Source organism: Sinorhizobium terangae, from assembly GCF_029714365.1.
GTDB classification, from domain to species: Bacteria; Pseudomonadota; Alphaproteobacteria; order Rhizobiales; family Rhizobiaceae; genus Sinorhizobium; species Sinorhizobium terangae.
The window spans coordinates 1,491,069-1,547,245 of sequence record NZ_CP121660.1 but is presented as its reverse complement, the minus strand read 5'-3'; the positions used below and the strand labels follow the sequence as shown (position 1 = coordinate 1,547,245).

Here is a 56,177-nt window from a genome sequence, read left to right as displayed (position 1 = left end):
GGGACCTGCTCGACCTCGTGCGGGAGGCCTGCGGGCTCATCGACTTCCGCGACGTTGCCGCCGAAGTGCGGCACTTCTTGAGTCTGCCCCAATCCCAACCGGGTTCGCCCCGAAAGGGTGACGCCCGGGACCTTCCTTCGGTGGACAGACCAGCCTGGCAACGCGCCCGTCGCCTGTTCCGGATGACGGAGCCACTGGCGGGGACGCTCGCCGAGCGCTACCTGCGTGAGCGCGGCATCCCGCGGGCATCCGCACAGCCGGCGCTGCGGTTCCATCCATCCTGCTACTACCGGGATCTGGCGAGCGGTCGGACGATGAGCATTCCGGCCCTGATCGCCGCGGTGACCGATCCCTCCGGCGCGATCACCGGAGTGCACCGAACCTGGCTTGACCCGAACGGCGACGGCAAGGCCAAGGTGGACGATCCCCGCCGTGCGCTCGGCCGCCTCCTCGGCAATGGCGTGCGTTTCTGTTTTCCGATCAGCGGACGCGTTTCGGTGATGGCGGCCGGCGAGGGCCTCGAAAGCATGCTGTCGCTCTCCCAGGTGATGCCGGGCATGCCAATGGTTTCGGCGCTGACTGCAAATCACCTCGCCGCGTTCCGGCTCCCCGAGGGTTGCCAGCGCCTCTATATTGCCGCCGACGCCGATGCGGCCGGCCGCCATGGTCTCGAGGCATTGAGCCGCCGGGCGCAGGCGGCGAGAATCCTGCCGCTCGTGCTCGCTCCGGAACTCGGCGATTTCAACGAGGATCTGCGGCAGCTGGGGCCGGAACGGCTCATAGCCCATTTGCGGGCGGAGCTCGCGCCGGAAGACGCGCTGGCTTTTCTGCCCGCTTGAGGCGGCCGGCAGGCCGCAAGCCGGTGCAGCGCCACCGCATCAGGGAAGGCGCGTCTCTGGCGCCTGTCCTTCCGGTGGGCGCACACCCGCGGGCCTGCCGGGAGCCGACCCTTACCACGCGGTCCAGGGCCTTCAGCGGGGCAGTCAGGTTTCTTCCCCTGCCGGGCCAGCTTCACGCATCGGCCATCCCGAAAACCGGTTCCCCGGTACTCGGGCCGATGCGATGGCCCGGCATTCCTCGCGGGACAAGAAACCTTCTTGTCCCCGCCCGGCGCTTGCGCTGGGCCGCGGCGCAAAGCGCCGCGGTTCCGGCCCGGCTGTCGCGTGGGAGGGATCGCCGTCAGGCCGCGAGAGGCGCGGCCGCAACCGGATGGAGAGACCCCATGGACCTTTCGCTTCCTCTTGACGACGGCTACCACCTCCACCACGCGTCTTCGCCGACCGGCCGTTTCATCTACGAGATGCAGCTTTACGGCCATCGCCCCTTCCAGGATGAGCCGGACCCGCGGCCGCTGCCCGAAGAGCCGGTCGTCCAGTCGGCGCTCACCACGATCTTCGATGCCCTGTTCGGGATGCTCAGCGACACGCGGTTGGAGCCTGATCTCGAAGGCTTGCTCTGGTCGATGGTCAATCTCTTCCATCGCGCCGGCGAGCGCATCCAGCGGGAGCTTCAGCGCAACGAGGACGGGCAACGCGCCGGACAAAGCGAACAGGACGGCTCGGAAGTGAAGAGCGTCGAGCTGGAACGCCTTGTCGCCGAAGGCATCACGCTTCTGGAGCGCCGCAACGCCTTCGAGTTCATGCGCGATTATGCGGCTGACCTGTTCGAGGCTGAGACCGGTTCGGCATGGCGGCCGCGCACCGGCTCGAAGGTCAACCACGCCCACATGACCGCGGCGATGATCGACAGCCGCGATTTCCTGTCCGCCCGCCGGCGCGCCGAGACCGAGGTGTTGATCCCCGCCGGCACCAAGATCGCCTTCGGCGGCGGCATCGACTACAACGACCATCAGGCGATCTGGGACGCGCTTGATCGCGCCCGGACGAAGTTCCCGGACATGGTGCTGCTGCACGGCGGCTCGCCGAAGGGCGCGGAGCGCATCGCCGCCTGCTGGGCCGAGACCCGCAAGGTGACGCAGATCGCCTTCAAGCCGAACTGGACGAAGCACGTGAAGGCCGCCCCCTTCCGCCGCAATGACGACATGCTTCTGGTCATGCCGAGCGGAGTCATCATCTTCCCGGGCTCCGGCATTACCGGGAATCTCGCCGACAAGGCCCGCCGCTTCGGCATTCCGGTCTGGCGCTTCGGAGGGAATGGCGCGTGAGCGCCATTTCCTCATCACTGCGCCAAAACCGAAGTATCGAAATCCGCGTTACTGTAAGATATATGCGCTCGCAGGACAGGAACGAGCCATGGCCACGACAGCGCCCAGGACCCACCCGTCTCGATGCGGTTCGGCGACGATGATCTGACCGCGCACGGCGTTTATGCGTCGTGCGGCGTCGCGCGAGGCGCAGGCCGGCGAATTCGCGGCCTTGGACGCCACTCCCAAGCATCGGACATGCATGGGTGGAGGGCGCGCTGGCCGCTCGAGGATGTTGGCGGCGTGCTCGGCTATGAGCGCTTCCTGGACATCATGTCGGTGGTGTGGTGGGCATTTCGATCCCGAGTGGGTGGCCTAGCGCATCGGCCCGAAATCGGCCCCGATTTTCGGAAAGCACGATGCGTGGAATCAAAGAGTTACAGCGTCCTTTGTGCGTCCTAAAGGACGCACGGCGCTGTAGGATTCGCGCTACGCATTGCGCCTGGATGTCAAGCGCCGGCTGTTTCAGCCAAAGCCGAGACGTAGCGAACCGAAGGCGGCGTAAGTAAACGCAGCGCCGCGATCGCCCGCATCACTCCGCCATCAGCATTCAACCTTGACGATCAGGATGTCGCGGATCCCTGGCTGCCCCGAAGCTGCCATGTTCAAAGCGACCAGTCCTCCACACGTAGATTCTCAACCCTGTTGAACTCGCCGCCATTGTTGGTGACGAGTGTCAGTCCGCGGGCTTTCGCCTGTCCCGCGATCAGCACATCATAGGGGCCGATGGGCGTCCCCTTCGCCGCAAGGGCGGCTCGGATCGCGCCCGCGACAAAGGCATCGTTCTGGTCAAAGTCGAGGATCGGAAAATCCGCCATCAATAAACGCAAGGTTTCGAGGTTGTGTTGGACCTTTGCGCTTCTCTGCGCTCCAAAATAGAGTTCATACGCGACGACCGACGGCAGGCCGATACTGCCCTGAGGGCTATCGAGTACACGGCTGACCAATGTATCCGATTTGCGGCCGATCAAGGCAATGACGGCATTGGTGTCGAGAAGATGCGAGATCACCGAAACACCGCGTCAATGTCTGGCCGATCCTGCTGTTCCGGCTGCTCGCGCCCGCTCTCCATAAAGTCTTCACTCATGCCACGGACCAGCGCTGCCTTCAGCGACGACCACGGCTCGGCCTCCTCGACATGCGGGCGCAGAATGAGGGCATCGCCCTCCGGCGTGATCTCCACGCGGTCGACGTTGAAGCGGAATTCTTTCGGCAGGCGAACAGCCTGCGAATTTCCGGACTGGAATACCCGTGCAAGATGGGGCATGGTCGCCTCCCTTTTGTATCTACTCATCCGTATATACGATCCTTCGGCCCTCAGTTCAAGAAGGGCTTGATCGCACCCGGCGATCCGCCGGGCCGAGCTTTGTTTCGCCGGTAAGCCGGCTCGACAAAGCCTGCAAGTAGTCGCCGCGGTGATCGACCGGCTGGCGAGCGGCGAGGGGCATGACGCTGGCCATCAGCTCCTGCACGCGAGTCGATGGCCGTCAAGCAATGCCGGATCGCCGTCGATGAATACAGTTGCGATGTCGCCGGGCGCCCCTGGTACGTAGAGCCGGACGCAAAGGCCTTCGGCCGGTTCGGCAGGCCCCAGGTGATGAAGATTGCGGCTGCTTTTTCCAAGGCAATCCGGCCGGCGGCATGTGCACGGGGTGAACGAGAGCCGACCCCGATTGTACATCCCTGCCAAGGAGACTGCGGTCGTGCCGAGGCCGGACGGTGGGCAAGATTGCCGAAGATCGCTGGTCAGCGCCGGCGCGGGCCAGCTGTGCAAGATATTGCCGCGTGGCTTGCTGGCGATATGGTCACCGCATTCGGATCAACGTGCAGCCGACAGACGTGGCGGGAGTGGAGTGCGCTCGCTCGCGCCAATTGGCAGGGATGGATGAGAATGACGGTGGGTCCGACGGTGTGCCCGTATCGGAAGGTGCTGGCGGTCTTGTGCAGTGCTGGACGGGGCGGCCGGTATGGTCTGTCGCCAGCTTCGGTTGCACGAGACCATTCCCGTTTCTGTGTCGCCCTTTAGCCGACCGCCTGCTTTCGCGGTCAACCCCTGAAGGGGTACGTCTCGGCAAAAATTCCGCAAAATTCGACTTCGGTTCTTCATGCGGGCGCCTGGCGCATTCCCGCCCGCAATCGGTGAAAGCGCGCCCGCTTTTTGGCGGAAAGTAGAATTTTGCAGCATTTTCGCCGAGATGACCGCAGCAGACCGGCCGTCTCTTCACGCGCCATCGGGAATGGTCCCGAGCAACCGAAGGAGACAGCATCATGGCCACCACAATCGCAACCCTGACCCAGAAGACCGACGGCACCCTCGAAGGCGTCTTCGCCACCATCCGGGTCAACGCCCCGATCGCCATCGTCCCGAACGCCAACAAGACGAGCGACGAGGCCCCCGATTACCGCGTCATCCACCGCAAGACCGGCTTCGAGATCGGCGCGGCCTGGAACCGTATCGCCCGCCAGACCGGCGAAGAATATCTCTCTGTCAAGCTGGAGGCCCCGGAGATCGGGGTGATCTTCGGCAATCTCGCTTCCGCTCCCGGCGGCGATCCGAACCGCAAGGTAATCCTCTGGAACAAGCCCAACTGAACGCGACGAGCGGCCCCGAGCAATCGGGGCCGCCATCCAACCTGAAACGTCCGACAAGGAGCCCTTCATGACCCGGTATACGATCACCGTCATCAATCTTAGCGACCACAATACCAATCCCGAAGCAGTCATCGGCTATGACCGCCGGCTGCAGACCTTCTTCCTGCAAGCCTTCCCCGACGCGGAGGGAGAAGACCTCGCGTTGTGGATTGGCACGCAGTACTGTGCCTTCGAAACGCTGACCAGCTTGCGCAGTGCGGCGATAACGCAGAGTTACGACTTCATGCCGCTGTCGCCGCAAGTCCTGTGCGGCCTCGTCAACGACCGTGCTCGCGACGCCATCCGCTCACCTCCAAATGAGCTCGTCGATGAGCCGCAGAGCGATTGCTTGCCTGAAGAGTGACCACGTCAATCCAACTGGGCGCCCAGGCTTCATGAGCCTGGGCGGAACATGCTGGCTGTTGCTATCAGCGTCACAGCGCCCAGTCTTCGACGTGTAGGTCCTCGACCCGCTTGAATTCGCCGACGTCGTGCACGACTAAGGTCAGATCGCGCGCTTTCACCTGTCCGGCGAGCAGCCGATCTTGGCCGCGATCGATGAAACGGCCCACCGCGACGAATGCTCGGCTTCGTGATCCAGCACCAAACGGATGGCACGCTCACGAACTTCAGGTGAGAATTTGTTTGTTGTCTTGCTCATATCGGTTCCACTTTCTCAGAAGCAGGAGCCTGCAGCAAACCCGGTGCGGTTCCTTCGCGCGAAGAAGTGGAACAGTCTCAGGTCAAGGGGGCAATGCTACTATTGCAAGCAGCCCATGTGGGAGACCGATGCGGAGAATTTCAGCACGCTTCGAGTATCACGCAGGGGCGTCTTGCTCTTCCGGTGCACTGCACAGCATTTGGAGGATCGATGTGACGGAGGACGCGATATCGAGGGAGAACATCGTCGAGGCCTGTCATTATTGCAACCGGAACCGGCACCGGACGAAGCGGCCAAAAGATGCCGTATCCTACAGGAAACATGTCCGATTACGGATGAAGCAGGGTCGGAGGCACCGTAATGGTTGACGCGGAGCCCGACGGAAACACCGCGTTCCTAAGCTGCAGCCACCAATAGGCAGCGATATTCCATGTCTGACGTCGAACCCTCCCCCAACGAAGCGCCTCTCATGGCATGCTCGCCGGCGCGACGAACTGGTAGTACGCCCACACCAGGACCAACCCTGCTATCACGGCAAGCCAGGTAAGCGCCTTCCGCCGCATTGGACTGATCGCCCTTGTTTGCGGCTTTGATTTCCGTCGTTCAAATTTAATGATGTTGTCGTCGCTCATGTGGTCCCCTTGGTCAGCGGTGGACGTAATAGCACACTGTTGCTGGCTCGTTCGAAACAAATACATTGACAAAATCGTATCCCGAAAAGGAGCACGGCGTGACCCAGGTATCAGAGGCCGAAGTTGCGGCCCGATGGAACGACAATGCCGATCAATGGGCGCATGATGTTCGACACGGTTACGACTCCTATCGAGACCTGTTCACGCTCCCGGCATTCCTGGCCTTCCTTCCCTCAATCAGCGGCTTGGACGTGATCGACTTCGGCTGCGGCGAAGGATCCAATACGAGACGGTTCGCCGCAATGGGTGCCCGGATGACCGGCATCGATCTTTCGGAGCAGATGATCCGGCATGCTCGCGAAATTGAAGAGCGGCAGCCGCTCGGCATCCACTACAGGATTAAATCCTATAGCCAGAACACCGGTTTCGAGGATGCCTCCTTCGATGCAGTCGTCTCAACCATAGCTTTGATGGATGGACCAGATTTCCCAGCCGCCATGCGGGAGGCATTCAGGTTGCTGCGGCCCGGCGGGTTTATCGCATTCAGCATCCTGCACCCCTGTTTCATCACTCCTGGATTGCGATGGCAGAAGGACATCGACGGGCGAGCGACGGGTCTGGTGGTGTCGCGCTATTTCGATCAAACCAATTTCGTCGAGAGATGGCGGTTTGGTGATCGGCCGAGTGACGAGGACGTCGCCTTGTTTGAGGTGCCCCGCTTTCCCCGAACCATCAGCGAATATTTAAATGGCGTCGCTGACGTCGGGTTTCGTATCGTCGAAGTCCGCGAGCCGCAGCCGACGGCGGAGGCATGCGAACTCGCACCTCGTTTCATCAGATGGCGCGATCTCGCCGCTTTCCTACTCATGGTCCGTGCCGAGCGCGTTGCCTGACAGGCCGCCGCCAGTGGGAAGGAAACTTCGTTGTGCTTCTTCGATGCCGCACTCGGGCCGCGTTTGCTGCCGCCCTGGACGTTGCTAGAAATATTCATTCACCGTTATATTTGCAGGATGGAAATCCGACGAGCGTCCCATCTGGATCAAAATGCCATTTGGCGGATCATTGGCCCCGTCATAAGGGCGGGAGAGACGTATGCACTAGATCGCAATTTGAGCAGGGATGAAGCTCTCGGCTACTGGCTCGGTAAGGATCGCGAGACATTTGTAGCCGAAGAGAATGGAGCGGTCGTTGGTACTTATTATATCAGGGCAAATCAGGCTGGTGGCGGAAGCCATGTTTGCAATTGTGGGTACATGACTGATCCGGCTGCGGTCGGGCGTGGTGTGGCAAGAGAGATGCATGCGCATTCGCTCAACCGCGCAAGAGAACGGGGTTTCCGAGCCATGCAGTTCAATTTTGTGATCAGTACAAATGAGCGCGCTGTGCGTTTATGGAGATCGCTGGGATTTGAGGAAGTGGGACGCCTTCCTGGTGCATTCCTGCATCCCGCAATGGGCTATGTCGATGCGTTGATCATGTACCGAACGCTCTGAATTTACGATTACATCGGCAGATGCAGGATGAAGGATAACACGATGTCTCGTGCCAACCTTCAGCTCGCCGCCCGGAACTGAACTTTTTTATTGTTCAAAAAGCACGTCTTGTTGAATAGCTGCAAATCTAGTGGTTCGGCAGCCGGACGTCGCGAACGTCAGGACACGGTTTTCTCGACGGGTCGTATGATCGATCGTAAGCCACAAGCCGGGGCCGTTCAGGCGGCGTAATTCCACGGCATGAGTGCGTCGATTTCGCTGCTCGGCCAGCCATTGGCGATGCGCTCGAGGGTCGGCCACCAGCGACGGCGCAAGCAACTGGCCTCCTTCGGAACGCCGACTTAAGACGGGTGCCACACGCAACCGGGGCCTTGTCTGCTCAGGATACCCAGTCTGCCATGAGCATCCGGAAGGCCCCAAGGCCGCGCGGCCCCTCCAATTTTCTCTCCGCTTCATTGCACTTCGCTCCGACAAAATCGGTTCCTCCGCGCGCCGGCTCCGCCGGTCGCGTCCGCGAGCCTGGAACCCTTCCGGAGCTCATGACCGCCAGCGTCATCTTTCACGAGAACGTTAGGGAGATGACGATGACGATCGAACAGCACATCGAGGAACTGCGCGCCTTATCTTGACAGTCTGCACCGACTCTAGCGGTCTTCCAAACGTCGATGCACATGCTGAGGGAGGCGCTTTCCAGGCCGGCCGCAGCGCTCCCACATAGCTGGCGGAGGCCGGCCTGGAGAGTGCCGGGCAGCTCTAGCACCTCCCGTTGACGCGGGCTCCCCGGGTGGGGGTCCGGGGAGGGTTGAACAAGCTGTGGATACTGTCGTTGCGTCATCAAGCATCACGATCGAGGAGCGGAGGGCTGCTGACGGCCTCGACGCCTATGTTCCGCGAATCCTGCGAGGCGGTGCGCTCTACGATCCCAATGTTGATCGCTTCTTCCTCAATCTGCCCCTCAATGGCGTCCGCTCACGTCATTCCCTTCGCGCCTACGGCTACGACATCGCTGTTTGGCTACGCTTCCTTGCCGATGCCCGCGACAAGATGGTCTGGGAAGCCGATCGGGAAGACGTCGAGGCCTTCCATCGCATCCGCAGAAGGGGCGAGCCCGGAAGCCGGATCTCGGCGGCATCATGGAACCGGTCGGTCGCGGCAATAGACAAGCTTTATGAGTGGGGCGTGCGTGAGGGACTTCTGTCTTCCAGCCCATTTTCGCATCGGGAGGTCTGGCGTCGTAATCGCACGCGGGGCCAAGGCCAGATTGTCGCGCGCAACGATGCATTCGAACGGCGCGTAAAGCGAACGGACATCCGTTTCGTCACGCTTGAGGATTTCCGAAGATTTCGGGATGTAGGACTGCGTGGCCTTACTCCGGATGGAGCGGAACGGCCTGGAGCTCGCGACAGGAACGGGCTTCGCAACGCGCTGTTTGCGGACATGCTGGTGGTAACCGGCTTGAGGCTCGAAGAGGCATCGTTTCTCTTGGCCTTCGAAGTCGACGCTTTGCCGGCGTCCGGTTCCTCGATCCGTCAGACATGGTTCAATCTGCCCGCAGGTCTCACCAAAGGCGAGCGAGGGCGGGCGGTCCTTGTTCCTGACGGGTTGCTTCAGCGGCTCCGGACCTACATTCGTGTGGAACGCGCGCATGCCTTGGCAAAGTTCAAGGCCCGTCAAGGTTGGAGTTTGATAGAGCGGCCGATCTTTATCCGCCGGCCGGTCGCCGGCCCGGCCAGCCTTGTGCTAGCCGACGGACGAACTGTTCCGCTGGAGGTCTTCTCGCCGGACGAACGGGAGCGTCTCGTCATCTGTGATCCGGACAATGCACCCGCCGAGCCGGCAGTGCTATGGCTGACCGAGGTTGGTCAGCCGGTGCGCCCAAACTCCTGGGAGGTGGCGTTCGCCCGTGCCTGCCGTCGCTGCCAGGCGAACGGATCTCCGATCGACATCAGCCCACATCAACTTCGGCACACCTTTGCGGTCCATATGCTGGCGATGCTGATCCAGCGCCAGCTCGAAGGCAGATCCTCGGCGATCTCCGCCGGACCCGCGGAAGGTTACCGCAGACTGCTCGGAGATCCTCTTCAGCAGGTGCAGCGGCTTCTCGGGCATGCGAGCCTTGAGACCACTTCCCTCTACCTCGACCATATCGCCACGCGCGCAGACACCGTCGATACCGCCGTCGCCGAACTGCTCGCGCTGCTGCCAAGCGGAGGCCGGCTATGAGCACCCGTCCTCGCAAGGGTCAGCCCGTCGCGTTCAGTCGCGAACTCGCCGTCCCTCCACCGGTGGCGGCAGAGGCGATATCGGGTCTGCGATTTAACATTCAGACGCAAGATGGCGGCGAGGTTCTGGTTGACTACGCTCATCTGACGCCGCGCTGGCTCGCACTTGCGTTCGCCGGTGCGCTGCGGCGACTTGCCGGTCTCGGCGGGCGCCTGTCCGTCAGATCGACTGTGGCGGCCTACGCCCGCATCCTGCCGCTGTTTTTCGCCTATATGACAGAGACGGAGGACGTGCCCAATGCTCCGGAACTCCTTCAGGCGCGCCACATCGATGGCTTCGAAGCCTGGTTGGCGGTAAAGGGCAAGTCGCCCATCCACCTGCTGACGATCCTGACGAAGGTCATCGTGGCTTTGCGAGAGGTTGCCTCTGAAGGAACGATCACCTTTTCCGACGCGCTGCGCGACCGGCTGGCCTATACGACGTTGAGGCCAATACCCTCGTCGCGTCCCCGCGATGCATACAGCCCCTACATTGCGAGTCAGCTTCGCGATGCAGCTCGTGCGGATATCGGGCGTATCTTCCAACGGTTTCGCGAGCCCAGGCCGGTTGCCACAGACTCCGATCTAAAGGTCCTGGAAGACAGCGTACATACGCACATCGATGCGAGAGGCATTCTCCTTCATACCGATCGCAAATATAAAGCTCTTCTGCACGCCCGAAGGGTTCGAGGTCTCTCGTCGGAGAACTTCTGTCATCAGCTTCACGAATGGCACTATCTAACCTCGCACGACGTCATTCCGCTGACGGTGTTTCTGGCGCTCGAGACCGGTCTGGAGATCGAGTGCTGCAAAACCTTGACCGTCGATTGTCTCCAGAACTCGGCAAACGGAACGGTGGAGATTGCCTATATCAAACGCCGAGCCCGTGGCGCTGAGTACAAGACGCTTCGGGTGCGCGACGGCAGTCCACGCACGCCAGGTGGCCTCATCCGCCAAATCGTCGCCATGACGGCAACTGCCCGTCGACACCGGCCAAGCGACTGCCTTTGGCTGCATTACGGATCCGGTGGACTAAAATCCGGGCTAAAGCATCCGCAGCATCTCATCGATGGGTGGACGACAAAGCACAATATTCTCGATGACGATGGGCACCCGCTCCATCTGGCGCTTTCACACCTTCGCAAGACGCACAAGGCGCTCTGGTATTTGAAGACCGAAGGGCACATGACGCGCTTTGCCGTCGGTCATACGCGGGAGGTGGCTGCGCGGCACTACGCTGATGTTCCGGCACTGCGCCCCCTACACGAGACCGTCATCGCCGATGCCTTCACCGAGGCGGTCGCATCGGCCTTGTCGCCGATCATTCTGACACCAGAGAAGGAGGATGCCTGGCGGAGCGATCCGGTCACTGCCTCAGCCGCCGCTCCGGCGGGAAGTGACCCGATTTCTCTGCTCGATGGAGAACAGGATATCTGGCTGGCCAGCTGCGGCGGTTTCTTTTCCAGCCCCCATGGCGAACCCGGATCGCCTTGCTCTCTGCCGTTCTGGGGCTGCCTCGAGTGTCCGAACGCGGTCATCACCGCCCGCAAGCTCCCCGCCATCCTATCCTTCCTTGGGTTCCTCGAAGATCAGCGCCGTTCGCTTTCCGCCAATCACTGGGCGATGAAGTTCGCGGCCGCGCATGCCCGCATCACCAGGCAGATCTTGCCGGCCTTTTCTGCGGTGACGGTTGCCGAAGCTCGTAGTCTGCTCGCGCACGAGCCGGTTTCAGTCTACCTGCCGCCGGAGGCGTTACTTTGAAGACCGCACGTTCCCCTTACGCCGCCACCGCGGTCGCGGACGATCGCCCGGTGCTGGCAACAGCGCCGCTGCATGCTGGCTTCGACAGGTCCTCTCTGTCGCGATATAGCGATGCTCGATGGGATTTGGGACCTGCGGTTTTTCGGGAGAATGCGCGCCGCTCCGATACCAGGGTGGACTTTGATTCCATTGACGACCCAGACATTGCGGCGGCCATTCGCGACTATCTCTACGTGCGTCTGAACACGGACCTGCCTGGCTACAAAATGCGTGCGCCTCCGGTGAGCGTGCGCCGCCTCTTTCGTTTCGCTCTGAACTTTTTCAATTTCGTCAAGGACGATCGCGGAGTCTGTGATCTGCGCCATGTTGATCAGGCGTTGCTCGACCGCTTCGCCAAATCTCTCCGCGACGGACGGCGGCCGATCATCGTCACGCAGTGGTTGGGGATCGTTTTCGACCTCTATGCCTTCCGTAACCACCTATCCGTGGCGAAGCTGTCCTTCGAGCCATGGCACGGTCGCAGGCCCGCCGAGGTTGCGGGTTATCGTTTCTCCGTCGAGGAGAACCGGACGCCCCGTATCCCCGAGGACATCATCCGGCCCCTTCTTGCCTGGTCGCTCAAATACGTCACAGTGTTCGCACCCGACATTCTCGCCGCGCGCAACGAACTGCGAATGCTCGAAGAGCATCACGCGATGTTGATCGCCGAAGACGCGCTGGCACATCGCAATGAACGGCGGGCCCGCCGCAAAGCCCGCCTGATTGCCTACCTCGACGAACGCCGCAAGCAGGGCCGTGGTGTCCCCGCCTGGCCGGTCAGGATCGGCGGACGATTTTCATCAGCCGGATCGGAGCCGCCCTTGAACTGGCAGCTCATCTATCTGCATGCCGGCGCCGATGCCAACCTTCGGCGACCTCTCGATGAACGCCCCGGCGATGGTGCCCGCCAGATCGTCGAAGCTGCGGTCCACGAGCTCGGGACCGAGGTCGGCGGAATGGATACGCCGATTTCTATCGATCCCGACACCGGCAATCCCTGGCGGGCCCGGTTCGACGCAAGAGCACTCGCGGTGGAGGAGCGGATGCTGCAGGCCGCCTGTTATATCGTCTGCTCCTATCTGACCGGCATGCGCGACAGCGAGGTCCAGGCCATGCGGCCCGGCTGCCTCTCTGTCACCCGCACCGAGGACGGCCTGATCGACAGGCATCGAGTAAGGTCAGTTGCCTATAAGGGGAAGGAAACGCGTGGCGACGAGGCCGAGTGGATTACCATTGCGCCCGTCGCGGCCGCGATCGCGGTGCTCGAACAGCTCATCATGCGATCCGTCGAACGCCGCGGTACTGAGACGCTCTGGCCGGTTCTCTTTATTGCACGGGCACGCAAGCATACTCTCTCGACAGACATCGTGACCCGACTGAACCAGTTTCGCGATCATCTGAATGAACGCTTCGGAACCGCAGGCGAGCCGGTCGTTCCGGCCGGCCCCAATGGGCGCCCGTGGCAACTGACGACACGTCAGTTTCGCCGGACGATTGCCTGGCACATCGCCAATCGGCCCTTCGGAACGATTGCCGGCATGATCCAATACAAACACGTCTCCGTCGCGGCCTTTGAAGGTTATGCGGGTTCGAGCCGCTCAGGCTTCCGTGCCGAAGTCGAGACGGAACGTCGTCTCGGGCAGATGGACGACATACTCACCTATTTCGATGAACGGCAACTCGGAGCAGGTCTCTTCGGCCCTGCTGCAGGGCGGATCGGCAGATCGCTGGACGCCGCAGCGGCCGAGCTTCAACCGCTTCCAGGCATCATCGCCGACCGTGGTCGCCTCCGCGTCCTGCTGGCGGACACGGCACGAACACTCCACGTCGGCGTGCTGGCCGACTGCTTCTTCGACCCTGCCACCGCTGTCTGTCTCCGCCACGCCGCCTCAGGCGACCAGATCGCTCCGATGATCTCGTTGTGCGAACCGTCCCGATGCCCGAACGCCTGCATCACAACGCGCCATCGTCCCGCATGGGCGGATGCCGCGGAGAACGCCAGGGCAATCCTCAAGGAAAAGAGGCTGTCGGAACTGCAGCGGCTTGCCGTGGGCAAAGACCTGCAACGGATCGAGAAGATCTTATCCGATATCGAGGTAATGTGCGGCTGACCTCCTAGAAATACGGTCGCGCCCCCTGGTCGGGGTCGCGGGTTCTCTTCTTTCTGCCGTCCCATTCTACGGCTGCTCAGCCCGCGTCAAGGACGAGCGTGGGCCCCCGGTTTTATCTCCGCTCCGGTTCCCTTCGCTCCGACAAAACCGGCACCCCACTCGCCGGCGCTGCCGGTCGCGTTCCGCGATCCCTGACACACGCTTCGTGCGCACGTGGCCTCGTTGACGTCATCAAAAGGAGACGATCAACATGACCACTATCGATCAAATCAACGAATTACGCGCCGAGCTTCGGAGCTGCTATTTCACCAAGGAAGAACGCGCCGCGGCCGAAGCCGAACTGGCGGCCTTGATTGCGCAGGAGCAAGCTGCGGCCGAGCAGTTCGCGCGTGACATCCAAGCCTTCGCCGCTGACCTCGAATGAGGTCGGCGACGAAACGAGAGGACTTACCCCTCTCGATTTTTCCGCCACTGAGATTCAACTTTTCATTTGACTGTCAGGATAACGCGCCGAGCTCAAGAACGCCGTCGACGCCAAGGAGCGCGAGCAGATCGAGAGGGAAATCGAGGCGGCGCGGGCAGAGCTCGCTCGCCACCGCGAAGACACGGAGCTGCCCTGATAGGCGGCTCTTTGCCGCTCGTGAAGCCCTGCCGTCCGGCTGAGGACGACGCGATCGTATGGTGAAGCGCGGTGATGTATGGCCAGCCGCGCTCGATCCATCACGGGCTCCCTTTCACAAATCGATTCGCCTTGGCTGCCTCGTCCATATCCTTCCGTCGGAAGTAGATGGCCCGCCCGCAGCGGACCGGACTATGGCCCTGCACGATGATGATCTGCTCGTCCTTGCGCATCGATTGCGTGATCTCGTGGGGCATGATCAACGGGCGGCGCTGGTAGTTGACGCTTTCCGATTTGCGCGTGCCACCGTTCTTATTGTCCCAACCGATGTTGCGAGAGCGGGCGTGTACCTCGATAGTCATTTCCCCGCACTGCGCCGAGACGTTGCGGGCCGTATCGAGCGCCTTGATCGCGGCGTAGCTCGCGAAAGCGCAGCCATCGATCCATGACGTCGCGCCGTCTTTCCCAAAATGCCGCTCCAACTGGCCGACCGACTGGTACATCAGCATCATTGTGATCCCGTACTTGCGCCCGCGGTCGCGGGCCTCTTCCAGCACCCGCATGTAGCCAAGCAGATCCACCTCATCGAGCATGAAGAGCGCCCGGCGCTGGTACGCACCGTCCGCCTGGACCATCGCATTGATCAGCGAGCCGATGATGACGCGGCCAATCCCCGGATAGGAGCGCAGGATCGATGCCGGGATATTCAGGAACACGTCCTTCTTGCCGCTCACGATATCGCTTGATTTGAACGCGTTGCCACAGGCGAGCGCCGCGTAACTCTCAAGCGAGAGCCACTGCGTATCCTTGGAGGCGGTCGAATAGACGCCGCTGAACGTTTGCTCGGTCATGTTGGTGAAGACGCCAAGCGTTTCGCGGATGAAGGCTGAATGAGAGTTCTCCTGAATGTCGCGCAGCATGGCGAGTACGGAGGGCTCCGGCTCGGACACGATCTGCCGCAGACTGCGCAAGGTTCGCCGGCCAGCATATTCCTGCGAGAGCATCACATGCGCCAAGAGGCCGGTCAGGAGGTTATGCGCCTGGTTCTGGAAGTAGGACCCGCTTGAGGACTCGAAGCGCACACTTTCCGACAGCAGCATATGGGCGATGCCAACGATATCCTCTTCTTGTCTCGTCGACCCCTCGATCCCGTCGAGAACATTGAAGCCCATGATCGGGTTCGTCGGATCGAGCACCATCACCTCACGCCCAAGGACGCGGGTTCGGTGCTCGACCACCATAGGCGCGACCTCGGTCGACGGATCGAGGCAGATCAGAGGCCCGGTGTAGCGCAGCGCCGTCGGCACGACGTTGCTGGTCGTCTTGTATCCACCCGATCCGGCAAAGAAGAGCATATGGGTAGAATCAAAATCCTGTCTGTAGGTGAGCAACGGCGCCTTGCCGCCCCGTCCCCACGTGCTGCGATCGTTCGGATCGAAGGGCAGTGCATGGACGATTTCCTTGTCGACGCGGTAGCGCTCGCCGACGACGATCTCGCCATCGTCCGGGAACAACCTTGCCGCCGCCGACATCGGCAGCCAGTCGGCGTCCCCGAAGGTTCCGCGCTTGGCGCGCTTCATCGGTTCCGGGACGACGGTGGAGATGCGCGCGGAGATAGCTACGACCATAAAGCCAACGACTGCGCCGATGACAGCGACCATGTCGAGATAGGAGAGCGCGCGGTCCCATGTGACCGCCTCGCTTTCGACGAATGGGCCGAGGCGAGAAAATTCGCGCAAGGCATAGAAGCCGCCTACCGCGAGAAAGCACGCGAGGCTTGCCATCGCGACGGGCCGCCGCTGGTGCAGTGGCAAAGCCCATACGCTTAACAGGCCCGCCAGCGGTCCGAACAAAAGTGGCGGCACAGGCGCCGCCCGCAGGAACCAATATTCTGCTTTCCCGGATAGGCCGGCGGCGAGTGCCGGCCAGCGCCAGCCGATCACATAAACGGCAAAGGCCGTAACGGCGACCGGTACCAGAACGAGCAACAAGCTTGGATGCAGTTTCGCCTTCACCGCCATTCCCGTGTCTCCTTGATCGGCGATGACGGCACATCCGACGGCTGGGCCTTGAACGCCGTTTCGCCGATCTCGCGCAGCCGCCGATGCTCGGAGGAGCCCGGAGCGACTTTTGCCAGCTCCAGCAAACCGCCAAGCAGGAACGCCCGGTCGGCTTTCGTGAGACCCGCCCTGACGACCATGCCGCCGAGCAGGAATCGCTCCCGCGCCTCGCGCTTGCGGTCAACCGTCATGAGAAACCTCCGTCGCCGTTCCAGTCTCGCCACTTGGCTGTCGACGTGGCGCAGATGCGCCAGGAGCCCCTTTCTTTTCCCCTTTCCGAAATCGCGCGGCGATCTCTTCGAAGATCCGATCGAGCTCCTCGTCGGCAATCTCCATTTCGGCAAGGCCGGACTTCGTCGCCGCGCGGGCAAAGCGCCCGGCGGCTTTAGCTACCATAAGTCTCCTGCGTTCAAACAGCTTCTCGATCTGCGCATCAACGTCAGAAATCGATGTTCTCGCTGCCATTCTCCGTGCTCCCTCGTGTGTGCAACAGTGCGTCGGATCGTTTATACACACTAGAACAAGTTAGTTAAATGGGTTATCTCCAGCCATCCCGGAAAATGTCGCAGCCGAATTCCGGCCCATGGCCGCCTTCCGGAAAAGCGGCATCGGCCTTGGCAGGCCGATCGGTTTGAGGGCGCAATATACGTCGCTGGCGCGACGTGCTCGGAGAGGTCTGGAGACGGTCGTGGCGATCATGTTCGTCAGAGCGCAGGTGATCAGCAGGGGAGCGGGACGCAGCATCGTCTCGGCCGCTGCCTACCGCCATCGCGCCCGGATGATGGACGATCAAGCCGGCACGTCCTTCAGTTACAGGGGTGGGGCCTCTGAACTGGTGCATGAGGAACTGGCGCTGCCGGACCAGATCCCGGGTTGGCTGAAGACGGCGATCGACGGACAATCCGTCGCCAAGGCGAGCGAGGCGCTCTGGAATGCGGTGGAGTTCCACGAGACACGAGCGGACGCCCAGCTTGCCCGAGAACTGATCATCGCGCTGCCGGAAGAGCTGACCCGGGCGGAGAACATCGCGCTGGTTCGCGAGTTCGTGCGGGAGAATTTCACGTCCAAGGCAACGGTCGCCGACTGGGTCTATCACGACAAGGATGGCAATCCGCACATCCATCTGATGACCACGCTCAGGCCCCTGACGGAGCGAGGATTCGGGCCGAAGAAGGTGGCGGTGCTTGGCGAAGACGGCGAGCCGTTGCGTGTCGTCACGCCGGACCGGCCGAACGGCAAGATCGTCTACAAGCTCTGGGCCGGCGACAAGGAAACCATGAAGGCGTTGAAGATTGCCTGGGCGGAAGCAGCCAACAGGCACCTGGCGCTCGCCGGGCACGACATCCGCCTCGACGGCCGCTCCTATGCTGAACAGGGACTCGACGGCATTGCGCAAAAACATCTCGGACCGGAGAAGGCGGCGCTCGCCCGCAAGGGCGTCGAGATGTACTTCGCGCCGGCCGATCTTGCCCGCCGACAGGAGATGGCAGACCGGCTTCTCGCCAATCCCGAGCTTCTCTTGAAGCACCTCGGCAACGAACGCTCCACTTTTGACGAGCGCGACATTGCCAAGGCGTTGCACCGCTATGTCGACGATCCCGTCGATTTCGCCAATATCCGCGCGCGGCTAATGGCTTCGCACGACCTGGTGCTGCTGAAGCCGCAGGAGGTCAATGGCGAGACCGGCAAGGCGACGGCGTCCGCGGTTTTTACCACGCGGGAAATCCTGCGCACCGAATATGACATGGCGCAATCAGCGCGCACTCTGTCCAAACGCCGAGGTTTCGCCGTCTCCGATCGGGCGCTCGTCGCTGCGATCGAAAAGGTCGAAACGCAGGATCCGCAAAAACCATTCAGGCTTGATCCCGAGCAGGTCGATGCCGTTCGCCACGTAACGCGCGACAACGGCATTGCCGCCGTCGTCGGTCTTGCGGGGGCGGGCAAGTCGACGCTGCTTGCTGCCGCACGCGTTGCCTGGGAAAGCGACGGGCGACGGGTGATCGGCGCGGCGCTTGCCGGCAAGGCCGCGGAAGGACTGGAGGACAGTTCCGGCATCAGGTCGCGCACGCTCGCATCCTGGGAATTGGCATGGGCCGGCGAGCGCGAACAGCTAAATCGCGGCGATGTGCTGGTGATCGACGAGGCCGGGATGGTCTCCTCGCAGCAGATGGCGCGTGTCCTGAAGGTCGTCGAGGACGCCGGCGCAAAAGCGGTTTTGGTCGGTGACGCCATGCAGCTGCAGCCCATCCAGGCTGGCGCGGCCTTCCGGGCGATCTCGGAGCGTGTCGGCTTTGCCGAACTTGCCGGCGTGCGCCGCCAGCGCGATGAGTGGGCGCGCAGCGCTTCGCGGCTCTTTGCCCGCGGCAAGGTCGAAGAGGGCCTCGACGCCTATGCGCAGCAGGGCCGTATTGTCGAGATGGAGAGACGGGACGAGATCATCGGCCGCATCGTTTCCGACTGGGCGAATGCACGCCGCGCACTCCTTCAGAAATCAATCGTTGGCAAGGGAACGCCTCGGCTTCGCGGCGATGAACTGCTTGTGCTCGCCCATACCAATAACGATGTCAAACGGCTGAACGATGCGTTGCGCCAGGTCATGACGGACGAGGGCTCACTAAGCGACGGCCGCACTTTTCAGACTGCCCGGGGGCCAAGGGAATTTGCCGCCGGCGACCGCATCATCTTCCTCGAGAATGCCCGCTTCGTGGAGCCGCGTGCACAGCGTCTTGGTCCGCAATATGTGAAGAATGGCGTGCTCGGCACGGTCGTTTCCACCGGCGACAAGCAGGGCGATGCGTTGCTGTCGGTTCGCCTCGACAATGGCCGTGACGTCGTCATCAGCGAGGACAGCTATCGCAATGTCGATCACGGCTATGCCGCGACAATTCACAAATCGCAGGGCGCCACCGTCGACCGGACCTTCGTGCTCGCCGGCGGCATGATGGACCAGCATCTGACCTATGTGGCGATGACCCGGCATCGTGACCGCGCGGATCTCTATGCGGCGAAAGAGGACTTCAAGGCGAAACCGGAGTGGGGGCTGAGACCGCGCGTCGATCATGCCGCCGGGGTCACCGGCGAGCTGGTGGAAACCGGGCAAGCCAAGTTCCGGTCCGCTGATGAAAATGCCGACGACAGCCCCTATGCTGACATCCGGACGGATGACGGAACCGTCCATCGCCTCTGGGGTGTGAGCCTGCCAAAGGCGCTCGACGAGGCCGGCATCTCGGAGGGTGACACCGTTACACTGCGAAAGGATGGTGTCGAGAAGGTCACGGTCAAGGTCCCGGTCGTCGACAACGAAACGGGTGAGAAGCGCTCCGAGGAACGTGAAGTCGATCGTAATGTCTGGACCGCCAGGCAGATTGAAACCGCTGGGGCTCGCCACGAACGGATCGAGCGCGAGAGGCATCGGCCGAACCTGTTTAAATGGCTGGCCGAACGACTGTCGCGCTCCGGTGCCAAGACGACGACGCTCGATTTCGAGAGCGAAGCCGGTTACCAGGCGCATGCACAGGACTTCGCACGGCGGCGCGGGCTCGACCATCTCTCTCTGGTGGCGGCGGAAATCGAGGAGGGCGTTACACGCCGGTGGGTCGGAACTGCGCAAAAGAGGGAACAGCTGGCGAAACTCTGGGAGCGGGCGAGCGTGGCGCTCGGCTTTGCGATCGAGCGGGAACGGCGCGTTTCCTACAGCGAGGAACGGACGGAAGCGCTTGCCGAAGGGATCACGTTCGGTGGGCATTACCTAATTCCGCCCACCACCGAGTTCGCCCGGAGCGTCGATGAGGATGCGCGCCTCGCGCAGCTTTCGTCGCCGCGCTGGAAGGAGCGGGAGATCATCCTTCGGCAGCCGCTCGAACGGATCTATCGCGATCCCGATGCGGCGCTTGTCCACCTGAATGCCCTTGCCTCCGATGCCGGGATCGAACCCCGCAAACTCGCTGATGATCTCGCCAAAGCACCAGACCGCCTTGGTCGCCTGCGAGGGTCCGACCTCATGGTCGATGGCCGCGCGGCGCGCGATGAGCGCAGCATCGCCACGGCGGCATTGGAGGAATTGCTGCCACTGGCCCGGGTGCACGCGACCGAATTCCGCCGGAACGCCGAACGGTTCCGCGAGCGCGAGCAGATGCGCCGAGCCCATATGTCGCTGTCTATCCCGGCCCTCTCGAAGCACGCCATGACACGCCTCGTGGAGATTGAGGCAGTGCGCAGGCAGGGCGGCGACGACGCCTACAAGACCGCCTTCGCGCTTGCCGTCGAGGATCGCTCGGTCGTGCAGGAGGTCAAGGCGGTCAACGACGCATTGACCGCCCGCTTCGGCTGGAGCGCCTTTACCGTGAAGGCCGATGCGATCGCCGAGCGCAACATGGCCGAGCGCATGCCGGAAGATCTCACGAATGAACGGCTGGGAAAGCTCACGCGGCTCTTCGAGGCCGTCCGGCGCTTTACCGAAGAACAGCGTCTGGCCGAGAGAAGGGACCGCTCGAAGATCGTCGCCGCCGCAAGTGTCGATTTCGGGAAGGAGGCAAAAGCCGTACTGCCGATGCTTGCCTCCGTGACAGAGTTCAGAACACCGGTTGACGAGGACGCGCGGGGAAGGGCGCTCACCGCGGCGCACTATCGCCATCATCGCGCGGCGCTCGCTGAGGCCGCCAAGCAGATCTGGCGCGATCCGGCTGGCGCGGTAGACATGATCGAGGAACTGATCATCAAGGGCTTTGCGGCCGAACGGATCGCGGCCGCCGTGAGCAACGATCCCGCGGCCTATGGTGCGCTCCGTGGATCGGATCGCTTGATGGATCGCATGCTCGCCTCCGGCCGCGAGAGAAAGGACGCGCTGCAGGCAGTGTCCTCGGCGGCCGCCCATCTGCGCTCGCTCGGCGCCTCCTGGATTAGAGCCTTCGACGCCGAGCGGCAGGCCGTCACGGAAGAGCGACGCCGGATGGCTGTCGCCATTCCCGGATTATCGCAAGCCGCCGAAGGCGCGCTAAGCCGGCTCGCATCGGAGATGAAGAAAATAGACGGCAAGCTCGGCGTGGCCATCGGTTCGCTCGATCCCGCCATTAGGCACGAGTTCACCGCCGTTAGCCGAGCACTCGACGAGCGCTTCGATCCCAACGCGATCCTGCGCGGCGAGAAGGACGTTATCAATCGCGTGCCGCCGAAGCAGCGCCGGGCGTTCGAAGCGATGTGGGAGAGATTGAAGGTGTTGCAACAGATAGTCCGCACAGGCAGCAGCCAGGAAATCCTCTCGGAGCGACGCCGGCGCACCATCGACAGGGCGCGTGGCATCGGGCAATAGGTGCAGCCGGTTTAGCTTGCCTAAGGCCCGGGCGCGAGACCACTGCCAGTACCGAATTCGATGACAGCGCCGGCTGTAGCTGAACTTGGGATGGAGCAGGTCTGGTGTGGATCGTCGTTGATCGTTTTATGGGAGGTCGCCGTTCCCGATGCCCTCAAACCGTTCCAGCATCATCTCGACAGGCGCAAACAGACCTCGCGCCGCAGTCGACCGATCTTGACGAAACGACAGGCGCCACCAGCTCAAGAGATTTCATATTCGCGATCATCCGAGTGGAGATCACCATCGAAGTCAACAGGCTGGGCGCGCGATCACCTTAGAACTCGGGTGGTGCTGCCTTGAGGCTTCTCGAGTAGCCGCTCGATCACCGCAAAGGGTGTGCCTTCGCCGGGATACCAAGGGATTTCCGCTGGTCTTTGAGGCATAACAAGAAAAAGGTTGCTCTCGATTGCGACCTGGAGCGAATGGCACATGAGGCGACTGCGTGCGCCAATCCAAAGCAGGAGACCGTCCTTGGTCGCTTTCATGATCGCCTTGCCTTCCTCGAACATCAATGCGCGTTCCGCGCCATCGCCGGCCACAGCTTGGCATAGTTCAGCAGTTCGCGCAGCCACCTCGTCAACGAGGCGCCTTGAGTTCGACACGCAGACGTAGCTCTCGACGGCATGCTTGTACATTTCCGATCATCCTTCTTGGTTGAACACTGTCGTCGCTCGCAGAGAGCCGGGCCGAGGGCGCCCGTCGGGCAGAGGCTCGGCTCATCGAGGCCAAGGCGATGCGCTCCCGCTCGGTACTTGCGCTAATGCATGCACGCTTCGGTCATATGCTCGACTACTGATTCTAGTAGTCGCCTGAGCGCCAAGATTCGTGTCCAGTGGTCGGTAATTTAGATCGGAGATTGCCAATGGAGATACTGGCGGTACCGGCCGCGGCGCGGGAGAGTATGCTGACCTGATCGATTCGATGCACCGGCTGCGCGCCCGCGTCTTTGGCGATAGGCTGGATTGGGAGGTATTGGTAAAGGACGGTCGTGAAGCCGATGCCTACGATCAACTCAATCCCACCTATATCCTAGCTGTTTCCCCCACACGTGCGGTAGCGGGTTGTGCAAGACTTCTCGCCGCTACCGGCCCGACAATGCTCGCCAACACCTTCCCGCAATTGCTCTCATCGCGAGACTTGGATGCCCACCCAGGCATGGTCGAAAGCTCGCGCTTTTGTGTGGACACTGCGCTTGACCAGGGCAAAACGCGGGGGCTTCTTCACACGACGACGCTGATGATGTTCGCCGGCATCATCGAGTGGTCGATGGCGAACGGCTATCACGAGATCGTCACAGCAACTGACCTACGGTTCGAGCGCATTCTGAAACGCGCCGGGTGGCCGATGCAGCGCCTTGGTCCGCCGTGTCCGATTGGTAACACGATGGCCGTTGCCGGAAGTCTTCCCGCCGATGTCGGAAGCCTTGATCGGATTCGCGCCGCCGCTTTGTCGACCAGGCACCCGCCTCCACCACAATACCGCTGCTTGATGCGAACATCCGGCGACCAGGAGCGCCAAGTGTAGTGGCGTCGATCCCCGTCCGCCGAACACTGTCGTCTACGCCGCCACAGATAACGACGCAAGAATTCGCTCGGGATCTCCCGAAACAGAAATGCGCCGAAGGAGGAGAGATTCTTGAATTCAACGCAGCCCCAGGTCCTGGTCGGCTCGACCGACGCGGACTACTACCTGCTGCTCGTCCACATCCTGGAAAGCGAGGGGTACCGGGTCATTCTCGGTTCCGGGGTCGAGGAGATCGTTCATCTGGCAGGCGAGAACGACGTCAAGGCAATCCTTCTTGATTGTCGATCTGGAGAAGATTGGACTCCTTTAGCTTGTGTAAAGCTGAAGCAGCAACCGCGGACATTCGGGATCGCGACGGTCGGCTTGATCGGGCCTGGTGCGGAAGGCCGCTTTATCGATCTGCTGAAGGCCGGCATCGACGAGAACTTCGTGAGACCGGTGGCTCCTTCCAAACTGCTCGGTTTCCTTCGTGACAATATACTTTATCGGCCCGGCTCGGATGCTATGGCGATCAACGGTCATATTCTTGCCTACGCGGGAATTGAACTCAACACCAACAGGCATAGTGTCAAGCGTTTCGGTATCGACATTCACTTGGGGCCAATCGAGTTCCGGTTGCTGCAGTTTCTGATGGAGAACCGCGAGCTGGCGTGCAGTCGCGCGCAACTCATCGAAGCTGGCTGGCCCGAGCGTCGTTTCGTCGACGCTAAAACGGTTAACGTCCATATAGGTCGACTGCGCAGGGCGCTAAGTATGGCCAATGGCCCCGATGTGATCCGAACTGTGCGATCCTCCGGCTACATGCTGGATGGTTCCAACCAAGAGCAATCGCATCACGAGCCGAATCGGCCGGACGAGGAGACTGGCGGATAGTACCGCATCCGGGCTGTCGGAAAGGAGCAGCTGTCATGGAACTAGTGATCCGAAATGGAGGCCTCATCACCGGTGACGGCAAGACGTTTCACAAACGGGCCACCGTTTATGTCCGGGAGGGAAGGATCGCCGGTGTCGACTCCGAAGAACCTGCCGCAGGCGCCCACATTGCGGCGCTTGAGACCATCGATGCAGCCGGCGGTATCGTTATGCCGGGCGTCATCAATGCGCATACGCATGGATGCATTCGGGGACCTTCCATGCCTTGCGGCTCGGCGCCGTTCGAAGCGGAGGAGGTTGCGTATTTCCGCAACCGCCATCTTCTTCAAGGGACGACGACCCTCCTCAACGTCTGCGGCTTGGCAATGCCCGACGAAGTCGATGTTGCCGAGACAGAGCCTCATGCCATGGATATCCGCGTCTCCACGGCTCACACTCCGAACAACATCCAGGCGGCGCTTGTGGTCGATGGCAAGGGGCTGTCCACGCGGCACTTGAGCGCAACGATTGATAAAATGCTTGATGCCGGTGCGGTAGCGCTCGGCGAGGCGGGCGGTGGGCAGACATTGGGCGGTGGCGCGCAGGAGTACAGGTTCATCCCGCACGCGATCCAGCGAGAGTTCGGGGTCGAGGTGACGCCGGCAACCGCGAGGAGCCTGAAGAACGCCGTCCTCGGTCGCTTTCTTGATCCGGCAGACGGTTTATCCAACCCGAGGTTACAGGACGAGTTGGAGCGCTGCGGTCTTTCCGGCGTTACCGACGCGAGCCACGTTCGTGATATCGTAACGCGATCCGTTATGCCATCGGTCTCCCTTTCGCTGGCCGGGTTCGATGAAATCGCCCGCGAAGCCGAGCGGGTCGGGTATCCCGCAATCTTCCATAATGCGGCGCCATCCGCCAAGCGTTTGATCGCGGCGGTGGAGAAGAACCCGCACGCATGCCTCGTTGCGGGTCACAGCAATCACCCGAGCTTCCTCCCGGATGAGGCCATTTCGATTGCCCAGGACCTGAAGAGCAAGGGGGCCGTGATCGACGTTTCGACATTGGATTGCATCGGCACGCGCTGGCGCAACGACCCCACTAATCTCGATGCACTGATTGACACGGGCTGTGTTGATACGATTTCGACCGATTTCGCAGGTGGACACTGGGACGGGGTTCTCGAGGCAATCCAGCGCATGGTTGGAAAGAAACAGTTATCCGCAGCGGCCGCCGTTGCGCTTGCAACGGGGAATGTCGCACGCGTCTTTCCCCAAATGGCCGGCGATCGCGGACTGATTGAGAAAGGAAAGCGTGCCGATCTGATCGTCGTCGATAATGTCAATCTGAGCCGTGTCAGGCATGTCGTGATCGCAGGTCGCATCGTCGTCAGGAATGGACGGCTTTTATGACGGTTTTAACCCGGGCGTCACTGTGGCGCCGCCGAGCCGCGAATGTTTGGCCATGCTGGACCGCATCGGATACCGGCGAATTGAGGCGAGCCGACCGACATGGCGCGATTTCAGTCGAACAATCGCATCCGCACGCACCGGAGGAGGGGAGCAGCGTCCCCGGTTTTCAGCGCTTGAAGGGACTGCAGGATGAGGTTTTGGGCCTTGGAAGAAAGCTTGCTTCGTGTCGCCGCACAGAACTTGTCAACGAGATCGTCCCAGGACAACGGGCGCAGCCTGTCCCCCCGCGGCGAAGTCACCTCCGAGGTAATCATCCTTCCGTTGGTCGTTTCTATGCATAACTGCGCGAGAGTTTCTCCCGGAAAGCGCCTATCGATCTCACGGTCGACCGAGATACGGACCTTGCGGGCGATTTCGCAGAGGTCGGGCCTGCCGAGTTGCGCATTGCCAATCGGCGCCAGCGCCGCAGGTCCGTCGACAACGGCAATCGCCAGGCAGTAGGGCAGGCTATATTGGATTTCCGTCAACGTTTTGGGCGACACGCTGTTTGAAAGCCGAAGAGCCCATTGAAAGGTCCGCACGTCAATCGATCCGATCTGCTCAGGCGCGATGCCAGCATGCTGAGAAAGCGCCGCCAAGGCGTCAAGAGCGGGGTGGACGTATCGGCAGCAGGAATAGAGCTTGAAATAGACCCTCGAGATCTCGGTCGGCGCACCCAAGTCTGCGATGATGCCCGGCCGGGCGAAATGTGATGCGTGATCGAGCAAGTCCTGCGGTCCGGTAAATCCCCACTCCGTGAGCCGCAATGCGGTCAAGCCCGTCACAACACTCCAGGGAATACCCTCTTTGACGTCGTTCCCGGTCAAGTAGGCATAGCCAGAGCTGCCGTTTGCTTCCTGGTTCGGTGCGAGAACGCCGGCAACAGCGAGTGCATGCGCAAGTGCCGACGGATCGGATTTATAAAGGCGGCCGGCGGTGGCGACGGCAGCATAGCCGGTCCAGCGTCCCGATTGCCGGCTCTTGATCGCTTGCGGGTTCTGCGCGACGGCAATACGAATCCCGGTCTCGTACCCGAGAGCGACTGCGGTCAGGAGGTCGTCAGTGGAAGCACCGATCGCAGATGCCACGGAAAGTGCTACGGGTATAACGGCAGCACCGGGGTGACCGCGCGCGGCGCGGTGACCGTCGTCGAAATCGAGCGCGGACACCGACGCAGCATTACAAAACGCCGCTGCGGTGGCCCCGAGACATTCCCCCGTGAACCAGATCGGTACTGGCCCGGGGCCAAACTCGCGCCTGGCGATCTCGCGGGCCGCGCGCACGCTCGGAATATCGTGGCCGACGACGGCGGCGGTGACCGCATCGAGAATGCAGCAGACGGCACTTAGGCTAATGTCGGGCGGCAGGGCGGCGGAAGGGTAGGTCGCCAGATACCCTGCGAGGATTTCGGTGGCATACATCTGTCCCTCCAGCGCAACTTTGGGGATCGGTTTTACATTGGCGCTCAGGCCACGCTAGATGAATGAAGGGATGACGCCGTGTGGGGATCTGGCAAAAACCAGGTTTCGTATACCTGCGCGGCAAGGTAGAGGTCCAGCATAGGCAGGCCCACGCAAGTAAGGAGGATTGGACGTTCCGATATGCTGCTCGCACCGCAGAAATCCTTTAAGCTCAAGACGCCGAGCACCGGACCGGCCTGCTCCAAGGTGGAACCCAGACGAGAGAAGTAAAGCGCCAGGCTTTGCGAGTTTCGTTGAGACACCATGGAAATGTCGTCACAGAGAGCCAGTCCCGATCGGAGAACGTTTTGGATGTGGTCGGCCGGTGTCTCGTCTCCGCCGAGATGCAGGATAGTGGCATTCGGGCAGATGTCTGCGATCTCAAACACCGGTGCGCTGGCATTAGAAGCAGTGATGACGAACCGGCATTCACGCAGCTTCTGATTGTCCGCGACAGCTTCCAGCCGAACTCCAAACGACTGTCCCTGCCTTTCGACGAGCTGGTACGCAGAAATACCCGACCGGCTGCGCACATAGATCGTCGAGATAATGCCGGCTCCAAAATGGCTGAGCACCTTGATGATCTGCTCGGCAATGGGGCCCGCTCCGAATAGGAAGACGGAGAGATCATCCGTCTTGGAAAAGAAGAGCTCGAGCACCATGGAGGCGTAGGTTGCGGTTCTTGCCGCGGAGATCTCGGTCCCATCCATTATACAAAGAGGGCGCAGCGTGAAGTTGTCGAGCAGGACAATTGTCGAGGTTGAACGCGGTAGGCCCAATCGACGGTTTATCGCATTGGCCCCGACCACCTTGACGGCGGCGTAGCGGGCCCCGACGCTGGAAAGCGCTGAAAGTTTCCAGCCTAATCGCTCGCCCTGCAACTCATTCCGATAAGCTTCGAAATGAGATTGGTTCCAAAGTTCTGTTTCGTGGAAGGACAGGACCGATTTCAGGCCATGGGCCCGACCCGAACGGATATCGGACCAGGCTGCCTTGGCAGCGTTGTGAAGCGCGGGTGCCTCGAGGCGAACGCCGAGCCGCTTCATTTCCGCAAGTGAAATGTATTTGGGTGTGGTCTCCATCGCCGTTCTCCGTGGAATTGTCGACGTTGTGCGATGGAGAGCAATTTCCCATCCCGAACAGGCGAGTTAAAGGAAAGATTCGGATACGTTTTTGTCTTCTGTAAGCGAACGACTTCGCTCAACGAGAAAAACTTAAGAATAGATTGTTTCTCCTGTGCATTATTAACTGAATTATTGAAAGATGGACGAGGTGCGATTACGGGCACGAAGGCATCAGCATTCAACTCGCAATCGCCTCCGTCATTGCAGTAATGTTGATCTGGGGTGACAGGCTCGGCTTACGAATGAAATGTCGTCGTGTCCGAGTGTGCGGATATCAGCCGGCCAAGAGGCGGAGGAGCGGCCTGACCGATTCGGCTTCGTCCAGCGCGTACACGTTATCAATAACTTCGGAGGCACCGTCCTCTCCGGCCACACGGCTCGCAAGCCGTAAGAACTTGCTCTCGAGAGCTGATTTCCGCATGGGGTTACTTGCGTCTCCCTCCGCAATGTCGACGTGTCTTTCGAAGCTCTGCCCGTTGCGCAACTGCAAGCAAGCGCTGGCGGCGTAAGTACCGTGAGGTAAGCCGCGGTTGGGATGTGACCTCAGCTCGATACTGTCTTGAAACCGCCCGGCGATCTCGTCATTGAGCCAGTCATCCACGAACCAGTCCGGACCGGGCTCAACGCCGAATACGGCCATAGCTATGGCGTGCGGTGCGCTGAACTGCGCCGCCCACATGTGCCGCGGACGCGCTTCGCTGAATGGCGGTGCGCAAACGATCGGAGGTACGGTCACGATCAACCTAGCGTGCTTGGCGTCGGCGGGATCAATGCCTGCCATCCGGACGACGTCGCTGCAGGCTTGGACACTGCTTTGGATGAGCCGGCAGCAACTGAATGGCTTGAAGCCAACCCGGAGAATTTCGTAGGCGGCACCCAAACCGTTCGTCAATCGGTCAAAACGGCACTCGTCGGCGCCCGCCATTCGCCAGAAACCAGTCTCGCCCTCGAAGACATCCAAGGGTCCCTCGTAGCCCACAGCGGCAAGGCGGGCCGCATTGACGCCCATCTGCGCGGCCATGCCAAAGTTGTTCTTCGCCATCGATGGCGTGTCGCCGTAGACCGTCTTCATGACAGATGCGACTGGTGCATTCGCAGCGGCGATAGCAATGGCATGTGCCGCTCGCATGGCATCGAGCCCCATGAGTTTCGCGGCCGCCGCTGCTGCACCGAATATCTGCCAAGTCCCATGGCCGTGAATCGCCTTTCTGGGCCGGTCGTGAGTCAGCGAGATTCCAACGCGGCAGCTCACCTCATAGCCGATGATCACGGCCTCGAGGAATTCTGTGCCCGCACACCGTTTGTACTCGGCGACCGATAATGCTGCTGCGATAACGGTGGCTCCCGGGTGGCCCTTCTCGTAGATGTCGTCGAAGTCGAGCGCATTGATCAAGGTTGCCCTGGCGAAGGCTGCCGTCGCCGGCTCGGCACGGCCGCTGATAGGCCCTCTGTATGAGGGCACTCTCTGGCTGTCCGCCCGTAATGCCCCGAGCATGCCGGCTATCGGTAGCTGATGCCCGCCGAACAGGCAGCCAAGCGAGTCCAGGAGGCAGAGCTTGGCCTTGTCGACGACGTCGCTGGGAACACTAGCGAGTGCTTCCTCGGCGATATAGCTGCCGAGCGTTTGCGTTATGAAAGCGGTCATATCTGGCGTCCGATTACCCGAGGATGGAGATGGCCGGTCCACCTTCGGGGGTTCTTGCCGACTTGCCACTAGAAGAAATTGGAGTCCCGAAAGTTTGTTCATCTGAGCCGCAGGACGAATTGCAGCGCTCGCCGCGGCTGCAATCCCGATAGACACGTGCCTGGTCGACAAACGAAACCTTATGAGAAGCGGAGGGAATGAGCTTGCGGACGGCCGCCACACGGGCGTGATCGAGGTGTGTCGAAACAATGCCGACCTGGTCGACGGCGCGGGCTATCACCTGCCCCCAGGGATCGCAGACGAGAGAGTTGCCGTAGGTGAAGCGGCGATCTCCGTCCGCTGCAGTGTAGCCTCCCCACTGACCGCAGGCGACGAAATAGACTTGATGCTCGATCGCACGCGCACGGCAGAGCACTTCCCAGTGATCCTTGCCGGTCTGTAACGTGAAGGCCGCGGGTAGAATGATCACATCGACGCCGGCGTTTGCGAGCGCATCAAAGAGCCGGGGGAATCGAAGGTCGTAGCAGATGGCACAACCGATCCTGAAGCCGCCGGCTTCGTAGACGAACAGGCTTTCTCCAGGCGCCACGGTGGCGGATTCTCGATAGATCTTGCCATCCGGCGCCTCGATGTCGAAGAGGTGAACTTTACGATACCGGCCGACCTCGTTGCCGTGAGGATCAAATACGACCGTTGTATTGTAGATCTTCGAACTTCCCTCAATCCTTTCGAGCAGGCTGCCGCCATGGATCCAAACCTTCTCCCGGGCGGCGAATGCCTGCAGCATTCGATAGGCCTCGCCGCCCGGCATCTGATCGGCCGCTGCGAGTTTCTCGGCGGCGGTACCGCCGGACCAGTCGAAATGTTCCGGAAGCACCATGAGATCCGGCGTGTCGCGTTTGATCGCCTGGAGCATCAGGCTCTCGGCCGTGCGCAAATTGCGGTCGCGATCCGGCTGGGAGTTCATCTGGACGAGGGAAATTTTCATGACACGATCCGATCCAATTCGAAGATGGAATGGCCGGCCTCGAGGTAGGGCCGGAGCTCAAGGGAACGCTGTTGGCGCTTGAGGGCAATCTCGGCGATGCGGCGCATATCGGAGGGTTCGGCAACGAAAACACCCTCCGTGTCCGCGACGACTGCATAGCCAGGCAGGACGGCCGCGCCGCCGCAGGCGATTGGGGCATTGATCGCACCGCCGATTTGGTGTCCGCGGCTAGTCGTCTTGGACGAGACACCGCGACACCAGACGGGAAATTGGCTGGCGCGAATTTCCTCGATGTCGGTGCAGGGGCCGTCAACGATGATGGCCAAGGCACCACGCGCTCGGGCAGCAGCAACGACCCCGCCGCCGACGCAAGCAATATCGTCCCGGTCGACCCGGGAGATGACAAGAACATCTCCCGGGCGGAGCAGATCAATGGCTTTGTAGATGACGGCTCCATCACGCCCGGGCGCGGCCACGGTCACGGCGGTTCCGATCGCCTTGGTCGGAAAGACCGGCACAATGTCTGCCGCGGCAAATCCGAGATATTCGAAATGGCCGATGGTTGCGGTTTCGACGCCCTCCAGGAGGGTTCGAAGCGTTTCCGGAATCGCTTTAGGCTGCTTTCTGATCCGGTATGGCTCAGTCATCCGACGAGGCTCCGATCTGCTCTGTTGTCGTGGCTCAAACCGGGCGCTCGCCGGATGTGGTCGTCCGATGCATGATACGGATCGTGTTCGGGTCGAAGGAGTCGCGACGGTGCATCGTGCAGCGATTGTCCCACATCACGATGTCGCCCACGCCCCATTTCTGAACGAAGACATCAGGCGTTGCGGTGGTGTGCTCCCAAAGCTCGGCGATCAGATCGTTGCTTTCATCGAGCGGCATACCGACGATCCATGAGCCTTCCCGCGTCCCCCCTAGATAGAGCGCCTTGCGGCCCGTCTCGCCGTGGGTTCTGACCAGCGGATGGACGACGCCGCTCCATTCGCGAAAATCCGTACTCGTCGGTTCGGATTTCCCGAGGCGCAGCCTGCCCGTCTTGTCGTAAACGTTCTGGAAGAAGATTTGTCGCCCTTCAATGGCCTTGCGCAGCTCCTCGGGGAGCGTCTCGTAGGCATGATAGGTGGACAAAAAGTATGTGTCGCCGCCCGAAGGAGGAACCTCGATCGCTCTGAGGATGGCGCCTGCCGGCGGGCGTTCGTAGAACCATGTGTCCGTGTGCCACGTCGCCTCGCTATTGCCGAGCGCGCCGCTCGGTTTACCGTCCGTCATCACATTGCTGATCACCAGGATCTCGCGATGCGTAGGATGTCCCCCTTCCTGCAATTGTTTCGGGTGGATGACGAAGTCGCCGAAGTGGCGGGAGAAATTGACCTGCTGCTGGTCTGTGATATGGACCGCCCGAAAGCGAATGACGCCATATTGCAGCCAATAGGACCGAACTGCGGCAATGTCCGCATCGTTATAGTCGGAGAAGTCGAAACCGACGATGTCAGCACAGACATTGCTGTCATTTTGCACTGCTGAAACCTTCGTGTTCATGCGCATCTTGGCCTCCTTGTGGGAAGATCCCGGACTTGGGATCGCACCGAGTGTAGTGAAGGGCTATTGGGCGATTCCAATATCAATTGCTGGTCATTAATAATGAAGGACGATTAATCGGCGCTACTGCTCCAGTAATTGGACAGCAGAGTGAGCGATGGCGAAATCAACGCGGCAACCAACTCGAAGTTTGTCGAGGCGTGTCGAGCGGATCATGGACTTCAATGTGATCTTGCCATCTACGAGCATCCACGCCTCGAGATAGGCGCCGAGATTGACGACCTTCTGGATGGTGCCCGTGAGCCGGTTCGCGGGTTCATCGAGAGCCCCCGCCGCATCGGCGAGCCTGACAGCTTCGGGCCGGATGCAACAATATCGAGCCTTGTCAGGAGCGACGTCGTGCGGCCAGATCGCTCTGACCGGCAACTTTCCTTCTCCCAAGAGCACGGTAACGCGTCTTTCTGGGGTATCGGTTGCGGATACATCGGCAATCGGCAGGATATTGGACTTGCCAATGAAGTCCGCCACGAAAGAGGTCCTCGGGCGGCCGTATATGTCCGCAGGCGCTCCTTCCTGCGCTACCACTCCGCGCTGCATGACAACGATCCGATCGGACATGGCCATCGCCTCTTCCTGATCGTGCGTGACATAGATGAAGGTCATGCCGAGGTCTTCTTGGATCTCTTTCAATTCCACGCGCATGGCTTCCCGAAGCTTGAGGTCGAGATTTGAGAGTGGTTCATCGAGAAGCAGCACGGACGGGGAGGGCGCAATGGCCCGGGCGACCGCGACCCGTTGCTGTTGGCCTCCCGATAGTTCCTTTGGATAACGGCTCTCGAAGCCTTCGAGGTGGACACTTTTCAAGGCGCGTGACACGCCATCGGCGATTTCCTCGCGGGGCCGACCCTGCATCTTTAGGCCGAAACCGACATTCTGGGCGACCGTCATATGCGGGAAAAGTGCGTAGTTCTGGAAGACCAGCCCGATCTTCCGGGCTTCCGGCGGGACGCCTGCCTGATCGCAGCCGCGAATTCGGATCTGCCCGCTCGAGGGCGCTTCAAATCCGGCGATCATGTTCAGGGTCGTCGTCTTGCCACATCCGGAGGGACCAAGAATGCTGACGAATTTTCCCTTCGGGATGGCTAGGTTGATATCCTCGACGATGCGGTTTGCGCCGAACTGCTTGCTGACGGAAAGGAGTTCGATATCGATGGTGGTCATTTGCTACCCCCGTGGAATTGGGCGGAGAAACCGCCGATCTTTTCGAAAAGGATGATTGCGCCAAGGATGAAGAGGAGCGACGCGACGTTCACCGCCGCGAGCACCGGATCCAGGCTGTATTCGAGATGGTTGATGACGGTGATCGGAAGCGTTGTCTGACCAGGCCTGACCAGGAAGACGGAGAGCGGGATGTTGTTGAAGGAAATGATGAAGGCGAAGGTCATCCCCGAGAAGAGGCCGGAGCGGATCAGCGGCAAAAGCACATATCTGATTCTCTGCGTGGCACTGGCGCCGAGTATGCGTGCCGCGCTTTCAAGCCGCTTATCGAAACCGAACATCGCCGTCGCGGCCATGCGCACGACGTAGGGCAACGTCAGGATGATGTGGGCCATGATAAGGCCGGGCGTTCCGAGCAGGTGATAAAGTCCAACCGAGGACAAGAACAGGACGATCGCCACGCCCTTGACGATTTGCGGGACCGACATGGGTGACAATAGGAACGCCATGATGGCGGTGTGGCCCCGACATTTCGCGTAGGCGACGCTGTATGCCCCAAGAACGCCGAGCAGTCCGCTTGCGAGCGACACGATGAGGGCCAGTTCGACACTGAGCAGGAACGGATCGAGCCAGCGGCTGTCCCAGAGCGCCGCATACCATTGCAAGGTCCATTCGCTTGGCCGGAACGTTACCGCCGAAGTCGGGCTGAAAGAGGCAGCGACAACGACCACGAGCGGCAGGGTGATGAAGGCAAGAATGGCGGCGAGCACCATCCTGAACAGATAGGTGAGCAATCGGTTCATCGAAGCCTCCCGAGACTAAAGATGAAGTTTTTGGTGGAGGCGCGATTCCAGCCTGGATCCGACGAAGCCGGCGGTCAGCATGAGGATGAGCAGGACGTTCGCCATCACCGCCGCGAAGGGCCAGTCGAGATAGAAGAGCACCTGCTCGTAGACCATAGTGGCCATGACTTTGAAGCCGGCGCCGCCGAGAAGGGCCGGGGTCGCGTAAGCGCTTGCGGCCATGGTGAAGCCAATCAAGAGCGAGCTTACGATCCCCGGCACGGAGAGCGGCAGGATGATGTGGCGGATGACGTCAAGACGTGAGGCGCCGAGAATTTGCGCAGATTTTTCCAGATTGGGATTGATACCCTGGAGGCTCGTCAGCAGCGACAGCACGCCAAACGGCAGGATAACGTGAGTCAGCCCGACGACCACGCCGAAAAGGTTCTTTGACAAGGGCAGGGGTTCCGAGATCATTCCAGTCCACATCAGCGCGGAATTGATGAAACCGCGATCCTCGAGAATGATCAGCCAGCCATAGGTCCGAAGCACGACGCCCGCCAGTTCAGGCGCAATGGCAAGCGCGAAGATGATGGTCCGCCAGCGTGACGTCGAGCGCGCGAGATAGTAGGCGAGGGGATAGGCCAAGACGGTGACTGAGATTGCGACGAGGCCCGACATCACGACCGTTCGGGTGAGGCCCGCAAGGACCAAGTCGTTGCTGAAGAAGCGACTATAGCTCGCAAACGTCGGGCCGCCCGCCGTCTGGCTTTGAAAGCTTATCCCGATCATCATGCCCATCGGGATCGCGAAGAAGAGCATCAGCACGATCGAGGGGGCGGTGAGCGGCAGAAATCCCTTTATAGGAAGGCCCGTGTGTATGGGCTCTTTTGGGGTGGAGAAAGCAATGACGGCCATGATCCACCTCACTTGGCCACCGCGACGACGTCACGTTCCCACCGTTCGCCCCAGGCGGAAAGCCGTGACGCAACTGCGGCGAGGTCAGGCAGCAGAAGCGCCTTCAGATCCGCCTCGGTGGTGATTTGTCTGGCACGGATATCGTCCGGCACGTCGATGTCGGTCCGTACGCTGCCGACCTTATACCCGGTGACCCATGCCTCCTGGCTGGCCTTTTCGAGAAAGAAGTTGACGAACCTGAGGGCTGCCTCGCGGTTTGCGGCATGCTTCGGCACGTTCAGGGTTGCGACTAAAGGAATCGAGCCTTCCTTCGGCAGGACATAGTCGACCGGCAGGCCGCTATCGACGAGCAGTTGCGCGCGCCCGTTCCAAAAGGGCATGGCCCAGACTTCGCCGCCCTTGATGTACGTCTCCATGACGGATGACGACTGCTCAAAGCCGATCGATTGTCCGGCGAGTTTGGCCATAGCGGCAAAGCCGGGGTCGACGTTATCGAGCAGATCGCCACCGTGGGCGACCGAGAAGATCTCCATCAGGTAGGCAGCCATGACGTTCTGGAAGGTAGGCAGGATGATCTTGCCCTCGAGGCGATCGTCCAAGAGCGCGTTCCAGGAATTAGGCTGCTCCGGCAGCTTGTCCTTTCGGTAGAGTAGCGAGAGATATTGCACTTCGTGAACCGCGCCGCAGGGGCCGGCGACGCCGGCGATCACCGATGACAGATGCACAAGATTAGGAACTTCGTCTGGTGAGAATTCCTCCAGCAGGCCTTCTTTGCATCCCTCGAGCGACTGGGATGCGGTCATCACGACCACATCGAAGCCGGGGCGCCCGTTGGTGGCCTTTATCTTGGCATAGTCCTGGGAGGCCGAACCAACGGCGTCATAGACAACGTCGATGCCGAATTTGGCCTCGAAAGGCTCGATGATCCGCTCCCGGATGATCGTTTCGTAGGGTCCGCCGTAGCTGTTGACGATGAGCGTTTCGGCGTGGCCGCTCGCGGCCAGGCCCATTGTTACGAGCGCACTTGCGCACAGCGCAGAAAACCTCATGACGATCCCCTTGTTGGTGTTGTCGGTTTGGTGACATTGCGCCGGCCGGTCCCACGATCTCCAATATTGATTTCGCGATATTGATACGGAAACCATATTAATCGCGTTGCCTATAAGGTCGGCCGGCGGACGATCTGCGTCGGATTCTGTCTTGAGCGGCTCCGACGGCATGGGCCCGCACGATCGGCTTGTGCGGGCCGCCAATCCATAGGCGGCGGCCACTTCGTCACCCCGGCTGACAGATTTCGTTGATCAGGCTTGGATTGGATTTCAGGGATTTGAAGACATGCAGCCAGAACCGGTAATGGCTTTCGCGATTGAGGTCCCTGGCCTCGACCGCGCGCTTTGCCGCGGCCGTTACGGCGTCGCAGCCGTAAAACTCCATCGCGAGTTCCACAGCCGCCGCCACCGCGACGTCATGTTGCGCATCCGCCTGGTTTGACGGCTCCGGGACATTCTTCAATGGTTTCGACATGGCGACTCTCCTTCGAGAGTCCGGCGCGGGGGAAAATGTGGCCGGACGGTCTCACAGCGAAGATCGCGTCGTCCGGAAGCACACGTACCACTCATGTCGATTAGGTTGAATCCTAAATGATTTCCCGCTGTAGGTGAAGTCAAAATTCTCCGACGGAATTATGCCCAGGAAATTCAAGGTGACCTGTCAATCCCGCCGCACGCCAGGTACGCGAATGATCGGCGGATCATCAGGTTCGAGCCGGTGGTGACGATGTGCTGTCCGCTTGGATGAATGCGAACGGGTCGCCTGAGTTCGCTGCAATCTGGGGCATCAACAGATTGTCGCGGCCCGCTATGCGTCGAGAGCCCGCTCCAATTCCGTCAGCCGCTCCTTGCAGATCGCCTCGACGAGACCGTGGAGATGCTCGGTCCGCTCGAGCAGCCAGGCGAGCGCCTCCTCGGTGATCTCGAAGTGTTTCGAATAGCGCGCCTTCACATAGGCTTCATTGAGAATGTTGTACCAAGCAGTAAAGCGGTGCTGGTCACGCGGCCAAACATCCACCAGCCGGCGGTCCTGGTCCTCCGCCAGCCCGCGCAGGAATTTGAGGTTGTGCGACGGTGGGCTGTAGTTGGTAAGAGTCAGCAGAACGGTTGAATAGGCCGCCTCTACGGCTTGATGGAGAACAAAGGCCGCCCGGCTCCTCCAATCATTTTGAATGGCGTAATGAGCAAGCTGCCGAAACTCCGCAGCACTCTGGCCCTGCCTTTCAAAATGCTCCCTCGCCACCCTGAGCGCATCGGCGGGCGCAAGCCGTTTCGGCTCGGCCAGCGGCCGGCCGTCGAGCTCATAGAGCACGATGCCCTCGTGTAGGATGTCGACAAAGAAATATTGCCCGTCGGCCAGGAAGTTGTTCACCTCGCGAGCGCCATGGACGATCAGTCCAACCGGCGTCGAGACGCCCTTGTCCCATAGCAGCCGGTCGGTCGCCTTGTCCCAGTACTCGGGGTCAGCGAGCTTCTTCGAATTGACGATCACAAGGATGTCGTAGTCGGAACGGTAGCCCTTCATAGTGTGCGGTTCGTCGACAAACGTACCGCGGGCATAGGAGCCGAACAGGATAATTTTCAGGATCCGCCCGCGCTTCTTGAAGCCGGCCGAGCTTCCCTCAAGTGCATCGGCGAACTCCTCGTGGATGATCTCGACGACGCGGGCAAGCTCGCGCTGCTTCTTCTCCGGCAGGTGTTCGAGGCTCGTTTTCATGCTCAACCGATAGGGCAAAGACGATTCGCCGTCTACTGCCGGAATTCATGGGTTTTGAATTATCAAAAAATAATAGATTGATCTAAAGTGACGATTAATAGATGATCTGCGCCTTGCGGAAGAACCTGCGCAGATGGAGGGGACGGGGGAATGGAAGTCCGTCAGATGAGATGCTTTGCGACGCTGGCCGAGGAACTTCATTTCGGCCGCGCCGCGGCGACGCTGGCCATCGCGCAGCCCGCCCTCAGCGTGCAGATCCAGACGCTGGAAAGGGAGCTCGGCGTCCAGCTGCTCACCCGCTCTACCCGTCGCGTTCAATTGACCAAGGCCGGCGAAGTTTTCTATGAGCGGTGTATCCGTGTTCTCAGGGACATCGAAAACAGTTCCGCCGTCGTCCGGGCCGTTGCGGGCAAGGATGTCGATCGGATCACGATCGGTACCATTTACCCTGCGACCTTCGGTGTCTTGCCGCTCTTTCTAAGCAAGCTCGGCAAGCGATTTCCGGACGTTCAGATTCACATCAGCAGTGGCTCGACCGATGCAATCATCCGCGATCTGGAGAAGGGCCGCATCAACCTCGGCTTCATCCGGCCGGTCGAAAATATCGGCTCACTCCGCTGGCAAAGCATCGCCAACGAACGATATCTTCTGGCAGTGCCGCTTGGCAGCCCGCTGGAGATGGCGGAAACCGTCACATTAAGCGATCTGAAACGGGAGCGGATTATCTCCTTTTCCCGCTCGAATCTATCTTACACGGAAAAGTACTTCTTCGAGCAGTTCAGAAAGCATGGCCTTCTCGATCAGGTCGCCTACAGCTGCGACGATACGCTCTCCCTGGTTTCGCTCGTTGCCGCCGGGATTGGGGTCGGTTTCGTTCCGGAATGGACGAAGGATTTGCCGCATCGGTCGTTTCGCCTTCGGGAAGTGGAGGGAGTGGATTTTACGATCGGCATGGGGCTCGCCTGGAACAAGGAAGACCCCACTGCGAACCGTGAAGAGTTCGTGGAAATCGGCCGCTCGCTTACATCGGTCTGGCGGCCGCGCCAACCCTCTGGCGGGCATTCTGAAAGGACCGGCAAGAAGCGCCATCGGTCGGCGCATGGAGAGTAGGCAGTCGAGAGGGGATTAGAAGGTGGAGATTTGGTTTCAGAAGCTAATCGATGTTACGGCGGTAGCGCGCACCAGGGAGATGTTCAATGAAGCACTCACCGAGCTCGCGGGGGAACTCGGCTTCGAATATTACGCCTATCTCAATCTTCAGCCGGTCGGAACATTCGCTGTGTCGAATTATCCTCCCGAATGGCAGGATCGGTATTTCTCGAAGGGCCTGAATGAGATCGATCCCGTCGTCCAGATCGCCAAGTCCACGATGAAGACATTCACCTGGTCTTCAGAAAACACGAGGACGGTCAGGTCGCGACGCGTTCGGCGGTTCTATCTGGACGCTGCTGGCTTCGGTATCCGCTCGGGCATCACAATACCGGTGGCGACTGCATTCCGGCGCATGGCGATGCTGACCGTTGCCTCGCACAAGCCGTCCCTTTCGCTGAATCGAGATATCGATCCGGTCGCGGCCGCGACGGCGGTCGCGCAGCTCCATGTGCGGATCGAGCAGGCGGAAATTGAACCCACGGCAAAACCGAGCGTCCGCATGACCGCCAAACAGGCGTTGATGCTTAAGTGGTCTTCCGAGGGTAAATCCATGAGGGCAATCGCCACCATCGAGAACATGACCTACGCGAATGTGAATTTCCACATGAACAACGCTCGCAGGGCGCTCAATGCCGGCACGCTGCCACAGGCGACGGCACTGGCGACGAAGCTCAAGCTCATTTGAAGCCAAGTGAGTTACTGGCGAGTGCCTGGAGGCGAAGCTCCTGAAACACCGTGATGTCGGAGAACTGGCTTATAATCAGAGGCCTGTGGCAAAGTTTGCCGACCATTCGTCGTTTCGCTCGAGCAGCAACGCGCCGACGAAGCGGACGATTGCATCGTGGTTGGGCAAGATGCCGATAGCCTCGGCGCCATTTGATCTCACCGTTGTGGAGCTCGATCGGGTTCATAGCCGGTGCCGTCTGCCATCTGAGTCCCGCTGGAGATGAGCCGTTTTCTGCGTATGGCGTGATGGCCGAACGGTACCGCGGTAGTTAAACTAACTCATTTTCTTAGATTTGACTCGCCAACTGATTGCTCAGCGCGAACGTCAGGCACCTTGAAAGCTGCGAATCCTCTCAAAAATTTCCGGCGAAATCTCGAATTGGCGTGCCTTGCCGCGGCCCATAGAATTCTTCACGAATGTCTCGGTCAGAAGTCCACGCTTGACCAAAGGATCGATGGTCTCGGCGACGCCTGTGCGCGTAAGTTTCGTGGTTTCCGTTATATTTGAAATAGTTAGGGCCTGGTGCCCCTGGTGCATGATGTAAAGAATGCTCATCATGCCGATCTGCTTCAGTCGCGACTGGGGGGTCTCATCCTCCATGGGATTATCGAGAATTTCACGGAAAATGAAGGCCGAAAAGGCAAGGTTGTGCCACTGGGCGTTGAGGGCTCTTGTCATCGTTTTAACTGCATAATATAAGTCTGTATATGTCGAGCGGCATGGGACGATGACAACGACATCGAACGCCGCTTCGGATTTGGAGGGTGTTGCTCATGAAGAACCTTCTGCTTGGGTTGTTCCTCGCGATCGCCGGTACCGTGCCCTTATACCTCATTTCAGTGAGTTATGTGCAAGCCGACAACTGGGGATGCCAAGTTATCTTGTGCCTTTCCAATCCCGGCAGTGCAACGCAATATGCCGAGTGCCGGCCCCCGATCGAGAAGCTCTGGCGCGAGCTTGCAAATGGACACTCTTTCCCGACCTGCAGCGGTGTTGGGTTCCAGGCCTCGCGCCCCGGATACGAGCCCTATTACTGCAACGGCGGCTATCGCCTGACGACGCGGTATGGAGATCGCGCGCGCGAGGCGAGTTGCATCTCAACCACGCCACAAACCGTCTCAAGTCTTGAGTGCTACTCCGATAATGATCGGAGCACCTCCGCCGTTTGGCGCCGCAGCGAAGGCCGCATAAAGTGCCAACGCTATGTGACAACGCGGCCGAACGTCCGCCCGCAACCCCATTATGTCGACGTGACCATCGACGGCGTCGGCAAACAACGGGTGTGGTACTGAGCCATGCCCGTTGCGTTCCTCGATCTGGCGCAAACGTGCGCACCCATAGTTGCGGCCGAGACACTCGCTGGCGTCGTCAGTCTTGAAAGTAGGTTCGAGCCGTTGGCCATCCGGATCAACAGCGGCGCCCCACTCTCGGAGCAGCCCACGACCAAGGCGGAAGCGATCGAGATCGCCACGTCGCTGGTGGCCGAGCGGCAGGACATCCAGCTCGGTCTCGGCGGTATTGGCATGGAAGAACTCCGGAAGCTGGAACTTTCAATCTCCGACGCGTTTGATCCGTGCCTCAACCTTCAGGCCACCGCGACGCTGCTCGACGGGTATTACCGGCTCGCTGCGAAGGCCGGCGCGGATCCGAACCGGGCCGAACAAGTAATGCTGCAATCCTACTACGGCCGAGATGATCCCTCCATGGGCGCCATGGTCCAGTACGACGATCAGGTCCGCGAGGAAGCGAGGCGGCTCGGCAAGACGCTCTCGGCTCTCACGATCAGCGATGGCGGGCAGGGGAGGGGAGCCAACAATGCGCCTCCTACCGATGTGGCTGTCACTGCCCGCAGGGACGAATTCCAGGCGGAATCCGCCCCGACGCCGTCCTGGGATGTTTTCAGTTCGCGACGGAGATCTTCCGTCCTGGTGTTTCAGAACAGTCAAATGGAGCAGAGTGAATGACCTTCAGTTCCCGTATCCGTCCGATCGCCGCTTCCACCGTGATGGCTGTCGCCATCGTGGCCACCATGGTCGAGCCCGCCTTCGCGCAGGCCGCTGGCATCGAGACCGTGCTACAGAACATCGTCGACATGCTGACCGGCAACATCGCCAAGCTGCTGGCCGTGATCGCGGTGATCGTGATCTGCATTGCCTGGATGTTCGGCTACATGGATCTGAGACGGGCAGGGTTCTGGATCATCGGCATCGGCGGCATCTTCGGTGCCACCGAACTCGTCAACACCATCGTCGGAAGCTGATGTCATGGCGAGTTCGCGGCAGATCCTCGAGGAAGACTCGCTGTTTATTGCCTGCACCCGCCCGGCAATGATCGCCGGCGTGACGATGGAAGCCATGGCCATGAATATCATGCTGACCACCATTCTTTACATCGTCGCCGGCTCGATCGCTTACGCGCTCGGCGGCGTCGTCTTTCACCTCATTTTCCGCGCGCTCGTCAAACACGACCACAACATGTTCCGCATCTTGCTGGCCTGGGTGGAGACACGGGGCCGGTCGCGCAACAGCGCCTATTGGGGCGGGGCGACGCTTGCACCACTGAGGCTCGCCCGCAAATACGACGAAAGGGACCTCGGATTTGCCTAGCCTGACCATACTCAGATCTCGCGAACTTGGTCCGGAGACCTTCATCCCGTATGTCCGCCATGTCGACGAGTCGACGATCGCGCTCGATTCCCGGGCGCTGATGGTGATGATCGCGCTCGAAGGCGTCTCCTTCGAGACCGCGGATGTTCTCGACCTGAATGCCCTCCATCGCGACCTCAACACCCTCTATCGAAACATCGCCGACGAGCGGCTTGCCTTGTGGACCCATCTCATCCGCCGTCGCGACAACAGCTATCCGGAGGGCACGTTCGCCACACCGTTCTCGGCGGCGCTCAACGACAAGTACCGCACGCGCATGGTGGGCGAGGACTTATTCCGCAACGACCTCTATCTGACGCTCCTCTGGTCTCCGGCGCGCGATCCGGCGGACAAGGCGGCAAAGCTGTTGGCGCGCCTGCGTCGTGCCCGCCGCGCCAGGGTCGAACTCGATGAGGAGGCCCTCAAGCAGCTTCGGGATAAGGTCGTTGATGTCACGGCGGCGTTGAAACGCTTCGAGCCGCGCGTGCTGTCCCTCTACGAGCATGACGGCCTCATGTTCTCGGAGCCGAGCGAAGTGCTGCATCAGTTCGTCGGCGGACGACGCGAGCCGATCCCCCTGACCGAGGGTCGCATTGCGTCGGCGATCTACTCCGATCGTGTCATCGTCGGTCGCGAAACGATCGAAATCCGGCACGAGGCGACCAGCCGCTATGCCGGCATGCTGAGCTTCAAGGAATATCCCGCCTGCACCAAGCCCGGCATGCTCGACGGCGTACTCACCAGTCCATTCGAGCTCATCCTGGCGCAATCCTTCTCCTTCGTCTCGAAGGCGGACGCCCGCGTCATCATGGGCCGCAAGCAGAACCAGATGGTCAGCAGCGGCGACAAGGCGGCCTCGCAAATCGAGGAGCTTGATGGGGCGATGGACGATCTGGAGTCCAACCGGTTCGTGCTCGGCGAGCACCACCTGACGCTTTCCGTCTTTGCCCCCTCAGTGAAGGAACTGACCGACAATCTCGCCAAAGCACGCGCCGGCCTGACCAGCGGCGGCGCAGTCGTCGCCCGTGAGGATCTTGGCCTTGAGGCGGCCTGGTGGGCGCAGCTGCCCGGGAACTTCCGCTATCGGGCCCGGTCCGGCGCGATCACGTCGCGGAACTTCGCCGCCTTGTCGCCCTTCCACTCCTATCCAATCGGCCAGAAGGACGGCAATGAGTGGGGGACTGCCGTCGCCCTACTCAAGACGGCGTCCGGGTCACCCTACTACTTCAATTTCCATTACGGCGATCTCGGCAACACCTTCGTCTGCGGGCCGTCCGGCGCCGGCAAGACCGTGCTTTTGAATTTCATGTTGTCGCAGCTCGAGAAGCACGACCCTCATGTAGTGTTCTTCGACAAGGACAGGGGGGCCGATCTCTACGTGCGCGCCGCCGGCGGCACCTATCTGCCGCTCAAGAATGGTGTACCGACCGGTTGCGCTCCCCTGATGGCGCTCGACCTGACGCCGGAGAACAAGGTCTTCCTCACGCGCTGGATCGGCAAGCTTGTCGGCTCGGCAACGCGGGACCTGAGCGTGACCGAACTCCGCGACATCGCCGCCGCCATCGACGGCCTGGCCGACCTGCCGGTGGAGGGTCGCACGATCGGCGCGCTCAGGACCTTTCTCGACAACACCGACCCGGAAGGCCTCGCGGCAAGGCTGCGGCGGTGGGAAAGGGGAGGGCCGCTCGGTTGGGTCTTTGACAACGTCATCGAGGATATCGGTTTCGGCGAATTCAGCGTCGGCGGCAAGTTCGTCGGCTACGACATGACCGACTTCCTCGACAATGAGGAAATCCGGACCCCGCTGATGGCCTACCTCTTCCATCGGGTCGAACAATTGATCGACGGCCGGCGGATCATCATCGTTATCGATGAGTTCTGGAAGGCGCTCCAGGACGAAGGGTTCCGGGACCTCGCCCAGAACAAGCTCAAGACGATCCGCAAGCAGAATGGACTCATGCTCTTTGCGACGCAGAGCCCACGAGATGCAATCGTCTCGCCGATCGCCCACACCATCATCGAGCAATGCCCGACGCAGATCTTCCTGCCGAACGCCCGCGGCAACCATGCGGACTATGTCGATGGCTTCAAGCTGACGGAGCGCGAGTTCGAGCTGGTCGCACGCGAGCTCTCGGTCGAGAGCCGAAGGTTCGTGTTGAAGCAGGGACATAACAGCGTCGTCGCCGAATTGGACCTCAACGGCTTCGATGACGAACTCGCCGTCCTCTCCGGCCGGACCGCTAATGTCGAACTTGCCGATGCGGTGCGCGCTGAAGTTGGCAACCAGCTTGAGGATTGGCTTCCGATTTTCCAGCAAAGAAGGAGTGCGAGCTGATGGGTTCCGACCGACTTCATAGTGCGGCGATTGCCGTTGCGCTCATCCTTTCCGCCAACGGTGCGGCAGGGCAGGGGATCCCGGTGATCGACCAGACGGCGATCGCCAAGCAGATCGAGAGCATCGCGCAGCTGAAAGCCCAACTCGATGCACTCAATCAGCAGATCGAGCAGGCACAGCAGCTCTACGGTTCGCTCAACAAACTGACCGACATGGCGGATGTTGCCAGCGTGTTGAACGATCCGGCCGTCCGCAAAGCGCTGCCGGCGGACTTCAGCGCGATCGAAGGCCTATTCAAGGGCAATGGCAGCGGTGCGTTCGCTGACTCGGCCTCTAGGTTCCTCGAGGGCAATTCGAGCTATCGAACCGATGCCGACGACTTCTACGCGCAGGAGCTTTCGCGCATCCAGAACAAGAACGCCGGTCAGATGAGCCTCGGCCAGCAGATTTATGATGCCGCGACCAAGCGCATCGATGGTATCGACCAGCTGCGCGAGAAAATCTCGACGGCAAGCGACGCCAAGGACATCGCCGACCTGCAGGCGCGGCTTCAGGCCGAACAGGCCTTCCTTCAGACCGATGTGTTGCGCATGGAAGGCTTGCGCATGGTGCAGCAGGCGCAGGCTCAGGTCGATGAGCAACGCAAGGCCGAGGACTGGCGCCAGCGCATGGACGCCATGGGAGCCGCACTGCAATGAGGCTGCGGTTTCTTTCTGTTTTTCTCGTCGTTCTGGCCGCTTGCTCGCAGGAAACCGAGCGCGTCTATACCGTCGATGAACTGATGGCCGACAAAGCGCTGCTTGCCGACGTGATCGGCAAATGCCGCCGCAATCCGGGTGAATTGGGCAACACTCCAAGTTGCCAAAACGCTGCGGCCGCAGATTTCAGGACCCGCCTTGAACGAATGTAAAAAGCGCTCGGAGTCAAAACCGTGTATCAAGTCTTCGCCTTTGTCGACGGGCAGTTCAAGGCACCACTTGAGAACTTCATCTCCTCGGGAACGTCGAACATTGCCGAGTGGGCCTCGGGGCCCCTGACGGCGGCGGTCACCCTTTACGTGGTGCTCTATGGCTATCTCGTTCTCCGCGGTTCAGTTCAGGAACCGGTCCTCGATTTCGCCTTCCGCGCGATCAAGCTCGCCATCATCGTGATGCTGGTAAAGAACGCCAGCGAATATCAGACCTATGTCACTAACATCTTCTTCGAGGTGCTCCCACGCGAAATCTCGCAGGCGCTGAACACCGGCACGGCACCGAGCGCCTCGACCTTCGACAGCCTGCTCGACAAGGGGCAACAGTGTGCCAAAGAGATCTGGGCGCGCGCCTCCTGGCCTATCGACATCGTCAGCGGCACCAGCGGCATGCTCGTGATCGGCGCAAGCTTCATTGTCGCCGCCATAGGCTACATCGTCTCGCTCTATGCCAGGCTGGCGCTTGCAATCGTGCTCGCGATCGGGCCGATTTTCGTGGCGCTCGCCATGTTCCAGTCGACGCGGCGCTTCACAGAAGCCTGGATCGGGCAGCTTGCGAACTTCGTGATCCTCCAGGTCCTCGTCGTCGCCGTCGGCTCACTGCTGATCACCTCAGTCGACACGACCTTTTCAGCAATCGAGGGGTATAGCGATGTGCTGATGCGGCCGATCGCGCTTGGCGCCATCTGCTTCGCCGCTCTCTACGTCTTCTACCAGCTTCCCAGCATCGCCTCGGCGCTTGCCGCCGGCGGCGCGTCCTTGACCTACGGTTATGGTGCGGCGCGTGAAGTGCATGAGAGCACGCTCGCCCGGGCCACCTCACTCGGCTTCCGTGCCGCCGGCCGCGGTGTCCGCGCCGTTGGTCGAACCTTCAGCTCGAAAGGCTCCGGATCATGACGCTTTTCGCACGAACAAGAAAAAGGCTCTTCAGGAATGATCAAAACACTTCCGCTGCTTTGCATGGCGGTCGCCCTAAGCGGTTGCGCTTCACTGACCGATCCTCTCCCGAAATGCGACGGCTATTCCCGCCGGGCTCTCAATCGCTCGATGTGGCAGTGGGAGGACAATAGCAACCTCAAACAGAAACAGTCCGATGCGCGACCGGCGGCTTCTCAGTCCGTCGCCATGGCTTACGTCAAAGAGGGCAGGGAACTTTCCGCCTTTGCCCATCTCGACAGCGATGCCTCGTATCGTCGTTGCGAGGACTGACGCCATGGTCTCCGGCGACGAACTCAAGTCATATTTCGAGAAGGCTCGGCGCTTCGATCAGGATCGCATGATCCAGGTCGAACGCTCGGCACGCATCGCCTGGTCCGTGGCCATGTTTGCCGGTATCCTTGCCGGTGCGTCGATCTTCGCCGTCGCCGGCCTCACGCCGCTCAAAACGGTCGAGCCGTTTGTCGTGCGGGTCGACAATTCGACGGGCATCGTCGATGTCGTCTCGGCGCTGACGTCGACCGCCGGCACCTATGACGAGGCGGTCACCAAATACTTTGCCGCGAAATACGTCCGGGCCCGCGAAGGTTACGTCTGGAGCGAGGCGGAGGAGAATTTCCGCACCGTCGCCTTGCTATCGACGCAACCGGAGCAGGCCCGGTTTTCGGCGATCTATCGCGGCAGCAATCCGGAGTCGCCGCAGAACACCTATGGACGCAGCGCCACCGCGCGCATCAGCATCGCCTCGATCTCGCTGATCAATCCGCATGTCGTATCCGTCCGCTACATGCGCACGGTCACCCGCGGAGAAGAAGTCCGGGCAACCCATTGGGTTGCGACGCTCACCTTCTCCTATGCCAACGCGCCGATGTCGTCGACGGATCGGCTGGTGAATCCCCTCGGTTTTGCAGTCAGCGAATACCGGGCCGATCCGGAGGCCATCAACTGATGCGGACTATTTTCGTCGCCACCCTCCTCCTTACGGCCTCCGCCTCCACGGCGCTTGCCCTCGAAATTCCGCGCGGCGCTTCACAGGACAGTCGTGTCCGTTTCGTCGACTACCAGCCCTACAACATCACCCGCATCATCGGCTCGCTGCGCTCTTCGGTGCAGGTGGAATTTGCGGCCGACGAAGAGATCGCCCATGTCGCGCTCGGCAACAGTGTGGCCTGGGAAGTCGCGCCGGCGGGCAACATCCTGTTTCTCAAACCGCGAGAAAATCAGCCGGTCACCAATATCTCTGTCGTCACCACCCGGCGCGACGGATCGACCCGAAGCTACCAGATGGAATTGACGGTGCGGGATGGGAAGGTGGAGGTCGGTCAGAACACCTACTTCTACGTCAAGTACCGATATCCGGCCGACGAAGCCGAACGACGACGACAGGATGCGGCGGCGCGAGCGATCGCCGCGCAGGCGAAGGAGGCCGACAACGTGTTGGCCATTCATGACGCCTATGGGCCGCGGAACTGGCGTTACTCCGCACAAGGCGCACAGGCGCTGGAACCGCAATCAGTCTACGACAATGGCAAGGTCACGACCTTCGCCTTCGTCGACAACCAGGAGATGCCTGCCATCTATATCGAGAATTCGGACGGAAGCGAAAGCCTGGTGCCCAAGGCTGTCGACGGCAACCTCGTCCTGGTTCACGCGATCAGCCGCAAGTTCATTCTTCGGAGGGGAGGGGAAGTGCTCTGCGTCTTCAACGAAGCCTATGACCGGGTCGGCATCAATCCGGATACCAATACGACCTCGCCGTCGGTCGAGCGCGTCGTGAAGACCGAAGTCACGGCACAGTAGGGAATTGTCATGATTCAGGAAGACGAAAGCCGAATTCCGGGTGAGCGAGCCGAAACCGTCGCGGCCAGACGGATCGACAACAATCCAGTCCTGAAGCGCGGGGCGGTAGCGCTGGCCGTTGTTGCCTTTGTCGCCTTTGCCCTGTGGTCGATGAGCGGCGAAAGTACCCAGCAAGAAAACGTCCAGCCGGAGCGGGTGGTCATCCGGCAGACGACGAACTTCGAGCCTGCCAAGGAACAAGCGGAGCCGGTCCAGGCCGAACCGGAAGTGAAGCTGCCGACCCCCGTCGTGGCAGAAGAGGTGATGGCGGAAGATCCACTGCTCGACTCGGCGCGGCGGGCGCCCGTCATGGCCTATAGCGGCGGACAGAGAAACGCGACGTCGCGCCGGGATACCGCGGATCCTACCATATCGACGGACAGCAATTTCCTGCCGCTCGATGGAAACATGATGGACCAGAACACGGCCAATGCCGATGAACAGCGATTCAACGGATTGCTACGGCCGACCAGGCTTGAGGGCTCGCGCGCCGGCACGCTCGGCAACCGGAACTTCATCGTTGCAATGGGAACCTCGATACCCTGTGTTCTCGAAACTGCCATGGCATCTGATCAGCCCGGCTTCACAAGCTGCGTGATCAACCGGGATGTCCTTTCGGACAATGGCCGGGTCGTGCTGATGGAGAAGGGCACTCAAGTTCTCGGCGAGTACCGCGGCGGCCTACAGCGAGGGCAGAAGCGCCTGTTCGTGCTCTGGAACCGCGCGAAAACCCCGAACGGCGTCATCGTCACATTGGCCTCGCCGGCAACGGATGCGCTCGGCCGGGCCGGCGTCGATGGCTATGTCGACATCCACTGGTGGGAGCGGTTCGGAAGTGCGCTTCTCCTTTCGATCGTCGGCGACGCCACGAGCTATGCCAGCAGCCGCCTTCAGGACAGCGACGTCAATGCGCAGAGCACCACCAGCGCAGGCCAGCAGGCAGCGGCGATCGCTGTCGAGCAATCGATCAACATCCCTCCGACGCTCAACAAACATCAGGGGGAGCTCGTCTCGATCTTCGTGGCGCGCGATCTCGACTGTTCCGGGGTCTACGGATTGCGGGTGACCGAGCGGAGGAACAAGGTCCTCGACCGGGCGGTGCTGGGGGACTTCAGCCCGCAGTCGACGCTCGTGACGAAGTAGGGTAGGGGCGATGACCGAAGGTCCCGATGCGGCGGTCGTTCGAGAACTGCTCTCTCCGTTCGCGCCGTTCCTGGATGACCTGTCGCTCTTCGAAGTGATCGTCAATCGGCCCGGGCAGGTATTGACGGAAGGCGCCGGTGGTTGGCGGACCTATGATCTGCCGGAGCTTTCCTTCGAAAAGCTGATGCGCCTTGCCCGGGCCGTGGCCAGTTTCTCCCATCAATCCATTGATGAAACCCGGCCGATCCTGTCGGCAACGCTGCCGGGGGACGAACGGATCCAGATCGTCATTCCACCGGCCACGGCCAGCAATACGGTCAGTATTACCATGCGAAAACCTTCCTCGGTGACATTCACCCTCGATGATCTGGAAGAGAGAGAGTTTTTCTCAGAGACGCGAGCAACCAACGACGGCGTCTCAACACAGGACCAGGATCTGCTGGCCCTATACCGTGCCAGCCACTTCAAGGATTTTCTGCGGCAAGCCGTCATTGCACGGAAGAACATCATCATCTCCGGCGCAACCGGATCGGCCAAGACGACGCTGTCGAAGGCGCTGATCAAGCATATTCCCGAGCATGAGCGGATCATCTCGATCGAGGACACCGCCGAACTGGTTATTCCGCAGCCGAACCACGTGCGCCTGTTCTATTCGAAAGGCGCCCAGGGGCTGTCGAGCGCCGGCCCGAAAGAACTACTGGAATCGAGCCTCCGGATGCGGCCCGACCGCATTTTGCTGCAAGAGCTACGCGACGGAACGGCGTTCTACTACGTGCGTAATGTTAATTCTGGCCACCCCGGATCAATAACCACCGTGCATGCCGATTCGGCGAAGCTCGCCTTCCAGCAGTTGACGCTGCTTGTGAAAGAATCCGAAGGGGGGCGAAACCTGGACCGCGCAGACATCGACAGATTGCTGAGGGTCTCGATCGACGTCATTGTTCAATGCAAGCGAATGGATGGACGGTTTCGCGCAACAGAAATCTACTTTCGAGGCTGAAAAAGCCTCCTACTCGGCAGTCCCGACAACTTTTGGATTCAGCCAAGGCGCTGATGAGCGTTCAAGCGGTGATCTGCTGCTTCATTGGCGCGACTCCACTTATGATCGTAATGGGCAATTCGGTTGTCGTATCAGCCGTGGCGCTCACATTCCGGCATTGGTGCAAACCTCTGATAGATCTGTGAGTTTTCCTTCGTTCTGACGGTCATCGGGATCGAGCTTCGACCTCTGCCTGCTGGCCGGAATCTGGGGTGAAGTCAATAGTCCGGGACGGCGGGCAGCGGAATAGGTCTCTGGAATGTGCGGTGTAATCGTCCCCAACCGGGATCGTGCATATGGGCGTGCAAACCGGCCCGTTCCACGAGCGCCTTTGCTTTCGAAGGCTTTTGCCCGGCGGGAGGATGTAGCGGTCGTGATTATGCAGGAGGTGCTGGGTGGATTGCGCGATTCGTGCAATCTGGAGCATGTCGAAATGACGGCTCGGAGCCGCGCCATCCGAAGTGATCGCGACCGGCACGCCCAGCCATCATCTGCATGTTAGGGGTTTCGAGCCGCACCGCGTTGAAATCAGGCCGCGCGAAGTGGACTTGTCTTGAGATACCTGCTGGATACGAACGTCGTCTCCGAACTGCGCAAGGTCGGCGACGGCAAAGCCGACGCCAATGTAGTGGCGTGGGTCGGAGCGGAAGATGCGACGCGCTTCTTCCTTTCGGCAATCACGATTCTTGAACTGGAGCGCGGTGTATTTGGGGTGCAACGCCGGGACGCCACACACGAGGCTCGGTTGCGTTCTTGAGGCCGACGCGCTGATTGCGGCCACGGCTCTCGTCCACGACATGATCGTCGTGACGCGAAGCATCAGGGACTTCGAAGGCACTGGCGTCGTCATGGTTGATCCTTGGCAAGGTGACCTGCATCACTTCCACTCGGATGCCTTCGGTTGACCTCGATTGCAGCGTCGTCTGATCGATTCCCGGATGTCATGCTTGTCGGTCGGTTTCCGGCGGAACTCCAAAGTTACATCGACTTCGCCATTGGCATCAGTGCCAATCCAAGGGACACAAAAGCTGCCAAGCAACTGTCGGAGTTTCTGGTGTCGGCTGAGGTCGATGGCACCTTGGCGGCAAAGGGCATCGAACGCCGCTAAGGGCAAGCTTGAGAAGCAGCCATCGGCTCACGGCCATCGGCTGATGGGCGTGGCCGTGGCAGCCTCGTGCTAGTGCCCAAGCGTCCGCTATGGCTCGAAGCGCAACTTGCATGTCAGGATGCTAAGGTCCGAATCGGGTCGGATCCTCCCTTTCACCGTCGCAAAAGGGGTGGCAAGCGGTCGTCGCCAAGCAGGTCGCCGAACGGCGTGTTCGGGCCGCATTCCGGAGCGGCAGATTCTTGCTTGGCGATGCGGATCTCAGACGTTCAACTGCGATCGGGGCGGTGAACTGACCGAAGCTGCGACTGATTACCCCGCTACATTGTATATCTCGGCAAGATCGCGTAGATCCCAGTTCCCGCCAGACAACACCGCACAGACTTTTTCATCGGGCTTGACGTCTATGGTGCCCGCCAACAGTGCTCCGACGCCAATCGAGGCGGCTGGTTCAGCGATCAGTTTCGCATCCTTGGCAAGAGCACGCATACCGGCGATGACGTGCTCGTCTTCAACAAGAATAATCTCGTCCACATACTTTTCGACAATCGGATACGGGTTTTGACCCGGAACGCTTATCCGCAAGCCATCCGCAATAGTGTTCTTCAAGGGAAGCGATGTGCGCTCCTTGTTTATCCGGCTGTGAAAATACTTCGGTGTCAAGGCAGGCTCTGCCCCGATAACGCGCACTGATGGTTTCGTTTCTTTGATGGCGGTAGCAATTCCCGAGATTAAGCCACCGCCGCCCACGGGAACGATGACCGTATCTACATCGTCCAGGTCCTGCAGTATTTCACACCCGATCGTTCCCTGACCGGCCATCACGATGGGGTCCTCAAATGCGTGAACAGCCACGTATTTGTTTTCTTCCGCGATCTCGTACACCCTTTTCCATCTGGCGGCGGTGTCGCCATCGAAAAGAATGACGTCTGCCCCGAGGGCTTTTGTATTTTCGATCTTGATTTTGGGCGCGGTGACCGGAAGCACCAATATTGCTTTTACGCCCAACATCCTGGCGGCATAAGCAAGCCCTTGGGCATGGTTGCCCGACGACGTCGCAATAATGCCGTTTGCGATCTCTTCTCTCGAGAGCGAGAGAGCCTTGTTCAGTGCGCCGCGGATCTTGAAGGCGCCAGTAATCTGCAGGGTTTCCGGTTTGAGATACAGCTGACAACCAGCGGCTTTCTCTATTTTTTCTGCACGCAATAACGGCGTGTGCCTGACGTGCGGTTTCAGCCGTTCCCGGGCTTCCCGAATGTCCTGAATGGTGGGGTAGTTGCGCATAGTCATCACTCAAAAAAATGAAAGAAGGTGCCGACGTTATTGGCTATTGCGTTCTGATAGAGTTTGCTGGCTGTCGTATTGTCTTGTATGGCCATCCCCGTGGAATCGAAAATCGTGATTTCGTCTTCACTTTCTCGTCCCGGCTTCCTTCCCAGCAATACCTCGCCGATTTCGCCATGGATGTCGTCTTTAGTGATGATGTTCTTATTCAGCGGGTGCCAGGTCTCGCCCTTTTCTGAGCATTGCGAGATCGAGTCGACGATGATTTTCGCGTTTCTGAAGAGCTCCGGATCCAGCTCCTGTTTGCCGCGTTGATCCGTGCCGATTGCAACGATATGTGTACCGGGCTTCACCCAATCCGCTTCCACAAGCGACCCTTTCCCGCGGGTCGTCGTAATCAAGATATCGGCCTGCTCAACGGCTTCTTTTTTGGAGTTTGCCATGATTACAGGAATGCCGAATTCGCTTTCGATTTCCGCTTTGTATCTGGAAAGCGTGTCCGGGTGACTGTCCCATGCGTGGATCTCTTCGATCTTCATGATCTCGTTGACTGCCCGGATTTGCATTCTTGCCTGATTTCCTGTCCCGATCGATGCGACCGTCCTGGCGTTCTTCCTCGCCAGGGCTTTGACGGAGACTGCTCCAGACGCCCCCGTTCTGAGGCCAGTGATCAAGCTTCCATCCATGATGCAAATCAACGCACAGCTCCTGGCATCAAACAGGAGAATGGTCCCCATGCCACTAGGCACGCCGTATGCTGTCGGGTTATCAATGAACCCTCCAGAAGATGCTTTCATGGAGATCACTTCATTGGCTTTGTAGTAACCAAGCTTGAAATCGATTTCCCCACGAGGCGACGGGAGATGCATCCCTATATAATCAGGTTGTTCCACCTGATGATTGTTAAAGGCTTTGTATGCCTCTTCCACCGCGCCGATGACTTCTGTCATGCCGATTAGCCGTCTTACTTCATCCTTCTTAAGCAGCAGCGTTTTCATGCATGACCTCTCGATTTTTGGGTTCATGGGGTGCATCGGCACGGCAACACCCTGTACCGCAATCATCATAGTGGGAGAGCGGGGAGACTAGTGTCCGCATTCGCCGCGACCTGAAGCAGATTGTTTTGTATCGCATAGGGGCTTTGGCAGAGAGTTGCGGCAGGCGTCTTTCGAGCTTAGGCGAAAATGTTGGAAGAGGCGCTTGCCCAGATTGGTCCCCATGCGGCGATCTCATCTAAAAGTCAGCGACTTGACCCCAGGCGGATTTTCGGAAGCGATCCGGATGGTAGGGGCTTGGATCGACGATCGGCTCGTTACCGGTCACGATGTCTGCGACCAAGTGGCCGGCGCCCGGACCGATACCGAAGCCGTGCCCGCTGAAGCCGGCGGCGAGGATCAAACCCGGTACGGCGGCGATTTCGCCGATGCCCGGCACACCGTCCGGCGTGCTGTCGATATAACCTGCCCATGCGGCGGTGATGCTGGTGTTCTTAAGGTCGGGCAGGAGGTCGAGCGCGCGCGAATGGGTAAGGCGAATAGTGTCCTTATCGACGGCGGGATCAAGGATGCGCATGCGCTCCATTGGCGTCGGGGCATCGAGGCGCCAGTGAGTGAGGCTCTCGTGACCGGAGCGGAAGCCTTCGAGGCCGCCGGGTGCAAGGCTGCGCCAGCGCCGAGCGAACATCGGCAGAAATTGCTGCGCGAAACGAAATTGCTGCGGCGTAGGATCGACACGGCCGCGGCCGCTGATGGCGAGCGTGTAGCCGCCGTCCCGGCGGCGCGTAATCGAAACGGCGGCCGTGTGCAATGCATCCGGAAGGCCGATGGCGCCTGGCGAGACAGCAAGAATCGACGAGCGGACCGACGCCTGGGGAAAGCGGATGCCGAACTGCCGGCAGAAAGAGGAGACCCAGGCGCCGCCGGCGAGGACGGCCGTTTTCGTGCGGATGGTGCCATGCTCGGTCACGACACCGGATAGGCGACCGCCTTCTGTCTCTATGCCGCGGGCGGCGCAGGACTGGTGCACGGTGCCGCCAATCTTCAGGATCGCACGCGCGACCGCGGGTGCCGCGCTTGCCGGATCGGCGGTGCCGTCGGTCGGCGAAAAGACGCCACCCTTCCATGGCTTGCCCGTTGCCCGGCCGCGCTCGGTCGCCTCCGCGCTGTCGAGCATGTGGGTGGTGACGCCGACGGTCAGGGCGAAATCGCGCCAGCGCGCCCAGCCGGCCAATTCCTCTTCGCTATTGCTGAGATAGAACAACCCGCAGCGCCGGAAGCCGGTGTCCTCGCCGCTCTCGGCGGCGAAACGCTCCCAAAGATCAAGGCTCTTCGTCGCCATCGGCAATTCGCGGGCGTCACGGTTCTGCTGGCGGCACCAACCCCAGTTGCGACTTGACTGCTCGGCGCCGATCCGTCCCTTCTCGACGAGGGCGACCTTCAATCCGCGGCGGGCAAGGTAATATGCCGCGAATACGCCGACAATGCCGCCGCCGATCACCACGGCATCGGCGGTTTCGGGTAGCTGCGGCGTTGTGTCGATGAGTTTCAGCGGTGCTGGCATGGCGTGACCTCCGTTACGGCTACAGTCTAGCGGCTTTGGCGCAACGGCGTTGCCGGACTGCGACTGCGCGCAGCACAAGATTCCGTCTTGCGGGAGCAATGCCGCCCTTTCTGCTTTGGCCTATTGTGCCAAACGAAATCGACACGTCTCTCCAGTGTGTTAAGGTCATAGCTGGGAAAGTCGCAGCACAATCTGCTGTCCCGTTGGCCACTTAGCAAGGGGGAAGGCGCGCCATGAAACTCGACCGGATCGACATCAAGATTCTGTACGAACTGCAGAAGAATGGCCGCATCACCAATGTGGAACTCGCCGAATTGGTTAACCTGTCACCGAGTCCTTGCCTGATGCGGGT

55 protein-coding genes and 6 pseudogenes (2 of these 61 cut by a window edge) are annotated in these 56,177 nt (G+C 60.5%); 33 read left to right on the top strand and 28 right to left on the bottom strand.

The genetic code is table 11. The features are described from left to right. The 3 genes and pseudogenes from QA637_RS25840 to QA637_RS31055 form a co-directional block, all read left to right on the top strand. Nucleotides 1–839 carry the 3' portion of a DUF7146 domain-containing protein gene (locus QA637_RS25840; protein ID WP_283065578.1) on the top strand. 199 nt of this gene lie to the left of the window's left edge, so 839 of the gene's 1,038 nt are visible here — the last part of the coding sequence; its start codon lies off the left edge, out of view; its stop codon occupies nt 837–839. Nucleotides 840–1,222: 383 nt separating this feature from the next. Beyond that, nucleotides 1,223–2,164 (top strand): DUF2493 domain-containing protein, encoded by a 942-nt coding sequence (locus QA637_RS25835; RefSeq protein WP_283065576.1) that lies wholly within the window; start codon nt 1,223–1,225, stop codon nt 2,162–2,164. Between the two features lie 199 nt (nt 2,165–2,363). Beyond that, a pseudogene (locus QA637_RS31055) lies at nt 2,364–2,513 on the top strand (IS1096 element passenger TnpR family protein); the annotation flags it as partial. 295 nt (nt 2,514–2,808) lie between these two features. Here the strand turns inward: QA637_RS31055 and QA637_RS25830 are convergent. Both QA637_RS25830 and QA637_RS25825 read right to left on the bottom strand, forming a co-directional pair. Continuing rightward, the gene (locus QA637_RS25830) at nt 2,809–3,213 is read right to left on the bottom strand and encodes a type II toxin-antitoxin system VapC family toxin (protein ID WP_283065574.1); all 405 of its coding nucleotides are present in this window, start codon (nt 3,211–3,213) and stop codon (nt 2,809–2,811) included. Beyond that, complete coding sequence (locus QA637_RS25825) at nt 3,210–3,470, bottom strand: antitoxin (protein WP_283065572.1); 261 nt, start codon at nt 3,468–3,470, stop codon at nt 3,210–3,212. Before QA637_RS25825 ends, QA637_RS25830 begins: the two co-directional genes overlap by 4 nt. 1,001 nt (nt 3,471–4,471) lie before the next feature. Between QA637_RS25825 and QA637_RS25820 the strand changes: the two genes are divergently transcribed. Together QA637_RS25820 and QA637_RS25815 are read left to right on the top strand one after the other, a co-directional pair. After that, nucleotides 4,472–4,795, top strand: a complete 324-nt coding sequence (locus QA637_RS25820; RefSeq protein ID WP_283065570.1) for a DUF736 domain-containing protein — start codon at nt 4,472–4,474, stop codon at nt 4,793–4,795. 67 nt (nt 4,796–4,862) lie between these two features. Continuing rightward, nucleotides 4,863–5,198, top strand: a complete 336-nt coding sequence (locus QA637_RS25815; RefSeq protein ID WP_283065568.1) for a hypothetical protein — start codon at nt 4,863–4,865, stop codon at nt 5,196–5,198. A 70-nt stretch (nt 5,199–5,268) separates the two neighbouring features. On the opposite strand, the gene QA637_RS25810 is transcribed toward QA637_RS25815, so the two are convergent. The 3 genes and pseudogenes from QA637_RS25810 to QA637_RS25800 all read right to left on the bottom strand — a co-directional run bounded on the left by QA637_RS25810 (nt 5,269) and on the right by QA637_RS25800 (nt 6,127). Further along, complete coding sequence (locus QA637_RS25810) at nt 5,269–5,406, bottom strand: PIN domain-containing protein (protein WP_283067392.1); 138 nt, start codon at nt 5,404–5,406, stop codon at nt 5,269–5,271. Beyond that, nucleotides 5,367–5,495, bottom strand: a pseudogene (locus tag QA637_RS25805) (transposase); the annotation flags it as partial. The gene QA637_RS25810 and the pseudogene QA637_RS25805, both read right to left, overlap by 40 nt. A 467-nt stretch (nt 5,496–5,962) precedes the next feature. Beyond that, complete coding sequence (locus QA637_RS25800) at nt 5,963–6,127, bottom strand: hypothetical protein (protein WP_283065567.1); 165 nt, start codon at nt 6,125–6,127, stop codon at nt 5,963–5,965. A gap of 98 nt (nt 6,128–6,225) precedes the next feature. Here QA637_RS25800 and QA637_RS25795 point away from each other — a divergent pair, with 98 nt between their 5' ends. After that, a complete protein-coding gene (locus tag QA637_RS25795) occupies nt 6,226–7,020 on the top strand; it encodes a class I SAM-dependent methyltransferase (protein ID WP_283065566.1) in 795 nt (264 codons plus the stop codon). A 117-nt stretch (nt 7,021–7,137) separates the two neighbouring features. Then, nucleotides 7,138–7,620, top strand: a complete 483-nt coding sequence (locus QA637_RS25790) for a GNAT family N-acetyltransferase (protein ID WP_283067352.1) — start codon at nt 7,138–7,140, stop codon at nt 7,618–7,620. Nucleotides 7,621–7,679: 59 nt separating this feature from the next. Here the strand turns inward: QA637_RS25790 and QA637_RS25785 are convergent. After that, nucleotides 7,680–7,816 (bottom strand): annotated as a pseudogene (locus tag QA637_RS25785) (DNA helicase); the annotation flags it as partial. A gap of 617 nt (nt 7,817–8,433) precedes the next feature. Between QA637_RS25785 and QA637_RS25780 the strand changes: the two are divergent. The 4 genes from QA637_RS25780 (at nt 8,434) to QA637_RS25765 (ending at nt 14,216) form a co-directional block, all read left to right on the top strand. Continuing rightward, nucleotides 8,434–9,843: a tyrosine-type recombinase/integrase gene (locus tag QA637_RS25780; protein ID WP_283065564.1), complete on the top strand. Its 1,410-nt coding sequence runs from the start codon at nt 8,434–8,436 to the stop codon at nt 9,841–9,843. Next, on the top strand, nt 9,840–11,642 hold the full coding sequence (locus QA637_RS25775) for a hypothetical protein (protein WP_283065562.1): 1,803 nt from the start codon (nt 9,840–9,842) through the stop codon (nt 11,640–11,642). Before QA637_RS25780 ends, QA637_RS25775 begins: the two co-directional genes overlap by 4 nt. Beyond that, on the top strand, nt 11,639–13,792 hold the full coding sequence (locus tag QA637_RS25770; RefSeq protein ID WP_283065560.1) for an integrase: 2,154 nt from the start codon (nt 11,639–11,641) through the stop codon (nt 13,790–13,792). The genes QA637_RS25775 and QA637_RS25770 overlap by 4 nt, the downstream gene beginning before the upstream one ends. Before the next feature lie 250 nt (nt 13,793–14,042). Next, on the top strand, nt 14,043–14,216 hold the full coding sequence (locus QA637_RS25765; RefSeq protein ID WP_283065558.1) for a hypothetical protein: 174 nt from the start codon (nt 14,043–14,045) through the stop codon (nt 14,214–14,216). Nucleotides 14,217–14,512: 296 nt separating this feature from the next. Here QA637_RS25765 and traG read toward each other — a convergent pair whose 3' ends face one another. From traG to QA637_RS25750, 3 genes are read right to left on the bottom strand one after another with little or no spacing between them, the layout of a single operon-like run. Next, nucleotides 14,513–16,432, bottom strand: coding sequence for a Ti-type conjugative transfer system protein TraG (gene traG / locus QA637_RS25760; RefSeq protein ID WP_283065553.1), 1,920 nt, complete (start codon nt 16,430–16,432; stop codon nt 14,513–14,515). Continuing rightward, on the bottom strand, nt 16,423–16,662 hold the full coding sequence (locus QA637_RS25755; protein ID WP_283065552.1) for a conjugal transfer protein TraD: 240 nt from the start codon (nt 16,660–16,662) through the stop codon (nt 16,423–16,425). Before QA637_RS25755 ends, traG begins: the two co-directional genes overlap by 10 nt. Next, on the bottom strand, nt 16,652–16,936 hold the full coding sequence (locus QA637_RS25750) for a TraC family protein (protein ID WP_283065550.1): 285 nt from the start codon (nt 16,934–16,936) through the stop codon (nt 16,652–16,654). The genes QA637_RS25755 and QA637_RS25750 overlap by 11 nt, the downstream gene beginning before the upstream one ends. A 223-nt stretch (nt 16,937–17,159) precedes the next feature. Here QA637_RS25750 and traA point away from each other — a divergent pair, with 223 nt between their 5' ends. Continuing rightward, on the top strand, nt 17,160–21,779 hold the full coding sequence (gene traA, locus QA637_RS25745) for a Ti-type conjugative transfer relaxase TraA (protein ID WP_283067350.1): 4,620 nt from the start codon (nt 17,160–17,162) through the stop codon (nt 21,777–21,779). A 311-nt stretch (nt 21,780–22,090) separates the two neighbouring features. Here traA and rctB read toward each other — a convergent pair whose 3' ends face one another. Further along, the gene (gene rctB / locus QA637_RS25740) at nt 22,091–22,456 is read right to left on the bottom strand and encodes an SMa0974 family conjugal transfer regulator (protein ID WP_283065548.1); all 366 of its coding nucleotides are present in this window, start codon (nt 22,454–22,456) and stop codon (nt 22,091–22,093) included. A gap of 286 nt (nt 22,457–22,742) precedes the next feature. Between rctB and traI the strand changes: the two genes are divergently transcribed. After that, nucleotides 22,743–23,345, top strand: a complete 603-nt coding sequence (traI, locus tag QA637_RS25735; protein ID WP_283065547.1) for an acyl-homoserine-lactone synthase — start codon at nt 22,743–22,745, stop codon at nt 23,343–23,345. 111 nt (nt 23,346–23,456) lie between these two features. Beyond that, nucleotides 23,457–24,218, top strand: a complete 762-nt coding sequence (locus QA637_RS25730) for a winged helix-turn-helix transcriptional regulator (protein ID WP_283065546.1) — start codon at nt 23,457–23,459, stop codon at nt 24,216–24,218. Nucleotides 24,219–24,259: 41 nt separating this feature from the next. Here QA637_RS25730 and QA637_RS30935 read toward each other — a convergent pair whose 3' ends face one another. After that, nucleotides 24,260–24,457 (bottom strand): hypothetical protein, encoded by a 198-nt coding sequence (locus QA637_RS30935; RefSeq protein WP_327791055.1) that lies wholly within the window; start codon nt 24,455–24,457, stop codon nt 24,260–24,262. Nucleotides 24,458–24,679: 222 nt separating this feature from the next. Between QA637_RS30935 and QA637_RS25725 the strand changes: the two genes are divergently transcribed. Then, complete coding sequence (locus QA637_RS25725) at nt 24,680–25,609, top strand: amidohydrolase family protein (protein ID WP_346283771.1); 930 nt, start codon at nt 24,680–24,682, stop codon at nt 25,607–25,609. 110 nt (nt 25,610–25,719) lie between these two features. On the opposite strand, the gene QA637_RS25720 is transcribed toward QA637_RS25725, so the two are convergent. The 12 genes from QA637_RS25720 to QA637_RS25665 all read right to left on the bottom strand — a co-directional run bounded on the left by QA637_RS25720 (nt 25,720) and on the right by QA637_RS25665 (nt 38,091). Beyond that, nucleotides 25,720–27,069, bottom strand: coding sequence for an MmgE/PrpD family protein (locus QA637_RS25720; protein ID WP_283065544.1), 1,350 nt, complete (start codon nt 27,067–27,069; stop codon nt 25,720–25,722). A gap of 44 nt (nt 27,070–27,113) precedes the next feature. Beyond that, nucleotides 27,114–28,190, bottom strand: a complete 1,077-nt coding sequence (locus QA637_RS25715; protein WP_283065543.1) for an ornithine cyclodeaminase — start codon at nt 28,188–28,190, stop codon at nt 27,114–27,116. Between the two features lie 316 nt (nt 28,191–28,506). Beyond that, nucleotides 28,507–29,979: an MmgE/PrpD family protein gene (locus QA637_RS25710; RefSeq protein WP_283065542.1), complete on the bottom strand. Its 1,473-nt coding sequence runs from the start codon at nt 29,977–29,979 to the stop codon at nt 28,507–28,509. After that, a complete protein-coding gene (locus QA637_RS25705) occupies nt 29,891–30,865 on the bottom strand; it encodes a carbon-nitrogen hydrolase family protein (protein WP_283065541.1) in 975 nt (324 codons plus the stop codon). Before QA637_RS25705 ends, QA637_RS25710 begins: the two co-directional genes overlap by 89 nt. Beyond that, complete coding sequence (locus tag QA637_RS25700; protein WP_283065539.1) at nt 30,862–31,512, bottom strand: RraA family protein; 651 nt, start codon at nt 31,510–31,512, stop codon at nt 30,862–30,864. The genes QA637_RS25705 and QA637_RS25700 overlap by 4 nt, the downstream gene beginning before the upstream one ends. A 34-nt stretch (nt 31,513–31,546) precedes the next feature. Next, complete coding sequence (locus QA637_RS25695; protein WP_283065537.1) at nt 31,547–32,413, bottom strand: TauD/TfdA dioxygenase family protein; 867 nt, start codon at nt 32,411–32,413, stop codon at nt 31,547–31,549. A 117-nt stretch (nt 32,414–32,530) separates the two neighbouring features. Further along, nucleotides 32,531–33,628, bottom strand: coding sequence for an ABC transporter ATP-binding protein (locus tag QA637_RS25690; RefSeq protein WP_283065536.1), 1,098 nt, complete (start codon nt 33,626–33,628; stop codon nt 32,531–32,533). Further along, nucleotides 33,625–34,428: an ABC transporter permease gene (locus QA637_RS25685; RefSeq protein ID WP_283065534.1), complete on the bottom strand. Its 804-nt coding sequence runs from the start codon at nt 34,426–34,428 to the stop codon at nt 33,625–33,627. The genes QA637_RS25690 and QA637_RS25685 overlap by 4 nt, the downstream gene beginning before the upstream one ends. Before the next feature lie 15 nt (nt 34,429–34,443). Continuing rightward, nucleotides 34,444–35,325, bottom strand: coding sequence for an ABC transporter permease (locus QA637_RS25680; protein WP_283065532.1), 882 nt, complete (start codon nt 35,323–35,325; stop codon nt 34,444–34,446). Nucleotides 35,326–35,333: 8 nt separating this feature from the next. Then, nucleotides 35,334–36,374, bottom strand: a complete 1,041-nt coding sequence (locus QA637_RS25675) for an ABC transporter substrate-binding protein (RefSeq protein WP_283065530.1) — start codon at nt 36,372–36,374, stop codon at nt 35,334–35,336. Nucleotides 36,375–36,600: 226 nt separating this feature from the next. Next, nucleotides 36,601–36,849: a hypothetical protein gene (locus QA637_RS25670; RefSeq protein ID WP_283065529.1), complete on the bottom strand. Its 249-nt coding sequence runs from the start codon at nt 36,847–36,849 to the stop codon at nt 36,601–36,603. Nucleotides 36,850–37,182: 333 nt separating this feature from the next. Further along, the gene (locus QA637_RS25665; protein ID WP_283065528.1) at nt 37,183–38,091 is read right to left on the bottom strand and encodes a nucleotidyltransferase and HEPN domain-containing protein; all 909 of its coding nucleotides are present in this window, start codon (nt 38,089–38,091) and stop codon (nt 37,183–37,185) included. A gap of 150 nt (nt 38,092–38,241) precedes the next feature. On the opposite strand from QA637_RS25665, the gene QA637_RS25660 reads away from it, so the two are divergent. Next, nucleotides 38,242–39,201, top strand: coding sequence for a LysR family transcriptional regulator (locus QA637_RS25660; RefSeq protein WP_283065526.1), 960 nt, complete (start codon nt 38,242–38,244; stop codon nt 39,199–39,201). 22 nt (nt 39,202–39,223) lie between these two features. Beyond that, entirely contained in the window at nt 39,224–39,928 is a 705-nt protein-coding gene (traR, locus tag QA637_RS25655) for an autoinducer-binding transcriptional regulator TraR (protein ID WP_283065524.1), read from the top strand. Nucleotides 39,929–40,294: 366 nt separating this feature from the next. Here the strand turns inward: traR and QA637_RS25645 are convergent, their stop codons facing one another. Next, nucleotides 40,295–40,648, bottom strand: a complete 354-nt coding sequence (locus QA637_RS25645; RefSeq protein WP_153437873.1) for a helix-turn-helix domain-containing protein — start codon at nt 40,646–40,648, stop codon at nt 40,295–40,297. 95 nt (nt 40,649–40,743) lie between these two features. Between QA637_RS25645 and QA637_RS25640 the strand changes: the two genes are divergently transcribed. The 13 genes from QA637_RS25640 to virB11 are packed head-to-tail and all read left to right on the top strand — an operon-like array spanning nt 40,744 to nt 50,838. Then, nucleotides 40,744–41,262: a hypothetical protein gene (locus tag QA637_RS25640; protein ID WP_283065522.1), complete on the top strand. Its 519-nt coding sequence runs from the start codon at nt 40,744–40,746 to the stop codon at nt 41,260–41,262. 3 nt (nt 41,263–41,265) lie between these two features. Continuing rightward, nucleotides 41,266–41,934: a lytic transglycosylase domain-containing protein gene (locus QA637_RS25635; protein WP_283065520.1), complete on the top strand. Its 669-nt coding sequence runs from the start codon at nt 41,266–41,268 to the stop codon at nt 41,932–41,934. Then, nucleotides 41,931–42,230, top strand: a complete 300-nt coding sequence (locus tag QA637_RS25630; RefSeq protein ID WP_283065519.1) for a TrbC/VirB2 family protein — start codon at nt 41,931–41,933, stop codon at nt 42,228–42,230. The genes QA637_RS25635 and QA637_RS25630 overlap by 4 nt, the downstream gene beginning before the upstream one ends. A 4-nt stretch (nt 42,231–42,234) precedes the next feature. Then, the gene (locus tag QA637_RS25625) at nt 42,235–42,576 is read left to right on the top strand and encodes a VirB3 family type IV secretion system protein (protein WP_153437881.1); all 342 of its coding nucleotides are present in this window, start codon (nt 42,235–42,237) and stop codon (nt 42,574–42,576) included. Further along, nucleotides 42,569–44,950, top strand: a complete 2,382-nt coding sequence (locus QA637_RS25620; protein ID WP_283065517.1) for a VirB4 family type IV secretion/conjugal transfer ATPase — start codon at nt 42,569–42,571, stop codon at nt 44,948–44,950. The genes QA637_RS25625 and QA637_RS25620 overlap by 8 nt, the downstream gene beginning before the upstream one ends. Next, nucleotides 44,950–45,648 carry a P-type DNA transfer protein VirB5 gene (virB5, locus tag QA637_RS25615; RefSeq protein WP_153437899.1) on the top strand — a complete coding sequence of 233 codons (699 nt, stop codon included), beginning with the start codon at nt 44,950–44,952 and terminating at the stop codon, nt 45,646–45,648. The genes QA637_RS25620 and virB5 overlap by 1 nt, the downstream gene beginning before the upstream one ends. Then, nucleotides 45,645–45,860, top strand: a complete 216-nt coding sequence (locus tag QA637_RS25610; protein WP_153437901.1) for an EexN family lipoprotein — start codon at nt 45,645–45,647, stop codon at nt 45,858–45,860. The genes virB5 and QA637_RS25610 overlap by 4 nt, the downstream gene beginning before the upstream one ends. 21 nt (nt 45,861–45,881) lie before the next feature. After that, nucleotides 45,882–46,817 (top strand): TrbL/VirB6 family protein, encoded by a 936-nt coding sequence (locus QA637_RS25605; RefSeq protein ID WP_184108706.1) that lies wholly within the window; start codon nt 45,882–45,884, stop codon nt 46,815–46,817. 36 nt (nt 46,818–46,853) lie between these two features. Further along, a complete protein-coding gene (locus QA637_RS25600) occupies nt 46,854–47,129 on the top strand; it encodes a hypothetical protein (RefSeq protein WP_283065516.1) in 276 nt (91 codons plus the stop codon). A gap of 4 nt (nt 47,130–47,133) precedes the next feature. Further along, a complete protein-coding gene (locus QA637_RS25595; protein WP_153437905.1) occupies nt 47,134–47,805 on the top strand; it encodes a VirB8 family type IV secretion system protein in 672 nt (223 codons plus the stop codon). Further along, nucleotides 47,805–48,656, top strand: a complete 852-nt coding sequence (gene virB9, locus QA637_RS25590; protein ID WP_283065514.1) for a P-type conjugative transfer protein VirB9 — start codon at nt 47,805–47,807, stop codon at nt 48,654–48,656. The genes QA637_RS25595 and virB9 overlap by 1 nt, the downstream gene beginning before the upstream one ends. A 9-nt stretch (nt 48,657–48,665) precedes the next feature. Further along, a complete protein-coding gene (gene virB10 / locus QA637_RS25585; protein ID WP_283065512.1) occupies nt 48,666–49,838 on the top strand; it encodes a type IV secretion system protein VirB10 in 1,173 nt (390 codons plus the stop codon). A 10-nt stretch (nt 49,839–49,848) separates the two neighbouring features. Next, the gene (gene virB11 / locus QA637_RS25580; RefSeq protein ID WP_283065510.1) at nt 49,849–50,838 is read left to right on the top strand and encodes a P-type DNA transfer ATPase VirB11; all 990 of its coding nucleotides are present in this window, start codon (nt 49,849–49,851) and stop codon (nt 50,836–50,838) included. A gap of 257 nt (nt 50,839–51,095) precedes the next feature. On the opposite strand, the pseudogene QA637_RS25575 reads toward virB11, so the two are convergent. After that, nucleotides 51,096–51,383: pseudogene (locus QA637_RS25575) on the bottom strand (hypothetical protein); the annotation flags it as partial. A gap of 47 nt (nt 51,384–51,430) precedes the next feature. Here QA637_RS25575 and QA637_RS25570 point away from each other — a divergent pair. After that, nucleotides 51,431–51,782, top strand: a pseudogene (locus QA637_RS25570) (PIN domain-containing protein). Next, nucleotides 51,764–51,985: pseudogene (locus tag QA637_RS25565) on the top strand (molybdate ABC transporter substrate-binding protein); the annotation flags it as partial. The pseudogenes QA637_RS25570 and QA637_RS25565, both read left to right, overlap by 19 nt. Before the next feature lie 309 nt (nt 51,986–52,294). Here QA637_RS25565 and QA637_RS25560 read toward each other — a convergent pair. The 3 genes from QA637_RS25560 to QA637_RS25550 form a co-directional block, all read right to left on the bottom strand. Then, nucleotides 52,295–53,272, bottom strand: a complete 978-nt coding sequence (locus tag QA637_RS25560; protein WP_283065509.1) for a threonine/serine dehydratase family protein — start codon at nt 53,270–53,272, stop codon at nt 52,295–52,297. Beyond that, nucleotides 53,272–54,264 carry an ornithine cyclodeaminase family protein gene (locus tag QA637_RS25555; protein ID WP_283065508.1) on the bottom strand — a complete coding sequence of 331 codons (993 nt, stop codon included), beginning with the start codon at nt 54,262–54,264 and terminating at the stop codon, nt 53,272–53,274. The genes QA637_RS25560 and QA637_RS25555 overlap by 1 nt, the downstream gene beginning before the upstream one ends. Nucleotides 54,265–54,499: 235 nt before the next feature. Beyond that, entirely contained in the window at nt 54,500–55,825 is a 1,326-nt protein-coding gene (locus tag QA637_RS25550; RefSeq protein ID WP_283065506.1) for an NAD(P)/FAD-dependent oxidoreductase, read from the bottom strand. Between the two features lie 233 nt (nt 55,826–56,058). Between QA637_RS25550 and QA637_RS25545 the strand changes: the two genes are divergently transcribed. After that, nucleotides 56,059–56,177, top strand: partial view of an Lrp/AsnC family transcriptional regulator gene (locus QA637_RS25545; RefSeq protein WP_136508554.1) — the 5' end (the start) only. 358 nt of this gene lie beyond the right edge of the window; only the first 119 of its 477 coding nucleotides appear in the window; its start codon is at nt 56,059–56,061; its stop codon lies beyond the right edge, outside the window.

Excerpts from the sequence above, each read along its gene's own strand:
- QA637_RS25835 (WP_283065576.1), top strand. The coding sequence starts at position 1,223 with ATGGACCTTTCGCTTCCTCTTGACGACGGCTACCACCTCCACCACGCG.
- QA637_RS25825 (WP_283065572.1), bottom strand. The coding sequence starts at position 3,470 with ATGCCCCATCTTGCACGGGTATTCCAGTCCGGAAATTCGCAGGCTGTT.
- QA637_RS25820 (WP_283065570.1), top strand. The coding sequence starts at position 4,472 with ATGGCCACCACAATCGCAACCCTGACCCAGAAGACCGACGGCACCCTC.
- QA637_RS25815 (WP_283065568.1), top strand. The coding sequence starts at position 4,863 with ATGACCCGGTATACGATCACCGTCATCAATCTTAGCGACCACAATACC.
- QA637_RS25800 (WP_283065567.1), bottom strand. The coding sequence starts at position 6,127 with ATGAGCGACGACAACATCATTAAATTTGAACGACGGAAATCAAAGCCG.
- QA637_RS25790 (WP_283067352.1), top strand. The coding sequence starts at position 7,138 with ATGGAAATCCGACGAGCGTCCCATCTGGATCAAAATGCCATTTGGCGG.
- QA637_RS25775 (WP_283065562.1), top strand. The coding sequence starts at position 9,840 with ATGAGCACCCGTCCTCGCAAGGGTCAGCCCGTCGCGTTCAGTCGCGAA.
- QA637_RS25765 (WP_283065558.1), top strand. The coding sequence starts at position 14,043 with ATGACCACTATCGATCAAATCAACGAATTACGCGCCGAGCTTCGGAGC.
- traG (WP_283065553.1), bottom strand. The coding sequence starts at position 16,432 with ATGGCGGTGAAGGCGAAACTGCATCCAAGCTTGTTGCTCGTTCTGGTA.
- QA637_RS25755 (WP_283065552.1), bottom strand. The coding sequence starts at position 16,662 with ATGACGGTTGACCGCAAGCGCGAGGCGCGGGAGCGATTCCTGCTCGGC.
- QA637_RS25750 (WP_283065550.1), bottom strand. The coding sequence starts at position 16,936 with ATGGCAGCGAGAACATCGATTTCTGACGTTGATGCGCAGATCGAGAAG.
- rctB (WP_283065548.1), bottom strand. The coding sequence starts at position 22,456 with ATGTACAAGCATGCCGTCGAGAGCTACGTCTGCGTGTCGAACTCAAGG.
- traI (WP_283065547.1), top strand. The coding sequence starts at position 22,743 with ATGCACCGGCTGCGCGCCCGCGTCTTTGGCGATAGGCTGGATTGGGAG.
- QA637_RS30935 (WP_327791055.1), bottom strand. The coding sequence starts at position 24,457 with ATGCGTATGCGCATTGATGACGCCCGGCATAACGATACCGCCGGCTGC.
- QA637_RS25720 (WP_283065544.1), bottom strand. The coding sequence starts at position 27,069 with ATGTATGCCACCGAAATCCTCGCAGGGTATCTGGCGACCTACCCTTCC.
- QA637_RS25715 (WP_283065543.1), bottom strand. The coding sequence starts at position 28,190 with ATGGAGACCACACCCAAATACATTTCACTTGCGGAAATGAAGCGGCTC.
- QA637_RS25710 (WP_283065542.1), bottom strand. The coding sequence starts at position 29,979 with ATGAACAAACTTTCGGGACTCCAATTTCTTCTAGTGGCAAGTCGGCAA.
- QA637_RS25705 (WP_283065541.1), bottom strand. The coding sequence starts at position 30,865 with ATGAAAATTTCCCTCGTCCAGATGAACTCCCAGCCGGATCGCGACCGC.
- QA637_RS25700 (WP_283065539.1), bottom strand. The coding sequence starts at position 31,512 with ATGACTGAGCCATACCGGATCAGAAAGCAGCCTAAAGCGATTCCGGAA.
- QA637_RS25695 (WP_283065537.1), bottom strand. The coding sequence starts at position 32,413 with ATGCGCATGAACACGAAGGTTTCAGCAGTGCAAAATGACAGCAATGTC.
- QA637_RS25690 (WP_283065536.1), bottom strand. The coding sequence starts at position 33,628 with ATGACCACCATCGATATCGAACTCCTTTCCGTCAGCAAGCAGTTCGGC.
- QA637_RS25685 (WP_283065534.1), bottom strand. The coding sequence starts at position 34,428 with ATGAACCGATTGCTCACCTATCTGTTCAGGATGGTGCTCGCCGCCATT.
- QA637_RS25680 (WP_283065532.1), bottom strand. The coding sequence starts at position 35,325 with ATGGCCGTCATTGCTTTCTCCACCCCAAAAGAGCCCATACACACGGGC.
- QA637_RS25675 (WP_283065530.1), bottom strand. The coding sequence starts at position 36,374 with ATGAGGTTTTCTGCGCTGTGCGCAAGTGCGCTCGTAACAATGGGCCTG.
- QA637_RS25670 (WP_283065529.1), bottom strand. The coding sequence starts at position 36,849 with ATGTCGAAACCATTGAAGAATGTCCCGGAGCCGTCAAACCAGGCGGAT.
- QA637_RS25665 (WP_283065528.1), bottom strand. The coding sequence starts at position 38,091 with ATGAAAACGAGCCTCGAACACCTGCCGGAGAAGAAGCAGCGCGAGCTT.
- QA637_RS25660 (WP_283065526.1), top strand. The coding sequence starts at position 38,242 with ATGGAAGTCCGTCAGATGAGATGCTTTGCGACGCTGGCCGAGGAACTT.
- QA637_RS25645 (WP_153437873.1), bottom strand. The coding sequence starts at position 40,648 with ATGACAAGAGCCCTCAACGCCCAGTGGCACAACCTTGCCTTTTCGGCC.
- QA637_RS25640 (WP_283065522.1), top strand. The coding sequence starts at position 40,744 with ATGAAGAACCTTCTGCTTGGGTTGTTCCTCGCGATCGCCGGTACCGTG.
- QA637_RS25635 (WP_283065520.1), top strand. The coding sequence starts at position 41,266 with ATGCCCGTTGCGTTCCTCGATCTGGCGCAAACGTGCGCACCCATAGTT.
- QA637_RS25630 (WP_283065519.1), top strand. The coding sequence starts at position 41,931 with ATGACCTTCAGTTCCCGTATCCGTCCGATCGCCGCTTCCACCGTGATG.
- QA637_RS25625 (WP_153437881.1), top strand. The coding sequence starts at position 42,235 with ATGGCGAGTTCGCGGCAGATCCTCGAGGAAGACTCGCTGTTTATTGCC.
- virB5 (WP_153437899.1), top strand. The coding sequence starts at position 44,950 with ATGGGTTCCGACCGACTTCATAGTGCGGCGATTGCCGTTGCGCTCATC.
- QA637_RS25610 (WP_153437901.1), top strand. The coding sequence starts at position 45,645 with ATGAGGCTGCGGTTTCTTTCTGTTTTTCTCGTCGTTCTGGCCGCTTGC.
- QA637_RS25600 (WP_283065516.1), top strand. The coding sequence starts at position 46,854 with ATGATCAAAACACTTCCGCTGCTTTGCATGGCGGTCGCCCTAAGCGGT.
- QA637_RS25595 (WP_153437905.1), top strand. The coding sequence starts at position 47,134 with ATGGTCTCCGGCGACGAACTCAAGTCATATTTCGAGAAGGCTCGGCGC.
- virB9 (WP_283065514.1), top strand. The coding sequence starts at position 47,805 with ATGCGGACTATTTTCGTCGCCACCCTCCTCCTTACGGCCTCCGCCTCC.
- virB10 (WP_283065512.1), top strand. The coding sequence starts at position 48,666 with ATGATTCAGGAAGACGAAAGCCGAATTCCGGGTGAGCGAGCCGAAACC.
- virB11 (WP_283065510.1), top strand. The coding sequence starts at position 49,849 with ATGACCGAAGGTCCCGATGCGGCGGTCGTTCGAGAACTGCTCTCTCCG.
- QA637_RS25560 (WP_283065509.1), bottom strand. The coding sequence starts at position 53,272 with ATGACTATGCGCAACTACCCCACCATTCAGGACATTCGGGAAGCCCGG.
- QA637_RS25555 (WP_283065508.1), bottom strand. The coding sequence starts at position 54,264 with ATGAAAACGCTGCTGCTTAAGAAGGATGAAGTAAGACGGCTAATCGGC.
- QA637_RS25550 (WP_283065506.1), bottom strand. The coding sequence starts at position 55,825 with ATGCCAGCACCGCTGAAACTCATCGACACAACGCCGCAGCTACCCGAA.